The sequence below is a fragment of the uncultured Tissierella sp. genome (genome assembly GCF_902479755.1).
GTDB lineage: Bacteria > Bacillota > Clostridia > Tissierellales > Tissierellaceae > Tissierella > Tissierella carlieri.
The window spans coordinates 1-57,671 of sequence record NZ_CABSQO010000016.1 but is presented as its reverse complement, the minus strand read 5'-3'; the positions used below and the strand labels follow the sequence as shown (position 1 = coordinate 57,671).

General features: G+C 32.4%; 54 protein-coding genes and 3 tRNA genes (1 of these 57 running past the window's edge). 19 read left to right on the top strand and 38 right to left on the bottom strand.

Annotation, left to right across the window (positions count from 1 at the left end):
• The 3 genes from RDK80_RS10105 to RDK80_RS10095 all read right to left on the bottom strand — a co-directional run.
• A protein-coding gene (locus RDK80_RS10105; protein ID WP_308524207.1) for a nucleotide sugar dehydrogenase crosses the window boundary here: on the bottom strand, window positions 1–446 show its start. It extends 805 nt beyond the left edge of the window; 446 of the gene's 1,251 nt are visible here — the first part of the coding sequence; its start codon is at window positions 444–446; its stop codon lies off the left edge, out of view.
• A 424-nt stretch (window positions 447–870) separates the two neighbouring features.
• Window positions 871–2,814: a DUF5301 domain-containing protein gene (locus RDK80_RS10100; protein ID WP_308524206.1), complete on the bottom strand. Its 1,944-nt coding sequence runs from the start codon at window positions 2,812–2,814 to the stop codon at window positions 871–873.
• Window positions 2,811–3,170, bottom strand: a complete 360-nt coding sequence (locus RDK80_RS10095; protein WP_308524205.1) for a BlaI/MecI/CopY family transcriptional regulator — start codon at window positions 3,168–3,170, stop codon at window positions 2,811–2,813. Before RDK80_RS10095 ends, RDK80_RS10100 begins: the two co-directional genes overlap by 4 nt.
• Before the next feature lie 235 nt (window positions 3,171–3,405).
• Here RDK80_RS10095 and RDK80_RS10090 point away from each other — a divergent pair, with 235 nt between their 5' ends.
• Both RDK80_RS10090 and RDK80_RS10085 read left to right on the top strand, forming a co-directional pair.
• Window positions 3,406–4,041: a TetR/AcrR family transcriptional regulator gene (locus RDK80_RS10090; RefSeq protein ID WP_308524204.1), complete on the top strand. Its 636-nt coding sequence runs from the start codon at window positions 3,406–3,408 to the stop codon at window positions 4,039–4,041.
• Between the two features lie 28 nt (window positions 4,042–4,069).
• Window positions 4,070–4,981 (top strand): alpha/beta hydrolase, encoded by a 912-nt coding sequence (locus RDK80_RS10085; protein WP_308524203.1) that lies wholly within the window; start codon window positions 4,070–4,072, stop codon window positions 4,979–4,981.
• Between the two features lie 205 nt (window positions 4,982–5,186).
• On the opposite strand, the gene RDK80_RS10080 is transcribed toward RDK80_RS10085, so the two are convergent.
• The 8 genes from RDK80_RS10080 to RDK80_RS10045 all read right to left on the bottom strand — a co-directional run bounded on the left by RDK80_RS10080 (window position 5,187) and on the right by RDK80_RS10045 (window position 14,824).
• Window positions 5,187–6,917, bottom strand: a complete 1,731-nt coding sequence (locus RDK80_RS10080) for an ABC transporter ATP-binding protein (protein ID WP_308524202.1) — start codon at window positions 6,915–6,917, stop codon at window positions 5,187–5,189.
• Window positions 6,914–8,731 (bottom strand): ABC transporter ATP-binding protein, encoded by a 1,818-nt coding sequence (locus tag RDK80_RS10075; protein WP_308524201.1) that lies wholly within the window; start codon window positions 8,729–8,731, stop codon window positions 6,914–6,916. Before RDK80_RS10075 ends, RDK80_RS10080 begins: the two co-directional genes overlap by 4 nt.
• A gap of 120 nt (window positions 8,732–8,851) precedes the next feature.
• Window positions 8,852–10,468, bottom strand: coding sequence for a nickel ABC transporter substrate-binding protein (locus RDK80_RS10070; protein ID WP_308524200.1), 1,617 nt, complete (start codon window positions 10,466–10,468; stop codon window positions 8,852–8,854).
• Window positions 10,465–11,187 carry an ATP-binding cassette domain-containing protein gene (locus tag RDK80_RS10065; RefSeq protein ID WP_201259612.1) on the bottom strand — a complete coding sequence of 241 codons (723 nt, stop codon included), beginning with the start codon at window positions 11,185–11,187 and terminating at the stop codon, window positions 10,465–10,467. The genes RDK80_RS10070 and RDK80_RS10065 overlap by 4 nt, the downstream gene beginning before the upstream one ends.
• The gene (locus RDK80_RS10060) at window positions 11,172–11,963 is read right to left on the bottom strand and encodes an ABC transporter ATP-binding protein (protein WP_308524199.1); all 792 of its coding nucleotides are present in this window, start codon (window positions 11,961–11,963) and stop codon (window positions 11,172–11,174) included. Before RDK80_RS10060 ends, RDK80_RS10065 begins: the two co-directional genes overlap by 16 nt.
• On the bottom strand, window positions 11,956–12,756 hold the full coding sequence (locus tag RDK80_RS10055) for an ABC transporter permease (RefSeq protein WP_308524198.1): 801 nt from the start codon (window positions 12,754–12,756) through the stop codon (window positions 11,956–11,958). The genes RDK80_RS10060 and RDK80_RS10055 overlap by 8 nt, the downstream gene beginning before the upstream one ends.
• On the bottom strand, window positions 12,753–13,709 hold the full coding sequence (locus tag RDK80_RS10050) for an ABC transporter permease (protein WP_308524197.1): 957 nt from the start codon (window positions 13,707–13,709) through the stop codon (window positions 12,753–12,755). Before RDK80_RS10050 ends, RDK80_RS10055 begins: the two co-directional genes overlap by 4 nt.
• A gap of 125 nt (window positions 13,710–13,834) precedes the next feature.
• The gene (locus tag RDK80_RS10045) at window positions 13,835–14,824 is read right to left on the bottom strand and encodes an AraC family transcriptional regulator (RefSeq protein WP_308524196.1); all 990 of its coding nucleotides are present in this window, start codon (window positions 14,822–14,824) and stop codon (window positions 13,835–13,837) included.
• A gap of 237 nt (window positions 14,825–15,061) precedes the next feature.
• Between RDK80_RS10045 and RDK80_RS10040 the strand changes: the two genes are divergently transcribed.
• The 3 genes from RDK80_RS10040 to RDK80_RS10030 all read left to right on the top strand — a co-directional run bounded on the left by RDK80_RS10040 (window position 15,062) and on the right by RDK80_RS10030 (window position 17,345).
• The gene (locus RDK80_RS10040) at window positions 15,062–15,436 is read left to right on the top strand and encodes a metal-dependent transcriptional regulator (protein ID WP_308524195.1); all 375 of its coding nucleotides are present in this window, start codon (window positions 15,062–15,064) and stop codon (window positions 15,434–15,436) included.
• 369 nt (window positions 15,437–15,805) lie between these two features.
• Window positions 15,806–16,294, top strand: coding sequence for a sigma-70 family RNA polymerase sigma factor (locus tag RDK80_RS10035; protein ID WP_308524194.1), 489 nt, complete (start codon window positions 15,806–15,808; stop codon window positions 16,292–16,294).
• Window positions 16,287–17,345: a DUF4179 domain-containing protein gene (locus RDK80_RS10030; protein ID WP_308524193.1), complete on the top strand. Its 1,059-nt coding sequence runs from the start codon at window positions 16,287–16,289 to the stop codon at window positions 17,343–17,345. Before RDK80_RS10035 ends, RDK80_RS10030 begins: the two co-directional genes overlap by 8 nt.
• 263 nt (window positions 17,346–17,608) lie before the next feature.
• On the opposite strand, the gene RDK80_RS10025 is transcribed toward RDK80_RS10030, so the two are convergent.
• The 4 genes from RDK80_RS10025 to RDK80_RS10010 all read right to left on the bottom strand — a co-directional run bounded on the left by RDK80_RS10025 (window position 17,609) and on the right by RDK80_RS10010 (window position 21,140).
• Window positions 17,609–18,157, bottom strand: a complete 549-nt coding sequence (locus RDK80_RS10025; RefSeq protein WP_216555204.1) for a CD3072 family TudS-related putative desulfidase — start codon at window positions 18,155–18,157, stop codon at window positions 17,609–17,611.
• A 27-nt stretch (window positions 18,158–18,184) separates the two neighbouring features.
• On the bottom strand, window positions 18,185–19,198 hold the full coding sequence (locus RDK80_RS10020) for an ABC transporter ATP-binding protein (protein WP_308524192.1): 1,014 nt from the start codon (window positions 19,196–19,198) through the stop codon (window positions 18,185–18,187).
• Between the two features lie 116 nt (window positions 19,199–19,314).
• A complete protein-coding gene (locus tag RDK80_RS10015; protein WP_308524191.1) occupies window positions 19,315–20,316 on the bottom strand; it encodes an ABC transporter substrate-binding protein in 1,002 nt (333 codons plus the stop codon).
• A gap of 26 nt (window positions 20,317–20,342) precedes the next feature.
• Entirely contained in the window at window positions 20,343–21,140 is a 798-nt protein-coding gene (locus RDK80_RS10010) for an ABC transporter permease (protein WP_308524190.1), read from the bottom strand.
• 382 nt (window positions 21,141–21,522) lie between these two features.
• Here RDK80_RS10010 and RDK80_RS10005 point away from each other — a divergent pair, with 382 nt between their 5' ends.
• A complete protein-coding gene (locus RDK80_RS10005; RefSeq protein WP_308524189.1) occupies window positions 21,523–22,407 on the top strand; it encodes a nucleoside hydrolase in 885 nt (294 codons plus the stop codon).
• Window positions 22,408–22,494: 87 nt separating this feature from the next.
• On the opposite strand, the gene RDK80_RS10000 is transcribed toward RDK80_RS10005, so the two are convergent.
• From RDK80_RS10000 to RDK80_RS09945, 12 genes are all read right to left on the bottom strand, one after another.
• A complete protein-coding gene (locus RDK80_RS10000) occupies window positions 22,495–23,232 on the bottom strand; it encodes a rhodanese-like domain-containing protein (RefSeq protein WP_308524188.1) in 738 nt (245 codons plus the stop codon).
• 202 nt (window positions 23,233–23,434) lie between these two features.
• A complete protein-coding gene (locus tag RDK80_RS09995) occupies window positions 23,435–24,424 on the bottom strand; it encodes a phosphotransferase (protein WP_308524187.1) in 990 nt (329 codons plus the stop codon).
• Window positions 24,396–25,103, bottom strand: coding sequence for a TIGR04282 family arsenosugar biosynthesis glycosyltransferase (locus RDK80_RS09990; RefSeq protein ID WP_308524186.1), 708 nt, complete (start codon window positions 25,101–25,103; stop codon window positions 24,396–24,398). The genes RDK80_RS09995 and RDK80_RS09990 overlap by 29 nt, the downstream gene beginning before the upstream one ends.
• On the bottom strand, window positions 25,103–25,777 hold the full coding sequence (locus tag RDK80_RS09985; protein ID WP_094898764.1) for a TIGR04283 family arsenosugar biosynthesis glycosyltransferase: 675 nt from the start codon (window positions 25,775–25,777) through the stop codon (window positions 25,103–25,105). The genes RDK80_RS09990 and RDK80_RS09985 overlap by 1 nt, the downstream gene beginning before the upstream one ends.
• Before the next feature lie 4 nt (window positions 25,778–25,781).
• Window positions 25,782–26,807: an ABC transporter ATP-binding protein gene (locus RDK80_RS09980; protein ID WP_308524185.1), complete on the bottom strand. Its 1,026-nt coding sequence runs from the start codon at window positions 26,805–26,807 to the stop codon at window positions 25,782–25,784.
• Window positions 26,800–27,615, bottom strand: a complete 816-nt coding sequence (locus RDK80_RS09975) for an ABC transporter permease subunit (RefSeq protein WP_308524184.1) — start codon at window positions 27,613–27,615, stop codon at window positions 26,800–26,802. The genes RDK80_RS09980 and RDK80_RS09975 overlap by 8 nt, the downstream gene beginning before the upstream one ends.
• 4 nt (window positions 27,616–27,619) lie before the next feature.
• Window positions 27,620–28,483, bottom strand: coding sequence for an ABC transporter permease subunit (locus RDK80_RS09970; protein ID WP_308524183.1), 864 nt, complete (start codon window positions 28,481–28,483; stop codon window positions 27,620–27,622).
• Window position 28,484: 1 nt separating this feature from the next.
• Complete coding sequence (locus RDK80_RS09965; RefSeq protein WP_308524182.1) at window positions 28,485–29,723, bottom strand: ABC transporter substrate-binding protein; 1,239 nt, start codon at window positions 29,721–29,723, stop codon at window positions 28,485–28,487.
• Window positions 29,716–30,375, bottom strand: a complete 660-nt coding sequence (locus RDK80_RS09960) for a TVP38/TMEM64 family protein (RefSeq protein ID WP_094898759.1) — start codon at window positions 30,373–30,375, stop codon at window positions 29,716–29,718. Before RDK80_RS09960 ends, RDK80_RS09965 begins: the two co-directional genes overlap by 8 nt.
• A gap of 4 nt (window positions 30,376–30,379) precedes the next feature.
• A complete protein-coding gene (locus RDK80_RS09955) occupies window positions 30,380–31,489 on the bottom strand; it encodes a (Fe-S)-binding protein (protein ID WP_094898758.1) in 1,110 nt (369 codons plus the stop codon).
• 66 nt (window positions 31,490–31,555) lie between these two features.
• Window positions 31,556–32,251 (bottom strand): TVP38/TMEM64 family protein, encoded by a 696-nt coding sequence (locus tag RDK80_RS09950; RefSeq protein WP_201259606.1) that lies wholly within the window; start codon window positions 32,249–32,251, stop codon window positions 31,556–31,558.
• A 73-nt stretch (window positions 32,252–32,324) separates the two neighbouring features.
• On the bottom strand, window positions 32,325–33,314 hold the full coding sequence (locus RDK80_RS09945) for a sulfurtransferase (RefSeq protein ID WP_094898757.1): 990 nt from the start codon (window positions 33,312–33,314) through the stop codon (window positions 32,325–32,327).
• A gap of 275 nt (window positions 33,315–33,589) precedes the next feature.
• Between RDK80_RS09945 and RDK80_RS09940 the strand changes: the two genes are divergently transcribed.
• The 9 genes from RDK80_RS09940 to RDK80_RS09900 all read left to right on the top strand — a co-directional run bounded on the left by RDK80_RS09940 (window position 33,590) and on the right by RDK80_RS09900 (window position 41,155).
• Entirely contained in the window at window positions 33,590–33,880 is a 291-nt protein-coding gene (locus tag RDK80_RS09940) for a helix-turn-helix transcriptional regulator (protein WP_094898756.1), read from the top strand.
• A gap of 36 nt (window positions 33,881–33,916) precedes the next feature.
• Window positions 33,917–34,921, top strand: coding sequence for a permease (locus RDK80_RS09935; RefSeq protein ID WP_094898755.1), 1,005 nt, complete (start codon window positions 33,917–33,919; stop codon window positions 34,919–34,921).
• A 196-nt stretch (window positions 34,922–35,117) separates the two neighbouring features.
• Window positions 35,118–35,441: a metalloregulator ArsR/SmtB family transcription factor gene (locus RDK80_RS09930; protein WP_094898754.1), complete on the top strand. Its 324-nt coding sequence runs from the start codon at window positions 35,118–35,120 to the stop codon at window positions 35,439–35,441.
• 20 nt (window positions 35,442–35,461) lie between these two features.
• Window positions 35,462–35,848: an arsenite efflux transporter metallochaperone ArsD gene (gene arsD / locus RDK80_RS09925; protein WP_094898753.1), complete on the top strand. Its 387-nt coding sequence runs from the start codon at window positions 35,462–35,464 to the stop codon at window positions 35,846–35,848.
• A 19-nt stretch (window positions 35,849–35,867) separates the two neighbouring features.
• Window positions 35,868–37,613, top strand: coding sequence for an arsenical pump-driving ATPase (gene arsA / locus RDK80_RS09920; protein WP_308524181.1), 1,746 nt, complete (start codon window positions 35,868–35,870; stop codon window positions 37,611–37,613).
• A 50-nt stretch (window positions 37,614–37,663) separates the two neighbouring features.
• Window positions 37,664–38,719 carry an ACR3 family arsenite efflux transporter gene (gene arsB / locus RDK80_RS09915; protein ID WP_094898752.1) on the top strand — a complete coding sequence of 352 codons (1,056 nt, stop codon included), beginning with the start codon at window positions 37,664–37,666 and terminating at the stop codon, window positions 38,717–38,719.
• A 22-nt stretch (window positions 38,720–38,741) separates the two neighbouring features.
• Window positions 38,742–39,143 carry an arsenate reductase ArsC gene (locus tag RDK80_RS09910; RefSeq protein WP_094898751.1) on the top strand — a complete coding sequence of 134 codons (402 nt, stop codon included), beginning with the start codon at window positions 38,742–38,744 and terminating at the stop codon, window positions 39,141–39,143.
• 592 nt (window positions 39,144–39,735) lie between these two features.
• A complete protein-coding gene (locus RDK80_RS09905) occupies window positions 39,736–40,704 on the top strand; it encodes a helix-turn-helix domain-containing protein (RefSeq protein ID WP_308524180.1) in 969 nt (322 codons plus the stop codon).
• 25 nt (window positions 40,705–40,729) lie between these two features.
• On the top strand, window positions 40,730–41,155 hold the full coding sequence (locus tag RDK80_RS09900) for a DUF3788 domain-containing protein (protein WP_308524179.1): 426 nt from the start codon (window positions 40,730–40,732) through the stop codon (window positions 41,153–41,155).
• A 23-nt stretch (window positions 41,156–41,178) separates the two neighbouring features.
• On the opposite strand, the gene RDK80_RS09895 is transcribed toward RDK80_RS09900, so the two are convergent.
• The 6 genes from RDK80_RS09895 to RDK80_RS09870 form a co-directional block, all read right to left on the bottom strand.
• Window positions 41,179–41,937 (bottom strand): transposase, encoded by a 759-nt coding sequence (locus RDK80_RS09895; protein WP_308524178.1) that lies wholly within the window; start codon window positions 41,935–41,937, stop codon window positions 41,179–41,181.
• An 83-nt stretch (window positions 41,938–42,020) separates the two neighbouring features.
• Window positions 42,021–44,357 carry an ABC transporter permease gene (locus RDK80_RS09890; RefSeq protein WP_308524177.1) on the bottom strand — a complete coding sequence of 779 codons (2,337 nt, stop codon included), beginning with the start codon at window positions 44,355–44,357 and terminating at the stop codon, window positions 42,021–42,023.
• 2 nt (window positions 44,358–44,359) lie between these two features.
• Window positions 44,360–45,118 (bottom strand): ABC transporter ATP-binding protein, encoded by a 759-nt coding sequence (locus RDK80_RS09885; RefSeq protein ID WP_308524176.1) that lies wholly within the window; start codon window positions 45,116–45,118, stop codon window positions 44,360–44,362.
• A gap of 122 nt (window positions 45,119–45,240) precedes the next feature.
• On the bottom strand, window positions 45,241–46,086 hold the full coding sequence (locus RDK80_RS09880) for a GNAT family N-acetyltransferase (RefSeq protein WP_308524175.1): 846 nt from the start codon (window positions 46,084–46,086) through the stop codon (window positions 45,241–45,243).
• Window positions 46,087–46,331: 245 nt separating this feature from the next.
• Complete coding sequence (locus RDK80_RS09875) at window positions 46,332–47,597, bottom strand: HAMP domain-containing sensor histidine kinase (RefSeq protein WP_308524174.1); 1,266 nt, start codon at window positions 47,595–47,597, stop codon at window positions 46,332–46,334.
• Between the two features lie 9 nt (window positions 47,598–47,606).
• A complete protein-coding gene (locus RDK80_RS09870) occupies window positions 47,607–48,281 on the bottom strand; it encodes a response regulator transcription factor (RefSeq protein ID WP_308524173.1) in 675 nt (224 codons plus the stop codon).
• Window positions 48,282–48,600: 319 nt separating this feature from the next.
• On the opposite strand from RDK80_RS09870, the gene RDK80_RS09865 reads away from it, so the two are divergent.
• The gene (locus tag RDK80_RS09865; protein WP_308524172.1) at window positions 48,601–49,527 is read left to right on the top strand and encodes a DUF1848 domain-containing protein; all 927 of its coding nucleotides are present in this window, start codon (window positions 48,601–48,603) and stop codon (window positions 49,525–49,527) included.
• Between the two features lie 178 nt (window positions 49,528–49,705).
• On the opposite strand, the gene RDK80_RS09860 is transcribed toward RDK80_RS09865, so the two are convergent.
• The 4 genes from RDK80_RS09860 to RDK80_RS09845 form a co-directional block, all read right to left on the bottom strand.
• The gene (locus RDK80_RS09860) at window positions 49,706–50,119 is read right to left on the bottom strand and encodes a DUF3788 domain-containing protein (protein ID WP_094898742.1); all 414 of its coding nucleotides are present in this window, start codon (window positions 50,117–50,119) and stop codon (window positions 49,706–49,708) included.
• Between the two features lie 288 nt (window positions 50,120–50,407).
• Window positions 50,408–51,340 (bottom strand): AraC family transcriptional regulator, encoded by a 933-nt coding sequence (locus tag RDK80_RS09855; RefSeq protein WP_308524171.1) that lies wholly within the window; start codon window positions 51,338–51,340, stop codon window positions 50,408–50,410.
• A 247-nt stretch (window positions 51,341–51,587) separates the two neighbouring features.
• Window positions 51,588–53,051, bottom strand: coding sequence for a serine hydrolase (locus tag RDK80_RS09850; protein ID WP_308524170.1), 1,464 nt, complete (start codon window positions 53,049–53,051; stop codon window positions 51,588–51,590).
• A gap of 118 nt (window positions 53,052–53,169) precedes the next feature.
• A tRNA-Ser gene (locus RDK80_RS09845) sits at window positions 53,170–53,261 on the bottom strand.
• 157 nt (window positions 53,262–53,418) lie between these two features.
• Between RDK80_RS09845 and RDK80_RS09840 the strand changes: the two genes are divergently transcribed.
• The gene (locus RDK80_RS09840) at window positions 53,419–54,042 is read left to right on the top strand and encodes a manganese efflux pump (protein ID WP_094898738.1); all 624 of its coding nucleotides are present in this window, start codon (window positions 53,419–53,421) and stop codon (window positions 54,040–54,042) included.
• Window positions 54,043–54,064: 22 nt separating this feature from the next.
• On the opposite strand, the gene RDK80_RS09835 is transcribed toward RDK80_RS09840, so the two are convergent.
• A complete protein-coding gene (locus RDK80_RS09835; RefSeq protein WP_094898737.1) occupies window positions 54,065–56,809 on the bottom strand; it encodes a calcium-translocating P-type ATPase, PMCA-type in 2,745 nt (914 codons plus the stop codon).
• A 614-nt stretch (window positions 56,810–57,423) separates the two neighbouring features.
• Here RDK80_RS09835 and RDK80_RS09830 point away from each other — a divergent pair.
• Both RDK80_RS09830 and RDK80_RS09825 read left to right on the top strand, forming a co-directional pair.
• Window positions 57,424–57,498 (top strand) — tRNA-Glu (locus RDK80_RS09830).
• A 96-nt stretch (window positions 57,499–57,594) separates the two neighbouring features.
• Window positions 57,595–57,671 (top strand) — tRNA-Asp (locus RDK80_RS09825).

Here is a 57,671-nt window from a genome sequence, read left to right as displayed (position 1 = left end):
ACTCTTTCTGGCATATGTGCAAGATAAAAGTCATCAATACCACTTAGACCGTTAGTTTCTAACATAGATTTAATAGCGGTTTCTGTTGTTCCTGGTGCAATTGTAGATTCAACAATTACCAAATCTCCTTTTTTTAATACCTTTACCAGCTCTGCGCAAACTGCTTTTATATGATCTAAACAAATTTCATTGTCCACTACTAAAGTAGGTACTGCTATAATGAATACATCCGACTCACTTATTTTATTCTCCAATGTCAGATTTTCATTATTCAGAACCTTACTTAACATATTATTTAATTCAATATCTTCCGTCTCTATTTCACAATTAGCAATTTTTGATAAGTATTGTTCATTGATATCAATACCTCTTACCTTGTTTCCTGCATTGGCTAACAAAACTGCTGTGGGAAGTCCAACATATCCTAATCCTATTACTGAAATCATTTTTTTATCTCCTTTCAATGGAATTATCACAAGAACAAAGTCTGTAAATAAATCGATAAATCCATTCTGATTTTTCCATAGATACTACTATAAATCTCCGTAGCATCTATGGTTTAAATCTTTTATTTAAATATAACTTTACTATCATTGTATATTTAGTCTATTTGACTCGTCAATAATATATTTTTCGACATCGTTTTGCAACATTCGACAATATTGTCATTATGCACTCATACAGTAGGACAACTCTTCTATGTGAAATTATTCTTATCATATTAAAACTAACACTAGTCAAGCTTTTTATTCTCCTTATGAATCAGGTTCTTAATCTCTCTATCTCTCTTTTACTTTTATAGAATTAGCAAATATTTAATTTACCAAGTAGAGTCCTTTCATTATAAATACAATCGATAAAAATAGTATTTTATTTTATATTAAGCTGTGAAAACCATTCCTCTGGAGATAAGGCTTCATCTATTACATTGTTTCTATCTCCTAGTAATTCTTTGCATAGAATCATCATGATTTGTCCTCTTAAACCATCTATATTACCTGCCTCAAACTGAGAAATCATATATTGAAGAGCTTCTTCCTCACCATTTTTTATAATTTCTTCGTATTCATTCTGATGCATATCAATATAAATCCATGGATTAGATGCATCTTTAGGTGATGACATTATAATACTTAAATTTTCCTCTATCATATCTACTATTTCCTGAGAAACCTTATTATCTGACTCTTCTATTTTACCGGATATCCGTTCATTCGTATTATTTATATCGTTATAGTCTTCTCCTGTCAATTCATTGATAAATTCATAGGGCTTCTCTACATAATATTTATTTCCATCCTCATATATATAATAAATCTCTCCTATTACTTCTATCCTTTTGTAATTTTCTACATATGGGGCATCATTTACACTTAGCCTTTTTGTTCTCTTTCCATTGTTAATTAAAGCCAAAATATCCAGCTCATAAGAAATATCATCTTTTGCTAAATTATCCATAACTTTCTGAGATAATAAATCAAATTGCTCCATAGTAGAAGAATCTTTCCATATATCCTCGTTCATATTATAATTTGCCCAATCTCTAGTTCGCTGAATTAATTCATTATTTTCTCCATCATCTAAAACAAAGTTTACATATTCAACATTACCAACTAATGCAAATATTAAAATAGCATTTTGGTCAAAAACATTCTGATTAACCGTTCCGGAAAAATACTCCCTTACGGTCCTTGAAGTATCATAAGTTATTTCTATTACATAGGGTTCTTCCTTAGTAAAAAGCTCTACCTTTGATCTAGTTAACGCCTGTGATATAGGAAGTCTATCTACTATATTAACTACCTTTACATTGTCCCCTACATATTCAGTTCTGTTTTTATATATTTCATAAACGGAGAAATCTATTTTTTTAGGGGATAGGGTTTTAGGATTAGACAGCAATATAATTCCCGTTGTAATGACAACAAATATACCGATAAACACAATCCAAAACCTAGGCCGCTTATAATTTAATATATTCTTTATTCGTCCCTTAGTATTTCCTCCACCAAAGCTAATAGGCGAAATCAAGCCATTTTGTTTTATTGATATGGAAAGTAAAGAGTTAGAATAACTTCCTCTAATATCTTCCCTTGATTGTTTCATTACACTTTCATCACAGGACATTTCCATATCCTTCACCATTAAAACAAAAGATATCCAAATTATGGGGTTAAACCAGTGTATTGCCAGTGCTATAAATGCAATAGGTTTAATAAGGTAATCTCGTCTTCTAATATGCATCTGCTCATGTTTAAGTATATAATCAAAATCATTCATATCTAACCCAACAGGTATATAAATTTGGGGTCGAATAAATCCAAGTACAAAAGGTGTACTAATTAAATCTGTTTCATAAATATTATCTTGGATCAATATAGCAGTAGCTAGTCTATGTTTTAATTTAAAATAAGAAAACAGTCCGTAGGAAAGTAAAATTATCATACCTAAAACCCATAGCCTAGAGCCTATCCTTAAAGCTAATTCCATAGGATTAACACTTGTTCCAGAGTGAGGAACTTTAATTGGTTTTTCATTTACAGCATTTATCATATTGTCAATTGTCTCGACTTTATTGCTTACGTTAGGGACTTGAGTATAAATTACCTCCTTTGAAATATCACTAGAATACATTAGACTTAAACTACTTTCAAAGGAGAAAGGACAGATCAATCTAAATAATACTATACTCCAAAGTATATATGAAAATATCTTTGGCACCTTTTTTAGCAATAATCGTACTATCATAACTCCTAAGGCAACATAACTTGCAGTTAGACTCATATTTATTATAGCAATAAAACGATCTATCATTTTGTTGCCTCCTCTATCATTTTCCTGATTTTCTGTGCTTCTTCTTCTGATAATTTTCTATCCTTCAAGAATGTTGCAATAAAAGCTGGGAGTGAGCCATCAAAAGATTTTTCTAAAAGGGCTTCAGTCTCATATTTTTGCACCTGTTCCCGTCTAATTAATGATATAACAATAGCATTTTCATTTTGTAATATCCCTCTCTCTGATAGCTTTCGTATCATATTATATGTGGTTGGCTTCTTCCATCCTAATCTGGAAAGGCATATTTTTGAAAGCTCAGTGGAGTTTATTGGCTCAAGCTCCCAGATGATATCCATAAATTTATATTCTGCATCAAAAAGTTTAAATTTTTCCATTTTTATTCCTCCTTTTAGTTTGATGCAACAAACCTTTATGCCTATAGTTTATTCCGACAAACCTATTCTGTCAAGAATAATTTTCTACTAGAGACTGCGAGCGGAACAGACTACAATGAATAGATTTTTAAATTACTCTATTGACAGGCTAATAATTATTAGCTATAATTAGGCTAATAATTATTAGCCTAAAAATATATTTATTCAATATCTGATATCATTAAGAGGTGTAACGATGGAAGAGAAAAACACAAAACAAGTAATCTTTGAAAATGCATTAAATTTATTTGCCATTCATGGCTATGAAGGTGTTTCTGTTGCACAAATTGCAGATTCGGTCAATATTAAAGCTCCATCACTTTATAAACACTATAAAAGCAAACAGGAAATTTTTGATACAATCTTATGTGAAGTATCAAACAGAATGAATGAAGCAAGAAACAGGCTGACCATTCCTGCTGATTCCGAAATGGTAGATAAATATGAAAATATTGATCTCAATGTTCTAGGAAAGATGTGTTATGCTTTGCTGTCATTTTATCTAAATGATGAAGTAGTTTCAAAATTTAGGAAAATGCTGACTATTGAACGATACCATAATACAGAAGCCGAGAAGCTGTTTCAGAAGATATTTATAGATGATGTATTAGAACTAGAAACTAATCTGTTTCGAGAATTGATTCAAAGAGGACATTTTATTGATAGTGACCCTTATATAATGGCCTTGAATTTTTATTCACCACTTTTCCTATTACTCTATAAATTTGATAACAGTGACTATAAACCTGAAAGTCTACAGTATTTAATCAACCAATTAGTTTATTCTTTTTCAGAAAGATATATAAAAAAGGAGAAGAAAATTGATGACTAAATTTTTTTCCATTTGGAGGTATAAGAAAGTGCAAATATGTATTTTTCTTATTATAATTATGGCTTTTTCTATTATTATCCAGTATCGTAGCGATATAAAAACTGCTTATAAACGTTTGGAAGATTACAATATAAAAACAATTGAAACTGAATTTGGTATGATGACTTATGTTGATGAGGGTACAGGTGAAGCTGTTCTCATATCACATGGCATTTTTGGAGGATACGACCAAGGCTTTGTTAGTTTAAACCAAGTAACCGGAATAAATTATAGAAAAATATCCATTTCCAGATTTGGTTATCCTGGTTCAGAATTGCCTAGAAATCCAACACCTGAAAATCAAGCGAAAGTATTTAATAAATTGCTTGATGAATTGGGTATTGAACAAGCTTATATTCTTGCAACATCCGCTGGTGGTGCCGCTGGACTTCGGTTTGCTCTGAATTATCCTGAAAGAGTAAAGGGATTAATTCTTTTGTCATCCGGTGTGCCGGATAAACAAAGAAGCACGAAGGAAATTAAAGAGTTAGGAATGATGGGACCACCAGAATTTTTAGTCAATGATTTTCCTATGTGGTTTTCTATGAAATACTTTGGTTTTATATTTGACTCTATGATGGGTTCTAAAGTAAATAGCAGTACGTTATTTGAAACTATGCTCCCCGTGAGTCCTCGCAGACAAGGTATCATCATGGATACAAATATTACAAATATTGATATGACACTTCATTATGATGAATATCCAATTGAAAAGCTCAAATCCCCTGTCTTGGTTATACATGCTAAGGATGACCCAATGGCAAAATATGAAAATATAGAAAAATTACTCGCTCGCATCGAAGCTGAAACTGCTATTTTTGAAACAGGTGGACATACCATTGATGGAAATGATGGTGAGGTTAATAAAGCAATAGAAAAATTTATAGATAAAACAAAATAATATAAGTTATCGAACATATTATGGAAAATCTAATTTTAGTTAAACTCCTGCATTATGGTCTATATCCTTTTGTCAAGTGATGATTATAATCATACATAAAAATATACCCCTCTAGAGTTATTTATTCTCTAGAGGGGTAAGTATATTGGACTACTATTCTTATGGTAAAATCTAAATCTCTTTTAGATAGAAAATCTTTAATATGTTATAACTCCCAACCACTTGATTCTGCCTGTATTGTCCATAGTTTTTTATAAAGACCATTCCTGTCCATAAGTTCATCATGTGTTCCTTCCTCTGCAATTTTCCCTGCTTCCATAACAATGATATTATCTGCATCCTTAATGGTTTTAAGACGATGGGCAATTACTATGACTGTTCTTCCTGCTATCAGTTCGTTGATTGCTCTTTGTACTTCAACCTCATTTTCTGGATCGAGGGAAGCTGTTGCTTCATCAAGTAAAACAACAGGAGCATCCTTTAGCATAGCACGGGCAATAGAAATACGTTGCTTTTCACCACCTGAAAGAGTGCAGCCTCCTTCTCCAACCATAGTATCAAATCCCTTTGGAAGCTTCATAATAAAGTCATAGCAGCAAGCTTTTTTAGCTGCCTCTATCATTTCTTCATCTGTAGCATTCTCTTTTCCAAAACGAATATTATTGCCTATTGTATCTTGAAACAGATAGACATCTTGAAAGACCATTGAAATTTTTTTCATTAACTTTTCGGGGTCAAGGGTTGATTCATCAATGCCTCCAAACATAACTCTACCTTGGCTAGGATCATAAAATCTGGCACAAAGTTTCAATATTGTACTTTTACCACTTCCTGATGGTCCTACAAGAGCTGTCAATGTTCCTTGTTTCATCTTTAAGGAAACATTATGCAAAACATCTTTGTCTCCATAACCAAAGGAAACATTTTCAAACACGATATCAGTACTACCATTAGGTGCTTTATCTCCACCCATTTCCTGCTCCTTCATTAAATTTAAGATACGCTCTCCTGCCCTTTCATCATAACGAAGCTCCGCATATTTCATCAATGCAGATGTAAGAGGATCATATACCCTAGAACCTATAACTAAGAACATTACAAAGGTTAATACGTCTAAAGACCCTCCTATTAATAAATAGGTACCCGTTAAAATCATTAAAGTTAGACCTGCACGAATAAGGGTAATAGAAGTAAGAATAATAGGTCCTGATAAAGCTTCAAATCGAATACATTCTTTCATTAATTTTCTAAAAGAATTCTCAAGTCGAGCAAATTTTTCACCTACAAGATTATAAGCCTTCATAACACGGATACCTAGCAAATACTCCTGCAAGCGATTACCTGCATCTAGCTTTGACTTCATTTGTCTATCTGCCATACGTTTTTGACGTTTTGAACAACCCCATAGTAAAAGTATTGTAATAGGCAGAGCTATAAACATGGCAACGGACATACGCCAGTCAATCCATAAGAGAGAAATAAAAGCAATAAAAGGCATAACTAACGCACCAAATAATTGGGGAACAATATGAGATACTCCTGTTTCAATCAAGGTAAAATCACCCATCATCATATTAGCTAAATCTCCCGGATCACGACTTGTAATATAACCTAATGGAAGTTTACGAAGATGTTCTGCAAGATTAGCCCTACCTTCTGCAGAAAGTACATAAGCATCACGATAGCTATGACGATATGCAGGCTTTTCAGCAATGAACATCACTATCATGTAAGCAAATAATATACCAATAATCTTCCAAAGTCTAGCCATATCAAGTCCTGTACCAGAACCATCAAAAGCGTTAAATATAATCTTTATCACTTCAATAGAAAACATAAAGGGAACTACATTGACTAAATTAGCCAAGATGGTAAATCCTATGGGCTTTATAAGTTTTTTTGGTTGTCCTACGGTAATATTTTGAAAAATTTTCATGCCTTTGCACCTCCTACCTTCAATGTCCAATCATAAGCACTAGTATAAGCTTCCCACATTCTCTGATACAGACCTTCTTCAGCTACTAAATTATCGTGAGTGTCAATTTGTTCAATCATACCATCCCTTAATACAATGATTTGGTTAGCAGTCTTTATAGAAGACAACCTATGAGCAATAACTATAACAGTCTTATCTTTAATAAGTTCTTTTAATGCAATCTGCATCTTATATTCATTTTCAGGATCAGCAAAGGCTGTTGCTTCGTCAAGAACAAGAATAGGTGAATTTTTGAGAATAGCACGAGCAACAGAAACCCGCTGTTCTTCTCCTCCCGAAAGGAATACCCCACCTTCACCTATAAGTGTGTTATAACCATCTGGCAGATTCTCAATGAACTCGTGACATTGTGCCGCTCTTGCTGCTGCATATACTTCCTCATCTGTAGCATTTGGTCTACCTACCTTAATATTTTCAAACAAAGTATCATAAAAAAGGAATGTATCTTGGAATACAAAAGATACTGTATTCATAAGTTCTTCTGTAGGTATATCTTTTATATTTACTCCCCCGATTTTTATTTCACCAGTTTTAATATCCCAAAAACGAGGAATCAAATTTGCAACAGTAGACTTTCCCGAGCCTGATGGTCCTACTAATGCAGTAATTTCTCCAGCTCTAGCAGTAAAATTAATATCTGCCAAAGCTTCGACTCTTGTAGCCTCCGCCTTATTCTCATATGCAAAAGATACATTCTCAAAGGAAATATTGTAACCGAAAGGATGCTTTGGCTCCGAAGTCTCTCTAACTGGTTCTTCAGCATATATAGCATCAATACGTGAAACACCTTCAAAAATCTCCCTTGTACCTGATGCAAGCATAGTCAATTTATATAAGGGAGATGATACACCAGGAGCCATTATAATAAAGAACAGATATACAAGGGCAAAGGAAATATTATTTGGATCACCACTCATAATCAACAAACCAACAGGTAAAATAAAAGTTAAAAAGGAATTAAGCACTACAGTAAAAACCGCCATACCATTTTCAAATTTATCACAATAAGCAACTGCCCAATCTCTATAAGCAATTAGGTCATTATGAAATTTCTTGAAAGAGAAAACAGTTTGTCCGAATATTTTAACCACTGGTATTCCTCGTACATATTGTATTGCTGAAGAATGAATACGCTCCTGTGCATCAAAATAAGCCTTCATTGTATTCTGTGCCTTCTTACCGAACATCATTGAAGCCTGCATAGCTATACTAATAGCAAAAGCAATTATACAAGTAAGTGACATCCAGCCATTTAGACTAAAAAATATAGCAAACATAACGACAACTGTGGCTGCCACATTTACAAGATCCGGAATCGTGTGAGCGACAAATAGCTCAATTCGTTCTACATCCTGCTCTAAATTCTTTTTTATAGCACCTGTTGCAGTACTATTTAAATATCCAAGGGGTAATTTTCCAATATGTCTTGCAAGTCCCATACGCATCCCATATAAAATACGGAAAGCTGCCACATGAGAGCAAATAATTGCAGCATATAAAAGAAGAAGACCTGCAATTAATCCGGCAAATGCAATCCATCCCCATCTTGTCATCATGGTACCATCTACGAGAGAGATATTTCCTCCACTTCTCAGCAATTCTCCTAAAATCTGATAAACAGATATAAAGGGCACCAGCATACATGCTGCACTAAATGCTGCCAAAATACCTGATATTATTAATAATAATTTCTTCTCACCAGCTATTTCAAACAGACGGGAAAGCCCCTGCTTTTTCTTAACTTCTTGCTTCATAGCTAATACTCCTTTCTGAAATAGAAATTGGTTAGCCTAAGCTAACCATCCTCTATTATAATCATTCTTACTTTTCTGTTCTACTCCGTAAAGCTGATTTAGCTCCAATCAGACGAAAACTTATTTTGCATTCACTTGTCTAATATCAAAGAACTTTGGAGTACCTGTGAAATTATAGTCTTCAATTCTATCAGTATTGAAAACAATCATATCCTTAACATAGGTAAGAGGAATATTTAGCACTTCATCATTGCTATATTTAATAAGGTAATCAAAAATTTCTCCAACTCTATTTTTATCATCTACAGTAGAAAATTCCCTTATGCCCGCTATAAATTTCTCACCATCAGAAAGAGAGGCTATTGCAGGTACATGAGGTGAGGAATCCAACATTGGGGTAAAGAAATTATGAGGTGCGGAATACGGCTGTTCTGTACACCAGATAGTCAAATCGTAATTACCCGAAACTCCTTCTTTCCACCAAGTATACATATCTTGTCCTATAGTTTCCAGCTGAATCCCAACCTCTGCAAGCTGACTTTTGATTAATGTAGCGATGGATTTATTCAACACCTCACCAGAATCATAGGTAAAGACAAGCTTTAATGGAATTCCATCCTTTTCACGTATACCTGTTGCAGTATTAAGTTTCCAACCAGCCTTGTCTAAAAGTCCCTCAGCTTTAGTTTTATCATATTTTCTTATTATATTAAGTTCTACATCAGTATAAGGTATACCTGAATCAAATAGTTTATCTGCTACCTCTTCATAGCCATAAGTCAATCCTTTTGAAATGGTTTCCTTATCTATGGCATAAGCTATAGCCTCACGAACATTTATATCTGCAAGATTTTTACTTCCTGCATTTACGGCAAGATTTCTCGTTTCAGAATTCACATTTGATATTTTACCCTTAATATGGTTCATAGAAATTGCCTGCTGATATTCATCATAAGAAATTAATACATTTCCATATAACATATCAATTTCTCCATTTTGTAGTGCTTGAAGTCTAGAAGCTGATTCATGTATATATTTAGCCATGACTCCATCATAATATGGTTGTTTTCCCCAATAATCTTCATTTCTTGTGAAACGAGTATATTCACCACTCTTGTTTTCCTTATATATATAGGGGCCTGTACCCACAACTTCTTTCATATTCTGAAAATTACCTTCTTCAATGACATTAGGAGAAACCATGACTAGAACTTCTGGGTAACAAAGGTCATTTAAGTATGCAAAATACGGATTATCATAATGTAATGTTAAAGTATAGTTATCTATAACCTCTGCATTTTTTAAATTAGCAACGGCCTTCAATGCACGATGATTTGGATTTAAGTGGAAATATTCTAAGTTCTTTTTCACTGCTTCAGCATTGAAATCTACACCGTCATGGAATTTCACTCCTTGTTTCAGATGAAGAGTAAGCTCAGTACCATCTTCATTGAATTCCCAGCTTTCTGCAAGAAGTGGTTTTATTTCACCTTTATCATAGGTCACAAGTCCTTCGTACACTAACTTAGTAGCACAATCATTCTGTGGATCCATATTTAATGGGTATAAAGTTGTCAACTCCGCACCAGTAGCAAAAGTTAGTGTCTTTTTCTGTATCTCTTGCTCTTCTTTTACAGTTTTTACATTTGGCTGAGAAGTACAGCCAGCTAAAACTCCACACATAATAATTATACATATTCCTATAGACAATAATCTAAACCATCTATTTCTCTTCATATTTTAATTCTCCCTTCAATATGTTTTATCCCTTCACGAATTATTTTTCCATCTTTAATCTCTAGAATTCTATCTGAAACCCTATAAGCACTATTCATATCATGGGTGACAAATAGACAAGCACAGTTAAATTCTTGGTGATATTTTTCCAGCACAGTCATGACTTCATCAGCAGAAATCAAATCTAGACCACTTATAACCTCGTCAAGAATTAGATAATCAGGCTGAATAGACAAAGCTCGTAATAAAGATAATCTTCTTTGCTCCCCTCCTGATAATTGCCTTGTTGGAACTTTAAGTAACCTTCGGTCCATACTAATCAGCTCCATTAAAGTATATATACGATTTTTACGCTCTTTACTGCTTAAATTGGTCAAATTAACCAATGCTTCTTCTATATTTCGATAAACTGACAACATAGGGTTGAGGGTACCTGATGTATCTTGAAATACAGCCTGAATCTTTCTTCTGTTTTCTCTCCATACTTTATAGCTCCAATTAATAGTTTCTTCACCATCTATTAATATACGACCTGAAGTAGGCTTTTCTAAACCAATCAACAGACGAGCAAGGGTACTCTTGCCTGAACCGCTTTCCCCTATAAGTGCAACATACTCACTTTTCTTTATATGTATATTAAGATCACTTAAGGCAGCAAAACTAGACTCTTTTTCATTCTTATATGATTTATATAAGTCTTGGATTAGTATTCCATCCATTCCCATTTCCTCCTATCTAGCTTTATATTGGCAGCGGAAAATTTCTTTGTCCATTCTTGCTTAGGTGACAGCAGGAGTTTCTCCATAGGACCTCCTTCAATGATTCTGCCTCTTTCCATCACTAGGATCATCTCACACAATGACTCCAGGGCAAATACATCATGGGAGATCATCAATATTCCTGAATCATTCATCTGATTCATCAATAGATCTAAAATCATATCTCTATTATCTTCGTCAAGAGCAGAGGTTGGTTCATCTGCTAAAATATATTTAGGCTTTAATCCTAGCAATATTGCCATAGATACTCTCTGCAACATTCCACCAGAAAGCTGCAGAGGATAACTCTCCATAACACGGCTCGTATCATCAAGATTCACCATTTGAAGCTTTTCTAGGGCTAAATGATATGCTTCCTCCTTTGATAATCTTAAACGCATCCGAAAAGTTTCTATGATTTGCTTTCCAATCTTTATCCTCCTATCAAATGCAGTCATGGGATTTTGAGGAATATATCCTAATGTTGTACCACATAAATCACGTTTCCGACTAGAAGATAATGCAGTTAGTCCCAATCCATCTAATAGTATATCTCCCTCTTTCACTCGGCAGGTTTTCCCCAATATCCCCATCACAGCCTTAATTAATGTGGTCTTACCAGCGCCGCTTTGCCCTGTAAGGCCAATAGACTCACCGTATTGCAAAGAAAAACATATATCATTTAATAAGTTTATATGTTTTTTCGATTCAACTGATAGATTTTTTATTTCAAGCACGGATCTCTCCTCCTTTTTCAACTGCTCCTGCGATTAGATTGAAAGAAAGAGCACATAAAAAAATAAATGCAATTGGATATAATATTATGTCTGGTCGCATAATAATAACTCCTCTGGATTCAGAAACCATTATCCCCCAATCAATTACATTATCTCCAAGTCCAATGCCTATAAATGAAAATCCTACTATTGCCATAATCATATCTGTACAAGAAAGGCATATATAATGTATTACATCTTTTATAAGATTTGGAACAATATGAACAAATAAAATCCGCCCTCGAGAGGCACCAGAAGCAATAGCACACATAATATAAGCTTTTTCAATTTCAATTTCAGTCTTAGTTTTTACTAGCTTAATCAAGCGCATAATTAAAGACACAGTTAAGGCTATGAGCATCGTTAGAACTCCATTTCCCCATGCCCCGATGAAGATCATCAAATATGCAATTGGAGGAATAGCAGTGACTGCATTCAATATGCTCTCCACTACCACATTTTGCTTATTACCTTTTTGCCCAAGTACCAGTCCTAAAAAAGTACCTACAACAATAACAATGGCAGAGCCAATTAATACAATACCAACAGTTGTTCTTCCACCATAAAGAATTCTAGAAAGAATACACCTTCCCATATGATCAGTTCCTAGAGGATACTCTTCACAAGGTCTTTCAAGCCTAACAGTTAAATTCACATGGTTAGGATCATTAGGGGCAAACAAATAACCAAAGGCACAAAAAAGTATAATTAGTATTGGGACTGCAACTAAAATAGTTTTTTTCATCTTCTTCATGCTGCATCTACCTCCATTGCTTTTCTATGTTTTCGGAGACATCCTTGTAAAACATCAGCCATGACATTAAATAATACAACACTTAATGCTAAAACCAATACTCCAGCATGAATCATCGGTGAGTCCCTATGAATTACACTATCTATAATCAGATGTCCAAGACCGGGTAAAGAAAATACACTTTCCACAACAGCAGCTCCCGCCATAAAAAGCCCTAACATTTGTAAAAAACTTGGGAGTAAAGCCCCAACTGCATAAGGTAATGCATGAAAAATTAGAATCCGACTTTCCTTTAATCCTCTGCATCTAGCATAAAAAGCATAATCTTCATTCATCTCCCACTCAATACTCTTACCTAAAAGCTGAGAATAGAGAGCGATTCCAACTATTGAAAGACATAAAGATGCAGGAAGATACTTCATAAGTCCTATATTTCCAACAACAGACATAATACCAAGCCTAACTGCAAAAATATCTATATATACACTTGCAAGATAAAATGGGGGAACAGAAATGCCTGCAATACAGATAAAGATTAAAAAATAATTGGCAATACTGTTTCTAAGAAAATAATATATAGAGCCAAGTATCAATATGCCAATGGACATTATGCAAGCCGATAGCAATACAACCGTTAATGTAACAGGCAATACTTTTTGTATTTCTTTTACCACTGGCTGTCCATTTTTTAGAGAAATACCAAAATCTAAATGCAAGGCATTTTTTGTCCATATAAAATATTGTGAAATTAAAGGCTTATCAAGTCCAAGTTCTATCCTGGCCTCTTGAATTTGCTCTTCAGTTACAATAGGTGTATTTCTTTTTACATAGGCAGTAGCAGGATCAACAGGAGAAAGACGCATTAATAAAAATGAAAGAATTGTGACTATGAAAAGTGTTAAGATGATTTCTACTGTTTTTTCCAAAATATGTTGTGTACTATCTTTCTTCATGAACCATCCTCCTAATTAATTACTTTTGGTTAGTCTATACTAACCTTTATACTAAAAAAATATGCTTTTCAGCATATTTTTTTAGTATCATCAGAGAAAATTATAACTTTTTCTAAGGATAGTTTCTACTCCAAACCGTCAGATAATAATCCGTTTGGACGATTTGTTTTTCTATATTCCAAAGGTGACATACCCATAATATCTTTAAATGCAGATGCAAATTTACTGGAGTTATTATACCCTACTCTCCCAGCAATAGCAGCGACACTATCATTTCCTTGGCGAAGCATTACAGCAGCAGCCTGCATTCTATAGGAACGCATATAAGCATAAACAGAGGTTCCATAGACTGCCTTAAAACAAAGCTTCATCGCTGTTATAGGTATCTTGAAACGGTTAGATAATTCTTCAAGAGTATTATGCTGTTCCAAGTTCTCCGTCATATATTCCTTGATTTCCTTTATAATGTCTACTTGACTTTTATGAAAATATTGTCTTTCCTCTCTCTGTTCTGCAATATCTACAACACTAAGAAACAATAACAGCTCCAGTACTTTCAATTTAAAATATCCCCGCTTAACTTCATCAGGCACTGTATATAGCTCAAAGAAGATATGCTCTATGGAATTCTTAGCACGCATAATAAAACATCTATCTTTATGGCATAGCTTATCACGCAAAGAATATAAATTAATTGATATATCTTCCAATACACAAGAAATCGATCTTTCTGCCTCATCAAGACAGATTACCACTGATACACCATGATAATGTTCTAGGGGAAAGCATGATTTTGCGGTCCTGTTGCTTAACATATTTACAGCAAGATCACCCTCCTCTAGATATACATAGTCTCCATTTAGGAATTCACATTCAAATCGTCCCAGACGGCAATGATTAATTTCCATGATATCAGCATGTGGCTGTTTATTGTGAAAACAGTTTCCCATATGAAAATCATTATAAATCAATTCAATACCTGGAAACACCTGATAACTGGTCATGACACCTTCACCATCATGATTTTTCATTTTGTATATCATACAGTCATTATCTCGTTTAATCATCTCTACTTCAGGACCATATATACATTTGTCTTTTGATAAAATACTCATATTTTTTCACCACCCTTACATCATTGATTTATATATCAGAAATAATCTCCTATATTTCTCTAGACTGTATTACCCATTGCTAACTTTAACTTTTATACAGTTAGTTTAGGCTAACTTATTTGAATATTAGTTTAGCATTATGAGATAGGGTTGTCAATCAGTGAAACCCTATCCTTGAAAAAATAGCTAGTATATAATAACATAGATATAAAGAACAATTTTCCGGGGTGATATAAAATGAAAATACATGAATCGGCAGAAAATTATTTAGAAATGATTTTAATGCTTAGGGAGCGTATTGGACAGGTGCGTTCTATTGATATAGTAAACGAAATGGGATACACTAAGCCTAGTGTAAGCATTGCTATGAAAAGACTTCGAGAAAATGGATATATCAAAATGGATTCTGATGGATATATTACACTGCTAGATACTGGTCTTGAAATCGCAACAGAGATGTATAATCGACATAAATTCCTTGCACAATTTCTAATGGCTATTGGTGTTAGCGAAGAGATAGCACTTGCAGATGCCTGCAAAATTGAACATGATATAAGTGATGAGAGTTATCAATGCCTGAAAAAACATTTTGATTACTTCAAAGAAATGTAACAACTTATAAAGAGACAGTTTTCTTGATACAAGAAAGCTGTCTCTTTATCTTTTTACCTATTCTATATTTTGTTATGCAATATCTATTATTTCCCAAGAAATTTTATATCTATATTTCTCTTTTCAGTAAATATCCATCTTAGAATTTCTAAAAGATATGGATATAACATTGAAGTTGGATGAAATATTGTACTTATAATGCTAAAATTAAAATCTATTATTTAACTTTTTAGTGTATTTCAACTAGAAGCGGTTATATTTAAAAGATCCTCCCTTTGTATGAATACTAATCAGTTTCCATAGCAATTTTACATTTACTGTAGCTTTTTGTATAGCTTCAGGGTATTCATAGTGAAAGGAGGTTAAGAAGTGTCGATAAAACCACTATGCATAGATGAAAGCATAGATAATATTGTAAATACCTATTCAAATATGGTTTATAGGTTAGCATTTTCACAGACCCGAAATAAAAGCGATGCCGATGATATCTTCCAAGAAGTATTTTTGCGATATATAAAGAATAAACCAAATTTTGAAACAGAAGAACATCGAAAAGCATGGCTTATAAGGGTTACTATTAATTGTGCAAAAAAACTGTGGGCATCGTCTTGGGCAAAGAAAACTCAACCTTTAGATGATGAAATTGCTTTTGAAACTGAAGAGGATAATAATTTACATTATGAACTTAAAAAATTACCTATTAAGTATAGAACCGTTATTCACTTATTTTATTACGAGGATTTAAGTATAGAAGAAATCAGTCATATATTAAAGCAAAAACCATCTACAGTTAGAACTCAATTAACTCGTGGGAGACGTAAGCTAAAAGAAATATTAAAGGAGGACTATGATGTTTAAAGAAAAGTATCATCATATGAATGAACAAATAAAACCGTCATCTCAGCTTATAAATAATGTTATCTATGAAGGAAATAACAATAAAATGAAATATATATTTCACAAACCAATCGCCATAACTGCTTTGTTGATGATTTGTATATTTACAACAATTCCAGTATTATCAGCTACAGTACCAGCCATTTATGAAATTATATATCAAATTTCACCAAGTACTGCCCAATTTTTTAAACCTATCCAAAAATCCTGTGAGGATAATGGAATAAAAATGCAGGTAGAAGCTGCATATATTCATGATAATGTTGCTGAAATTTACATTACCATGCAAGATCTTATAGGAGAACGTATTGATGAAACAACAGATTTATTTGATAGTTATTCTATTAATCGCCCATTTTCCAGTGCAGCTGGCTGTACTCTTGTTGGGTATGATGCTAAAACAAAGACAGCTACGTTTTTAATTACAATTTCGGAATTTGACAACAAAAAAATAACAGGTAAAAAACTTACTTTTTCAGTAAGAGAATTTTTAAGTGGCAAACATCACTATGATAATACTTCTATTGATGTGGATTTATCTCTTTTAGATAATAATATCAATACACAACTTGTGAAAATAACAGGGGGTAGTGGTATCAACTATGAAAAATATATGCCAGATTTTAAAACTATGGATTATGATTACAAGGTAAAAGTCCTTTCTAGTATAAATTCCATTGACTTTCCTGTTGATTACATAGAAATTACAGCTATAGGATATGTAGATGGTATGCTCCATGTCCAAACAGCAACAAAAAATAAGGAAACAACAGATAATCATGGTTTCATTTATCTAAAAGATAAAAACGGAAATAATATTCAATGTGATTACAATATCGGATTTAGAGAAAATATAACCAGTGAAAATAGAATAGATTATGATGAATATATATTTGATATTCCTCAATCTGAAATTGGGCAATATTCTTTATACGGTGATTTTGTTGTAAGTGGACTGTTTACACAAGGTAATTGGGAAGTGACTTTTCCTATTGAAGAAATTAAAAAATAACTAATTATAAAAAAGCTTCTTTTGAAACTCATTTACTGAAAGTTCTTAATGCTAAAATATTAAAGTCGAACTTTCCTATTCGTTATAATAAAGATTACTCCAGATAGTAAAATTAGATTAAAGAAAATATAAAGGTAATTGAGATAAAATTTTGAGGACAAAGCTTTTAGCCAACTACTAATCTAAAAGCCTTGCCCCAATTTTATTTCAACATAATCAAAAACACTATCAAAAATTTAATTGTATGAGAAAGTCATCCTCTTTTATATAAATTCTGCTATTTTATCTAAAGAACTATATACATCATTTTCATTAATTGCTGTAAAAGGTATTTTTATTCCAACTTCTTCTAGATAACTTTTTAATTCTTCCATAAATACACCAGAACCTTTGACTTCCTTTAAAGTTTCAAGGATGCTTTCTAATTCATCATTATTTGAAATTTCTCCTCTGAATTCTCCAGAACAAGTATGATTAACTCCACAACTTGGACTTCCATCTATACCTACCACTCCTAAAATTTCATATCCCGCATCAATATAACTTTTAGTCTGTTGAACTATTGGTCTAAGCATTTCTCTACATTGTTCTCTATAGAATAAAGTATCAAATTGCTCCTTTACATGCCCCCATCTTTTTATTCCATATACAATCATTTCTGGACATGGAAGTTGAATAATACCAATATCTTTCTCTGCAATAAGATTTACAAATTCCTTAAAAATTCCCCCATACTGACTAAGACCTTCAACCTTAGAATTGGAATTAATGATACAATGACAGATTAATATTATCTTTTTATTCCTTTTCAATTGCCATCCTCCTTAACTATTCGATAATTATAGACCAATACAATGATTTTTCTTTAATTTTAAATATACTTCTTGTCCCAAAGCATAAAGTTCTAAATCATTAAAGAGTACATCCACTTTTAAAGAAACAGAATTGATATCAACTGTATATCTTATAATATTACCTTGAGGGAGTATATCGATAATTTTACCCGAAATAGAATATGAATCTTTGCAAGATTCCAACTCAACATGAGATATTTCAATAGTCTCTGGTCTAATTACAATTTTTGAATAAGTTGAGTACTCTTGATTTATTAATTTTGAGAATTGGTCCTTTTCCAATATATTGTAATTTCCAACAAAACTTGCCGCAAAAATACTCCTTGGATTACTATAGATTTCAAAAGGGGTTCCTGATTGTTCTATAATACCATCTCTCATTATATGAATTGTATCTGACATAGTCATTGCTTCATCTTGATCGTGGGTGACAAATATAGAAGTCATATTAAGTTCCCTGTGTATTTCTTTTATTCTAGCTTGTAAAGATTTACGAAGCTTCGCATCTACTGCACTTAATGGCTCATCTAGTAGTAATACCTTAGGCTTAGTGACAATACATCTTGCCAATGCCACTCTCTGCTGTTCACCACCTGAAAGCTGGTAGGGATATCGCTTTTCATAGCCTTGAAGATCAACTATTTTTAAGGTATTTTTCACAAGATCATCAATAGTGTCTTTTTTAACCTTCTTCATCCTAAGACCAAATGAAATATTATTATATACATTCATATTAGGGAAAAGGCTATATTGTTGAAATATCATTCCGATATTTCGATCCTTAGGATTCCAAAAGGTAATATCTTCTCCATCTAGAAATATCTTTCCACTGGTTACCCCTTCTAATCCTGCAAGACATCGAAGAAGTGTACTTTTTCCACAGCCTGAAGAACCGAGTAATGTAACAAATTCTCCCTTATGAATTGAAAGATTGGTATTTTTAAGGACATGATTTTCACCATAATATTTCTCTATATTTTCAAAAACAATATATGTCATGTTTGTCTCCTTAATTTAATTAAATCATCTATAAACAATAAATTAAAGTTAATCTAACTTCTAATATGCTTTTCTTAGAAATTAGATTAACTGTTATAATATATTTTCAAAGAATTCTATTTCTCTAATGACTTTCTTGCATTATTTACATAAGACATATCAATCACATTTTCATATCCAATAGGGTTCTTAATAATTCCTTGTTCTAAGCAAAAACCTTCGATTGCATTATAGCCTTCTTCGGAAAAGAAACCATCATTAGAAAGTGACCCTCTCAATATGCCAACAATTTCAACCAAATCTCTACCTTCAAACATAGGAGAAACTAATTTTGCAAGTTCTTCATCAGTATGCTCTGATTGCCAAGCCATAGCTTTTATAACAGCATTTACAAATTTTTGAACTGTCTCAGGATTTTTTTCTGCGAACTCCTTAGTAACTGTAACCATTTGTGATTCATAATACTTAGAACCATAAAGTGCCTCATGCTGTATAGGATCTGAGGTATCAATTAAAATATTAGCATTTAGATTTTTAAGCTCATTAATATGAATTCCATCAAAAAATGATGCAGCTATACTTCCTTGCTCAAGTGCAGCCAAAGCAGCTCCATACTCCATATTTATCCATTCAACATCATTCTCAGAAAGTCCTGCTTCTTCTAGAGCAGAAAGAACAAATGAATAAGGAGCAGAGCCTGGCATACCAGCAAAAATAGCCTTACCTTTTAATTGTTCAACGCTTGTGATTTCAGAATTTCCAGCAAAAATATATTGCTTATTCTTTACTGTTGAAATAACAATCTTAGACTCTAAACCCTCTTCAAAAGCACGAAGTACTGGCTCAGTAGATAACATACAAAATTGTGAATCTCCTGCATGCATTCCTTGGAAAGCTATTGGACCATCTTTAAAAACAACCCATTCAGTATCTAAACCCTCTTCCTTAAAATAACCTAGCTTTTCAGCTGCATATACAGGAATCCAAGACTCCCCTCTCATTTCAGATATTACAACTTTCGTAAGATCAGAATCATTAGAAACATCTTTTGATGTGCATCCAGTAAATACTCCGGCTGCTAAACAAATTATAAGTACGATAATTATTGATTTTTTCATATTCTGCCTCCTTATTTAATTAGATTCTATGTATTTTTTTCATGATGTAGAGATAATCTTGTAACTGCTCTCCAACGCAGTAAATATGCCTCAATCTTATCAAGAATAAAATTAAGAATAATACCTACTATTAATAAAATAAAAATACATGACATAACACGAGCAATTTTAAAATATGATGACGCATAAGCAATCATCCATCCAAACCCTGCTGAAGCCCCCATAAATTCTCCAATGATTGCGCCAATTAAAGAAGCCCCTACACCATTACGAATACCAGCTATTATCCAAGGCATACTAGATGGCAGCACAACATGGTATAGTGTTTGTATTGTTCCTGCACCCAGTAAATTGGCGGATTCAATAAGCTTAGGTTCTACATTTTGAATACCTGCATAAGTAGAGAAAAAAACATTAAAAAAGACCATTAATGCTGCAAGAAATATCTTTGATGTTAAACCTAGTCCAAACCATAATATATATACTGGTGCTAGTGTAAGTTGGGGTACACCATGAATAGCTGTAATTATCGGTAAAAAAATTTTACCTAATGATTGTACTTGTCCAAATAATAGACCAACAGAAATTCCTATAATAGTACCATAAAACAATCCAGCAAGTGCCTCACGTAAGGTTATAGATGTATGTTTTACTAAATCTCCGCTTAAAAAAAATTGTTTTAGATCTAAAACAATCTCACTTGGATAACTTGTAAAAAAAGCATTATAAAGCTTAAATCTAGCGGTAATTTCCCAGAAAGATATAAATAGAATAACAATCAATATTCTTGTAATAATTATAAGATTATTTTTTCTCTTCTCCATAATCACCATCCTTTCATATTGGTCCAAAATTGTCGAATATTGTCAACAATATAACGCTGTATACATATAATAATCTATCAATATAAGATATTGAAGTGTTATTAAAAAAAATAATAGTAATTTAATTACTATTATTTTTCTTAATAATATATTTAATTTAAAATAACCTTGACATTGTTTTAGCTAAAATCTATACTCCGAACTTCCTCAACAAAAGATATTACCACTTAACTCTGTCCCCTTTTGTAAAATATTGCTATAGGAATGGTTATATTGGTAATATTTTTACCTTCCTGCACATTGTATTCTAACATAAAGCAATAAGTTGTGTTAGTATATACTTTGAAGCAGATTAAAATAGTGTAGTTGGGAGGTATTAATTTTGATTAAAGTAATTTTTGACTGTGATAATACTATGGGATTGCCAAACAAGGATGTAGATGATGGTTTAACCTTCATGTACTTAATAGGTAATAAGGCTATAGATTTGCTTGGAGTTACCACTACTTTCGGAAATAGTAATATAGAAGATGTATTTGCAGCTACTACTAAATTGTTTAAGGACTTAAATATTACAAATATCCCCTTAAAGAAGGGGTCAGCAAAAGGTTCGGATAGAAGGAGTGAAGCAGCTAAATTTCTTGTAGATATAGTAAATAAATATCCTAATGAAGTTACTATATTAGCAACAGGTTCTCTATCTAATCTATATGGTGCCTATCTTCTTGACAATGATTTCTATAAAAAAATTAAGGAAATTGTACTTATGGGAGGACTAACTAAACCTTTGATAATCAATGGTAAAAACTTAAATGAGTTAAATTTCTCTGTTGATAATGAAGCAAGTCACAATGTTCTGCACTCTGGTGCAAAAGTCACTACGATGACAGGTCATATCTGTCTACAGGCAGAATTTAAAAAAGAAGAGTATGAAAGATTGATGAATAATAAAGATATACCTTCTTATGTATATATCAAGGAAAACTCCTACGCTTGGTTTGAGTATTTTAGAGAATTATTTAATACTGAAGGCTTCTTTAATTGGGATATAGTTTCTGCTATATATATAACAAATCCTGAACTATTTGATGATAATTTTGGATCTATAGTTTCAGATGTAGAAGACTTGAAAACTGGATTTTTAAGAATAGATGAAAGTAATGAAAAAGGAAGTAAAATAAATATCCCTACTATGATAAAGAATATGAAGTTGTTTAATGAATTGTTTTTTGAAGCTTGGAGTAATGTGGCTGTAGAAAATAATTGATGTAATGAACTATTAAGTGCCACACAACTGGTGCCGATAAAAATTCAAACTCCCAAATAAGCTTATCTGGGAGTTTTTCTAATATATTTATTTTACTAATTCAAATGAATATTCTTTTACACCTTCAATAGAATTTACTACGTTTTCATAGCCAAGATCTTCTAATTGCTTTGCTACTTCAGCACTCTTAGTACCAGTATTGCAGTATAAAGCAATAGTCTTGTCTTTTGGTAATTTATCAAGATTTGCCTCTATAGCATTAAATGGAACATTGATAGCTCCTGCAATCATTCCTTCTTCTGCAACTTGTTTCTCTTCTCTAACATCTACTAATACGATATCTTTATTTTCATCAATAAGTTTTTGGAAAGCAGCTCCTCTTATGTCTTCGTAGTGAACTAAATCATATTCAAACTCTTTAACTCCTGCGGCATTAGTTACATCTTTAAATCCATTATTAACTAAAATCTCTGCAACTTGTCCACTTTTCTTTCCTGAATTACAGTAAGTAATAATTGGGAATTCCTTTAAATCTTCAAGCTCACTAATTCTATCTTCAAAACCTTCCACATTGATATTAATAGCATGTGGAATATGACCTTCTTTGTACTCTTCTGGAGAACGTACATCCATAATTAAAACTTTATCTTTTTCTTTTCCTGAATTTTGTTTTACAAGTTTCTCACCTGTCATTGTTTTTATTGTAGCTACATCTGAATTACCATCTGCTTGTTTTCCTTCATTTTTTGTACATGCAACTGTTAATGTCAGCGTTAACATCATTACCATTAATAAAGTAATAAATTTAAATCTTCTATTATTCATTTCTTCCTCCTTATTATATATACATTTTATATATACATTGATTTTCCTCGTTGATTATAACATTATGAATTCTTATTTTCAATTTATATAGCAAATATCTATTCATTAAATAATTGCATAGATTTATTTAATAATCTCATATTTATCGTTATAATATATCAATTACTAAAAATTGTTTTTAGTATGTTTTTAAGAGTAAAATCTATACTCCAAACTTCCTTAATAACCCCTCCATAAAATCTATATCTAAGTACTCCTTTATCTTCTCAAATGTATCCATATTCTTTATTTCTTTCTTGGGATCATGGTATTCTACATAGGCATGAGCACACCAACCTAAAGCTCTTAAATATAAATAGGGAGTATAGAGATTAACTCTATCTCTTATATTTTTATCCCTTCCATTTAATCCATTAATATAGTTCTTAAAGAATTCTTCTTTTTCATCAGAGCTCAATATATAGCTTGTCTTCCACAATGTAGTAGTAGGTGCGAGAAATTGAGTTAAATCCTGAGCAGGATCACTAATCACTGGTTTTTCCCAATCAATCAAATAAGATTTCTCTCCTATGATAAAATTATGAGAATTGACTTCCGTATTATTTATTACATACCAAGGATTATCTATAAAGTATTTCTCTTTGTCTTTATTAACATTTGCCCAATCTAAGAATTTATCAAAAAAGGATTTAACTCTTTTATCCACTATAGGACTTTCCCAGATATTAGAAAGAAGTTTTTCCCCTTCATCTATCCTATCACTAAATATATTTTTTTCTGTTATAAAATGATTATCCTTAACTATTTCTAAGGAATGGATTTTCGCAAATATCCTTGCTGCCTTCATTAAATCCTTTCCATAATCAAGAGGTGCTCCTTCTAAGAATTCCATAATGAGTATCCCATAATCAAAATACATTAAAGAACCATCTACAAAGAATACCTTAGGAGTTACTGAGGATTTCTCTAAATATTTTAGAGAATTGAACTCATATCCTATTTGATTTTCTAATTGCAGCTGGCTTCCAGTATTTACTCTAAATACATATTTATTAGGAAAAGAGCTTAAGGTAAAGTTAATGTTATATTCACCCTGAGCTAAGAATTCAATTTCAAAATCTTCCTTTAAATCAAGTTCCCTTAAGGTAGTTTTTCTATTAATATTAATATATCCTTTTATTTGTTCTATCAATTTGTCCTTGACCAGTGTTCTCCCTCCATTCTTTTATAAATTTCACTGTTTTTAAAGCTATCTTGTCCCTATGACCTTCATATTTATCCATAAATGCAAATAAATCTTCCTTAGTGTCAATATCCATATATTTAGCAGCAAGACCTACCGTTAATCTTTGATTATTTGCCATATCTATGGTGGATTCCAGTACTGACTTTCCACCCCATTTTTTAGATATATGAAATATCCCCTCATTTGGTTTTTTCATCCCTATTAGGTAATATCCTCCATCATAGGATGGTCCCAGTACTATATCTTTTTCCTCTAATATTTTAAAGGAATGGAGTATATCTTCATTTTTAATATGTGGTATATCTGAACCTATTAATATTACCTTTTCATAGTCTAAAGATAATATATCATTTATTGCATTATACATTTTATTGCCTAAATCTTCTCCTATTTGGGGTAAAGTCTTAACAAACTCAGGTATTATATTTTCTATAGTATCTAATGAATTTTCAGGAGTATAGGTAAGATATATATCTATTTCTTTCAGCTTCTTGAAAGTATTGAATAAATCCTTCAAAAAAGCCATATGAAGCTCCGCACATTCATCTCCAGACATAATATCCATCAATCTTGTTTTCGTTTGTCCTGCCATTGGTATTCTTGTCATAAGTATTAGTGCATTCATTATCTCACCTGCCTGTATATTTTAGCCAATTTATCTGCTGGAGTGCCTAGCATATATAATATTTTTATTTTATGCATCAATAGGAGAGTTTTAAGTTGTCCTCCTTCTTTAAATCTTCTAGCAGAAGTTCCTATTTTTTTATCTAATACCTTCATCTTACCAAGTTTATGAATTCTGCGGGAAAATTCCCAATCCTCCATTAGTTCCATTTCCTTATATCCCATTAATTCTTCAAATATATCTTTTCTCATAAATATACCTTGATCCCCAAATATCAGTTTCAAATATTTAGCTCTTCTATTTGAAGAGTTTGATACATATCTCATAAAAGGAGTATCTAAGTCATAAAAATATAGCTTGAAGCATCCTCCAATATAACCATCTTCTATTATCTGTTCCATTTCTAATATACTATTTTTCTCTAATTTCGAATCGGAATGAACAAACCACAATATATTACCCTTTGCAATTTTTGCACCTGCGTTCATCTGTCTTGCTCTACCCCTGGTGCTGTTGATAACTATAGCATATTTTTTTGCAATATCCACAGTTTTATCACAACTACCCCCATCCACTACTATTATTTCTTTATTTCCCTCTATTTTAATTAAATTCTCCAAGTTTTCCTTTATAGTTTTTTCTTCATTCAACGCAGGTACTATTATGGACACCATAGTTTCACTTCTCCTTAAATATCTTTATACCTTCAATATCTATATCTATTGACACCTTATCTCCTACTTTATATATTTTAGAGTTTTGAGATATTATCTTTAGTTCCTTTCCTTTTATTAATACAGTATAATAAACTTTCTCCCCAGCATATTTACTAGATGCTACTATTCCTGTTAAGTCAGTGGTTTCTTCGGGATATATTTTTATATTCTCTGGTTTAATCATGGCCTTTGCTTTTTTTATATCCTCCATTTCTACAGGGAGGCTGCAAATATCGGATATAAACATATTATTTTCCACTAAACCATCTATATAGTTTTTTTCACCAAAGAAATCTGCTACTTCTATTGAAATAGGTCTTTCATATAGTTCTTCTGGAGTTCCAAATTGTTTAATTTCTCCATTGAGCATAATAGCTATTTTATCAGAGGACATCAAAGCTTCTTCCTTATCATGGGTAACCAAAATCGTTGTGATATTTAGCTTCCTTTGTATTTCTAGAGTAAATTCTCTCATATCTTTCCTTAATTTTGTATCTAAGTTAGAAAAAGGTTCATCAAGTAAGAGTACTTTTGGCTCTATGGCTAAAGCCCTGGCTAATGCTACTCTCTGTTGTTGCCCTCCCGAAAGCTTATTCGGATATTTTTTATTATATCCCTTTAGTTGGACTAATTCCAGCATCCTCTCTACTCGAAGGCTTATCTCTTTCTTTGGTATCCTCGCCATTTTAAGACCAAAACCAATATTTTCTTCTATATTCAAATGAGGAAATAATAAATAATCCTGAAAAACTATTACAGTACCCCTCTTTTCCACAGAAACATTTGTTATATCCTTATCTCCTAAAAATATTTCCCCATTATCAGCTTTAATCAGCCCTGCTATTATCTTTAAGGTAGTAGTTTTGCCACAACCAGAAGGTCCCAATAAGGAGACTACATTTCCCTCTGGCGCTTCGAAATTAATATTATTCAAGACCTTAATTTTATTAAAGGATTTCTCTATATTTTTCAAGGTAATTTTAGACATAATTATACTCCTTCAACTTATCCTTATAGAACTTATTTGTAATCCTTTCTACGATAATTAAAAATATCAAAGTAATAAATATAAAGACTACGCTATAAACAGATGCCATCATTCTATCACCACTCTGAATATAGGGAAACATTAGCATTGAGAAGGTTATTATTCTTCCTCCTCCTATTAGAAATGTAAGGAAATATTGACTAAAGGATACTATAAAAGCCATACTTCCAGCAGAGATTATTCCAGGAAGTATCATAGGAAATGTTACATAATAAAAGGTCTGAAATCCATTAGCCCCTAAAACCCTAGCTTGCTCTTCCATTTCTTCACCTATTATTTCAAAAACACTTTTAAGGATTCTAATACTATATGGGATACAAGGTATAAGTTGTATCAATACTACTCCTAAAAAGGTATCAGCAAGTCCCATTTTAATAAACTGAAGATGTATACCCATGGCTACTGTAACAGTAGGCACTATAACTGGTGCAAATATTAGCATTTCTATTAATTTTTTCCCCTTGAATTTGTAAAGAGCCAGTGCCTTAGCTGCTGGTATAGTTATACCTAGAGTAATCATTGTCACTGAAAAGGATAAAAACATACTAAATAATAGAGTAGATAAGCTCTTTGACGATGGATTTAAAAAATAAGACCATCCTCTTAACCCCCAATTTTCTGGCAATAAATGAGGCCACGGCCAATTCTTTGCAAAGCTCCATAGAAATATAATTGCTAAGGGTAATAATAAAAAGCTTAAAAATATTCCTATTATTATTTTATATCTTAATTTAGTTTTATCTTTCATATTATCACCTGCCGTATTTATAGGCTTTTTCAAAGGCCTTATAATAAAGCCATGTAAGAATCAAAGCTATTGAAGTAATTAATATATTATATACCATGGCATATGGTCTATTTGCAAGTACTGGGTTGTTATATTCTATAAATGCCTGTACCGACAAAGCCTTAGGCTGTGTTGGTCCCAATAATAAAGGTACTTCATATGCTCCAAAGGAAAATGCAAAGATAATAATAAAGGAGGAAAAGACAGAAGATATAATAAGAGGGAGAAGTATATAAAAAAATATCTGCCTCTTATTAGCTCCTAGATTACCTGCTACATCTGATAGTTTACTGCTGACCTTACTAAGTATGGTATAGGTTGTAAGAGCAACAAAGGGTATTTCCTTCCATAGATATGCTATTATTACACCAATTCCGTTTCTCTCGTAGAGAATAGACGGAAACTGGCTTTGATCAGTAATCAAGCCAGCTTCATATAAAATTCTCGGAAGAATTCCTGATTGAGATAAAATATTATATACTAATAAAACAGAAACTATATGGGGTACTATAATAGGTATTCTATATAGAGATTCTACCATCTCTTTTTTTCCTTTTACTTGAAGAATTGCATAAGATAAAAGTACTCCACAAACTACTGCCATAATAGATGAGGTAAAAGAAGTATAAAGGCTGAATCTAAGGGATGATATAAATCCCTTACTAGTTAATACCTCTTTATAGTATTTTAATGTAAATTCTGTTAAACCTACTGCCTTAAAATATCCTAAGCTTTGTATAAGCCCCATTATTATTCCTGAAACAAAAATGGTAATCAAAACAAATAGTATTGGAAATAGCAATAGATAGGGTTTTAATTTCTCCCTCAAATTACTCACCTTCACCTGGTATCATTTCCATCCATATTTTTTCAATTATTGGAACTAGATCTGCCGGCATCTCCGGAATTCTATGTTCTAGCAATACATCCTGAGGTAAAGTTGCCATACCTAAAGGAATAGATGCAAATCTATCTTTTTCCCCTTGACTTAATTTATCGTTATCTAATACTGGTAAATCTCCCCATGTCTCCGGCTCATATTTCGTGGCTTGAGATTCTACATTTAATATATAGTTAATAAGAGCCATAGCTCCTGCCTTATTCGGAGCATTAAATGGTATAGCTAGAAAATGGGTATTACCTATGGTTCCTTTGTCAAATATAAAGGTTCTAGTAGATTCTTTATATTCTCCCGTTGCAATTTTTCCTGATGCTGAGTTTGGATTGTAAGTCATAGTCATCCACACTTCTCCATCTGCATACATATTATCAAGAAGAGGTGCATCCCCTGGATAAGTCTTTCCTTCCTTCCATAGATAAGGCTTTAGTTCCTTTAAATATTCAATAGCCGGTTCTATAGCCTTCCTTACAGTTTCTTCATCAGCATCCATGTCCATAAATTGTTCATACCCTACTATATCACATATTATATTTCTAACAAAAGCAGATCCTGTAAAATCTGGTAATGCTGGGTAAGTAAACTTACCTGGATTTTTCTTTGCCCACTCTAATAGCTCCTTGTGGTCAACAGGAGTCTTGTCTACTTTTTCACTATCATATACCATTACCATCTGAGCTTTTCCATAGGGCGCTTCATAACCTTCAACAGGATAACCAAAATCATATTTTACATCTGGTGAATCCTTATCTACGTATTTATTGAAATTCGGTAATTTATCAGTAAAAGGTCCAAATAATAAATTGTTTTCCTTAGCAGTAAAGAAATTTTCTCCATTAATCCATACTACATCTATATTTCCTTTTTCTACATTAAGCTGCTTCTCATTTAGAAGACTGTTTAATATTTCATCTATATTCATTCCAACTCTTTTTACGGTAATATCATAGTCTTTTTTTACATTCTCTGATAAATAACCATCTATCCATGAGTTAGTTTGCTGACTGCCACCCCATCCATAGAAGGTAACAGTCGTCCCTTTTGCAGCTTCTAATAATTCTTCAAAATCTTGATCTAATATATTCCCATTATTCACTGTCTTCGTACTGCATCCAGCTAAATTAAATATTAATACTACTGATAATATAAGTAACCATAACTTTTTATTCATTGATCTTGTCTCCTTTTCCTTGAAATACTTTTTTCATTATAAAAGAAATTAAAAACAACCCTATTAATAAGCCTATAGAAATATAAAAATCCTTTGAGCCAAATACTGTTGTCTTATCTCCAAGGTTTGTATATACTATGATGCCCGGCATTGAACCTATGGTTGTGGCCAATGCAAAATCCCTAAACCTTACATCTGACAATCCTGCACTATAGCTTACTATTTTAAAGGGGAATAAGGGGATTAATCTTAACATTAAAATCAAGAAAAATCCACTATTCTTTTTATCAAATAAAACTAATTCCTTTTTTATAAACTTCTTCACCACTTGTTGCCCCAGCTTTCTAGAAATATAGAATGCTATGGCGGCTCCAATTAATGAGCCTATTGTAGTAAGTACTGTCCCCCAAAAAAGACCAAATATCATACCACCTGCTATTACCAAAACAGAATCTGGAAATAGCAGCAAAGGCAGGGAAGATAGTAATGCTACATAAATAACCGGTGCCATAATACCTTTTCCTTGAATAAACTCTTTAATCTCATTTGGTCCATAGCCTTTAAGAATATTAAATTTATTGAGCAATAAAGCTAAAGCTATTATTAAAATAATTATTGCTATTGCTTTTAATACTGAGCTTCTATCCTTCATATTTTCACTTCCCTATATTCTTTCCTTTGTACCTATTAGTCCATTTTGTTATTACCCCTTGATTTTTCTGCTCCATATTTTGAAAGCCTTCAGTGAATAATAAATCAAGTATATGGTAAGATTTCTTACCACCTCTTCTCATAGACTCTACACATTCCTGACAATAGGTGATAATATATTCTGTTTTTGCTTCTTGGGCTCTTCTTATGGTATGAGCCTCAGATACATGATTTTGAGTAACTGACACCATACCACCTGAACCACAGCAAAGTGTTTTTCCCTTGTTATACTCCATTTCATCTATTTTAAAGCCCAGTTCATCCACTATTTGTCTTATGGAGCTGTGAATTATATCTATATCTCTGGTAGGGCATGGGTCATGAATCGTAAACTCTACATTTATAGATTTCCCAATACCTATTTTCTCTTCCGGTATTCCCACATTAGCTAGTACTTCCCACAAAGATATTACTTCTATATCCTTACTATTATTTCCTATGGTCATAAAGCAGTTTTGACATCCTGTTATTATTCTTTTAATATTCTTATCTCTAAATTCTTTTTCAAGAATAGAATAATACTCCTTAAATTTCTCATCTTTTCCCATAAATGCTGTAGGTTTTCCACAGCATTTAGTATATATTCCTATGCCCCCTATTTTAGTTCTTAGATATCTATATGTATCCTCTACTATCTTCGGACTATAAGAAAGAAGCCCACATCCTGGAAAAAATATGGTATCTGATTGTAGGTTTTGAATATTAGATGTAAATAGATTAGAGAAACTAAGTTTTTGATGTAAGTCTACTCCATTTGTGTTAAGATTCCTAGCTAGTTTACCATTGCTTTGATTAACTACATCTCTCCTAAGTTCTAAGAATAAATTCTTTAAATCTACTCCCTTAGGGCATACCTTTGTACAATATCCACATAGCATACATGAGTAGGGTAAGATATAGTCAAATTCTCCATTACATTTAAGTTCCTTTAGTAATTCCTTCGGAGAATCACAGAATTTATCTAGCATAGGGCAACCATTCATACATAGCTTACATCCTATACATTTTTCTTCCTCTTCGTTTATTATTTTTATAATTTTATCTGATATTTTCATTTATTACATCCTTTTTATTAAAGCAATGAAAGGATTGCTCCTCTCGAAGCAACCCTAACACACTCTCTAATTAATAGTTTTTTTGTTCTTCTCATTCCATATCTTTTTTATTAAAAATCCTAATGCACTAACTGCAAATAATATGAGAAGTCCCGTGACAAAGGTCTTTGCTCCACCCGTTAGCTTTTCACCTGCATAGGAGTATACTATCGTTGCTGGTAGTTGTCCAAGTCCTGTAGCCCAAAAGAAAGACCAGAAACTCATGGAAGTCAACCCCGCAGCATAGCTAACTATATCAAAAGATATAAATGGTAAGAGTCTAGCTATTAATATTGCATAATTACCATATCTATCAAAAAAACCATCTATTTCTTCCAAAGCAAATTTAGATGTTAACCTTTCGGCAGTATTTCTTCCATATATTCTTGAAATATAGAAACATAGGGCTGCTCCTGCCATAGCAGATGTCCAAGAAAGAATTGCTCCCTTCACCCATCCAAATAATCCTGCGTTGGCAAAGGTAATTAAAAAGGCTGGTAATGGTGCAGCTACTGACTGGAATACCATAAGCAAGAATGATATTATAGGTGCCCATATACCGAAGGACAATATATACCCTTTTACTGCATCTACATCTAGCATACTAAATATAAATATAATTTGTTTTATAGCATTTCTAACTGGACTAACAAAGAAGTATATCAAAATTAATCCCAATACAACACCTAATTTAATCCATGTGGATTTTTTTATATTTTTCAAAGTATCAACAACCTTCCTGCAAATATATCTCTATTCTCCTAGAAATAGATTAGAGTCTATATATTTATCTGTATTATTTTTCTACTTCTAAATCAGCATTTCCAGACCAACTATAGAAGCTAGCATCATAGTTCCTTACGTTATCATATCCCATCATAGTTAATACTATTTGCATATGAGCAGAGCGAATACCTGCTGTACAATATGTTACTATTTCATCATCTTTGTTAATTCCATTAGAATCAAGTATATCTTTTATTTCTTTTGCTGTTTTTAAAGTACCATTTTTGTTCAAGAATTGGCTAAAAGTTATATTAATAGCTCCCGGCAAATGACCTCCTCTTGGTTCACCAAAATTTGTAGCTCCGTTATATTCATCTTTTCCCCTCACATCAATTATTACAAGATTATCCAAGTTGTCTGCCAATTCTTCAGTATCTATATTTGTCTTATTATCTAAGAATTCTATCACAACAGTTGCAGGAGTCGGTACTACATCATCTTTAGATACTTCATAGTCTTTTGACGTCCAGTATTCAAATCCGCCATCTAATATCTTTGTATTCTCAAATCCTGCTCTTCTCAGCATCCATACTATTCTTCCATCTTCTCCCCATCCATCTGGAGAAGTTGTATATACAACGATTTCTTTATCTTTCGTTATTCCGTATGCTGACAGTTTTTCAGATAAAGCTTTCGCTTCAAGAACCGTACCCCAATTAGGCTCTTTACCAGGTGCACCTTCCATATTTGAAAACTCTTGCCACATAATAGCTATAGCTCCTGGTATATGACCTTTTTTATGAGCATCTGCTCCTCTAGCATCTAATATTAGTAGATTTTCTTTTGCCATATTTTCCTTTAGCCAGTCAGCACTTACCATATAGCTGGTATCTACAAACTCTATAGTATCCTCTTCTAATTCATTTACTGATTCCTTTCCTTCTCCAACTGGAGGTTGCTGATGATTTCCTTCATCTACTACATCTTTTTTATTTGAACATCCACCAACTATTAATCCTAAGGCTAGAATAACTATTAGTATAAATTTAAATCTTTTCACCTAACCCACTCCTTTATATGACATTACTTTCACTTCTTAACACCGATTAAATTTTAACATATGAAATAATTTAAATAAAATCAAGATTATCTATAGTTTTTGTTTATATATAGATATTTTTTATATGTTCTGCAACTATTAAGTAGCTTATTTAAATAATTTTTCTAACACATTGACATTTATCTATATATAGTAATATAATTAACATATAGATATTCATCTATGTGTTATTGAATTCTATAAAATATTCTACTATAGAGAAGGGAAGTGAAGACATGAATATATCTTATACAGATTATGCGTTGCTTTTAAAGGCATTAGGAGATGAAACAAGGATTAAAATCTTTCATATGCTTTCCAGCGGAGAGCTTTGTGCATGTAAATTATTGGAAGAATTCCATATTACACAACCTACACTTTCTTATCATATGAAAACATTATGCGATTCTGGGCTTGTTAATGGAAGAAAGGATGGCATATGGATGAAATACTCCATCAATAAGGATTCCTTAGAACTATTAAAAGACTTGTTTAATGATATAGATAATCATTATGAAGAGATCTAATCAATTGTCTAATAATATTTAAAGAAGGTGAAATATATGGTTATTTTAAAATGGCTAAATACACAATTACTTAAAATGGAATGGCTTTTCAATCTAATTAAACTTCTTGTAGAAAATATTTTTGGCTTAGATATTCATAGTAGACTAGGTGGAAGCATCCACTTCTTCATCTATGATGTAATTAAGATATTTATCTTACTTTCAATATTGATATTTGGAATTTCCTATATTCAATCTTTTTTTCCACCAGAAAGAACTAGGAAGATACTAGGTAGATTCCATGGAATTACAGCAAATATCTTAGCTGCTTTACTTGGTACTGTTACACCATTTTGTTCCTGCTCTTCTATACCGTTATTCATTGGATTTACTAGTGCAGGCCTACCCATTGGTACTACATTTTCATTTTTAATTTCATCACCTTTAGTAGATTTAGCATCTATTATTCTATTGGCTAGTATATTCAATTGGAAAATAGCTATAGCATATGTTATAGTCGGTATAATCCTCGCTGTAGTTGGCGGAACAGTTATAAGTAAATTCAGATTAGAAAAATATGTGGAATCTTTTGTTTTTAACAATCCTGTACTTGATATAGCGGATCAGAAATTAGCAGTTATAGATAGAATAAACTTTGCTAAGGAGCAGGTATTAGATATTATAAAGAAAGTATGGATGTATATCTTTATAGGTGTTGGAATTGGAGCTGCCATCCATAACTATATTCCAGAATCTTTTATATCAGCAATACTAGGTCAAGATAAATGGTACTCTGTATTAATAGCTACCTTTGTAGGCATACCCATGTATGCAGATATATTTGGTACATTACCCATTGCAGAGGCATTAGTATTAAAAGGAGTAGGATTAGGAACAGCTCTATCTTTTATGATGGGTGTAACAGCACTTTCCCTTCCTTCAATGATTATGCTTTCTAAGGTTGTTAAGAGAAAGCTTCTAGGTATATTTATTGGTGTAGTTACTCTAGGAATACTTATTATAGGATATGCCTTTAATATATTTGGATATTTATTTATATGAATAAAATCCAGTCAAGATTAATTCTCTTGACTGGATTTTATTTTTACTAACATTTTCAAATCTATAAATATATACCATGTATAGATAATCATCTATCAATAAATATTGTAATTATATTTACATGTGCTATTGACAACGCTTTCCCAAGTGCATATAATTTATTATATAGACATATATCTATGTAGGGAGTGATTAAATGAAAGTTAATTATGAAGAAAACTCAAAAATTATTAAAGCATTATCAGATCCAAAGAGACTTCAAATACTTGATATATTATCTTGTGGTGAGATGTGCGCCTGTGATATATTAGAGCATTTTGACTTTTCTCAGCCTACCCTTTCTCACCACATGAAGGTTTTAATGGAGTCTAATCTAGTAAATATTAGAAAAGATGGGCTTTGGAATCACTATTCTTTAAATTTAATGGAATGTAATAAAATTATTCTATTTTTAATGAATATTATAACTGATACTGAAGATTGCATCTGTAAAGGTATATCAAAATGTGGCTGTAAATAAATAATAGGAGGGAACTAAGTATGAAAAAAATGATAATCTTTGACCCAGCTATGTGCTGTGCAACAGGAGTATGTGGACCATCTGTTGATAAGGAGCTTTTAAGAGTTGCAACTGTTATTAATAGGTTAGAAAAAAAAGGAGTATTAGTTGAAAGACATAATTTAACCAACAATCCTCAAATATTTGTGGATAATAAAATAGTAAATAAGATGTTAAATGATGAAGGTGTAGATGTTCTTCCTATTACAATAGTTGATGGAGAAGTCGTAAAAATAAAGGAATATCCAACTAATGAGGAATTTATAAAGATGCTGGAGATACCAAAGGAATATATCATGTCTGAATTAGAAGCTAGAAAATCTAAAAAGCAAAACAATGGCTGTTGTGGAGGAAAAGGATGTTGTTAAAATAGAAAAGAGGTGTATTATGTTTAAAGATTTTAATTTAAAAGATATAAACCTAACAAAATACTTATTTTTTACCGGAAAAGGTGGCGTTGGAAAAACCTCAACTGCTTGTGCTATTGCAGTTGCTTTAGCTGATGAGGGTAAAAGAATTATGCTTATCAGTACTGACCCTGCTTCAAACCTTCAAGATGTATTTGAAACAGAGTTAAATAATAAAGGTGTGCCTATAGATGAAATCCCTAATCTAGTAGTAGCCAATTTTGACCCAGAAGATGCTGCTGCTGAATATAAGGAATCTGTATTATCACCATATAGAGGTAAGCTACCAGAAGTTGTACTAAAAAATATGGAAGAGCAGCTTTCAGGTTCATGTACAGTTGAAATAGCAGCTTTCAATGAATTCTCTGGTTTTATAACTGATGAAAAAACAGCCGAAGAATATGATCATATTATATTTGATACTGCACCAACAGGTCATACACTAAGGATGCTTCAACTTCCATCAGCATGGACTAATTTCATTAGCGAAAGCACTCATGGCGCATCATGTTTAGGCCAATTATCAGGACTTGAAGCTAAAAAGGAAGTCTATAAAAATGCAGTAGAGAATCTAGCGGACAAAGAAAAAACTACACTTATACTAATCTCCCGACCTGAAGTATCGACTTTAAAAGAAGCTGATAGAGCTTCTAATGAGCTAAAAGACATCGGAATAAGTAATCAGCTTCTAATAGTTAATGGAGCCCTTAGAGATCATGATGATTATCTTTCTAATGCTATTTTTGACAAACAACAAAATGCATTAAAAGAAATACCAGAAGGACTTAAAAATATTGAAACCTATAAAATTCCTTTAAGACCTTATAATATGACGGGTTTGGAAAACCTAAGAGCATTTTTTAAAAGTGATAATATTAAATATAATGATGATAAATTAACTGTTGATAATATCCCTTCACTTAATATTATAATAGAAGATTTATATAGAAGAGATAAAAAGGTTATCTTTACTATGGGTAAAGGTGGAGTCGGTAAAACTACAATAGCTGCTACTATTGCTGTTGAATTAGCTAAAAAAGGAAAGAAGGTTCATTTAACAACAACCGATCCTGCAGCACATTTAAACTTTGTTATAGATGAAAGTTACGGAATTACAATAAGTAATATAGATGAAAAGAAAGAACTAGAAAAATATCAAGAAGAAGTACTAAATAAAGCTAAGGAAACCATGACTGATGATGATATTGCTTATATTGAAGAAGATTTAAGATCTCCTTGTACTCAAGAAATTGCAGTATTTAGAGCCTTTGCTGAAATAGTAGAACGTTCACAAAATGAAGTAGTAGTCATCGATACAGCTCCAACAGGTCATACTCTGTTATTATTAGAATCCACACAAAGCTATAATAGAGAAATTGCACGAACACAAGGAGATATACCTGAGTCAGTTAAGAAGTTATTGCCTAAGTTAAGAGATAGTAGTCAAACCGAAGTTATAATAGTTACACTTGCTGAAACCACTCCTGTTCATGAAGCTATGGGATTACAGGAGGACTTAAATAGGGCTGGTATCTATAGTAAATGGTGGATTATTAACTCAAGCTTCTATGCAACTAATACAACTAATGAAATCTTAAAAGTAAAGGCAAGTAATGAGATACAATGGATTAATAAAGTAAATGAGATATCTGACGGAGATTTTGCAGTGATTAAGTGGATCCCAGAAGAAGTAAAGGGTCAAAATCTAAGTAAGCTCTTAAAATAGAGCTTACTTAGATTCAAATTAGTAATTTCATATGAAAGGGGAATATAGATATGGCAAAAGAAAATCTACAATCAGGAATTAGTTTCTTTGAAAAATACCTTACATTATGGGTTGCTATATGTATGGTGGTAGGAGTACTTATCGGAGTCTATCTCCCAAATATACCTGAATTTTTAAGTAAGTTTGAATATGCAAGTGTTTCTATACCAGTAGCTATTCTTATATGGTTAATGATTTATCCAATGATGTTAAAGGTTGATTTTCATAGTATAAAAAGAGTTGGTGAAAATCCAAAAGGACTTATAATTACATGGGTTACAAACTGGTTGATTAAACCATTTACAATGTACGCGATAGCAGTATTTTTCTTTAATGTAGTATTTAAAAGCGTTATATCCCCCGACTTAGCAAAGGATTATCTTGCAGGGGCAGTACTTTTAGGAGCAGCACCTTGTACTGCTATGGTATTTGTTTGGAGTCATTTAACTAAAGGTGACCCAGCGTATACTCTTGTTCAAGTGGCCACAAATGACCTTATAATATTAGTTGGATTCGTTCCTATAGTTGCTTTCTTATTAGGTATGAGTGATATATCAATTCCGTGGGCCACATTATTTTTATCAGTTGTATTATTTGTAGTTATACCACTATCTGCTGGTTGGATTTCAAGGGTAGTTATCACTAAAAATAAAGGATTAGAATACTTTGAAAAAACCTTTATTCCAAAGTTTAGTAATGTTACAATAATAGGACTTTTATTAACTTTAATAATTATATTCTCTTTCCAAGGTCAAATAATCGTTGATAATCCTATGAATATAGTATTGATAGCAGTACCTCTAATAATACAGACATTTCTTATATTCTTTGTTGCTTATTTATGGGCGAAAGCATGGAAATTACCTCATGATGTGGCTGCACCAGCAGGTATGATTGGAGCATCAAATTTCTTTGAACTAGCAGTAGCAGTAGCTATTTCTTTATTTGGATTGAAATCTGGAGCAGCAATAGCAACTGTAGTAGGTGTACTTGTTGAAGTTCCAGTAATGCTTACTCTTGTAAGGATAGCAAATAATACAAGGGGATGGTTTAATAAAGCTAAATAATCTTTATTTGGAGGAATACTAAATGAAAAAGAAGGTTGCTTTTATATGCGTTCACAATTCATGCCGTTCTCAAATGGCAGAAGGCTGGGCGAAAAAATTAGGTAGTGATATATTGGAAGTATATTCAGCAGGAACTGAAAATTATCCAAAAGTAAAGCCCTTGGCAGTACAAGTAATGGAAGAAGCAGGTATAGATATGAGTGGTCACTATCCTAAGTTATTATCTAATATACCCGAGGAAGTAGATATTCTTATAACTATGGGATGTAATGTAGTGTGTCCCTTTGTTCCAAATAGTCATATCGAGGATTGGGGGCTAACAGACCCATCTGGTGGACTCATTGAAGACTATCGGGAAACTAGAGATATAATAAAGGAAAAAGTGGAAGATTTGATTAAAAGAGTTAGAAACAATGAAATTTAGTAAGCATACATTTATAATATTAAAAGGCTTTGAACAATTGAAAGTGTTCAAAGCCTTTTTTCTGAAAGTATAGATAAATATGGCATTCTATCAAGCTATAGCTAAATTAGAAATGCTTATTACATCATAAGAGATTATTTTAATATTTCTTGAGATGTCATACATTATACTAAAATTGCTTACCTGTATGATGTTTGTGTTTTGCTATGAATAATATGATAACATAAAACTGACGACATAATCACAGCCTCCAAAATTCAGAGAGTATATTTAATCATTTTTCTTTATAATCTAGATGCCATATCCATAAAAATCATAAGTATCATTATCACTTTATTTATTCAACATTTTTACCGAGAATAACCAAACATTTTATTATTGTACCGAAATTTTTCGCCTTCGAAATACATGCCAATCTAACAATAAACGTTAGTAATTATCTGATACTGTCCCTTACTCATAAATCACCTAGGCACAACGAAACGTATTGCCTCAAGTAAAATGATCAATCTGAAATTTAATTATGGAAAGTAAAATACAAATTGCTATTATGATATGATTATCTGCAAATAAATAACCTTATAAAAGGGCATTGGAGGTCAAGCCAATTGATTATAGGTATGTTATTCTATTTATAAGGAGGTGCTTAGATATGCACGCATGGGAACAAATACAAATAACCATAGACTATATTGAGGAACATCTTTCAGAGGAAATTAAAATTGCTGCTCTTGCCAAACTTGCTTCACTGTCTCAATTTTATTATCAAAGGCTGTTCAGTCGATTAGTCAAAAAGCCAGTGAATGAATATATTAAGCTACGCCGTCTTGCAAAAGCATCTGAAGGTTTGCAAGATAACAATGAGCGAATTCTGGATATCGCTTTAGATTTTGGCTTTTCATCTCACGAAACTTTCACACGAGCCTTTAAAGATGCCTTTGGAATGACTCCAGAGGAATACCGTACCAATCCAGTTCGTCTAAATCATTTTGTGAAACCCCAGCTGTTACTGAATTATACCCTTGTGGACGAGAATGTTCCTTTGGTTTCTGATGGAATTGTTCTTGAAATTACACAAAGAAATATTTCATCTCCCCAATATTTTATTGGACTTATATTAGAAGAACCAATTGATCAGATGCCCGGTAGCGGTAATACTGGTGTAGATGCACTTGGAAAGCTATGGGATATTTTTCACGAAAGTAAACCGACTATTGAAGGGTTAAAAGAGGGTGGTGACGAACTTGGTGTTACTTATATGGGAACCAAGGATGGCTATTACCGTTATTTTGCTGGAGCTGAGGCTTCTTCTAATGAAGAGGTTCTAGGTTTTTCCTCATGGGAATTACCTAAAGGAGAATATATAGTCTGTTCTTTTGAGGCGGAAGACTTTGAACATCTTGTAATGGATGCAATATACAAGGCTCATAAATATATGTTTGAAACATGGCTCCCAAATCATAAGCTTATTTCTAAACCTTTTGCAATTGAACGCTATACAAACCATAGTCCAGATACAACTAGTATGGAGGTATGGGTAATGCCTATACCCGAAGAATAACTCTTGTAGAAAAGGAGGGAAAAGTATGAAGTGGAGCGCATTATATGGTCCAAATAATCAGCCTTCATTAGATGAAATCAATAGATATGTGAATACTCAGCTTTGGCAAAGGTTGAATTTGTTTTTACAAAGTATTTATCATATTAATCCAAAACTATATTACAGCCAGTGCTCCATGCAGCCCGGTTGGAATGTGAAATACCGAAAATATGGAAAATCCTTATGTACACTTTATCCCATGTCAGGATTCTATATTGCTCTTATAGTAATCAGCAATAAAGAGAGTCTTGAAACCCAATTAATGCTCCCATCCTATGCCAAATACACACAAAACCTATATCAGAACACTACTTCTTCTCATGGAAGCCGCTGGTTAATGATTAAAGTTACAGAACCTAAGGTTCTGGATGATGTAATCAGTCTAATTCAAATACGGGTAAAATCAACATGACACAGAGGGACGGTTCTTCTGTGTCATGTTCTTCTTATTATACTAAAACTAATTCCTGTCAGTCTCTCGATTTGTCTTATTGATAATCCTCTATCCTTTAATTTTTTAATGACTTTATCTCTTTTTTCTTTTTCGAGTTTTTGAATTCCAATTGTATCCTCTACTCCAAATAATTCCATTATAATTTTTCTTGCTTCATTATCATCTATTCTTAGTGACTTCTCATATTCAAGGCATTTATCATTATTTTCTTCATAGTTGAATTTTTCAAACGCTGCTATTGCACCTTTTTCATCCTGTCCGAAGAATCCTAGTGCAAATTTAGCATCACAGATTCCCTCTTTTCCTAGATATTCATTATAGCTACTCCAAGGATATCTTCCTATCTCTCTTTCAATACCTGCCTTAATAGGATTTTGGTGAATATATCTTAGTACAGTTAAAAAATATTCATCATTTTCTACTACCTCAGATTTATATCTATCTTGAAATAGATGTCCAGTTCTACTATATTTTCCATTGTACCAATAGACATAGCTTGCTCCTATTCTTCTAAAGACTATTCCAAGGTCTTCTTTTCCTTCTTTCATTAGCAAATGTATATGATTGCTCATGAGACAATAGGCATATATCTCGTACTCACATACTCCTTTATACTCTCCAATACTTTGGATTAATCTTTCATAATCCTCATTATCTTCAAATATTATTTGTCCATTTATCCCCCGCAGCATCACATGATATATTCCTGTATCACTTTTTTCTCTTGACTTTCTTGGCATAGAAATCACCTCTATTTTAGCTTAGCATAAACCATAGGCGATAACAATATAAAATGACACAGGAGAACCGTCCCCTTGTGTTATTACTCACTTACTAGCTTATATGCTGATATTTTACGAATGCTATAAGTAATAAGCATTGATGTAATATAAGATATAATTACAATAGCAATACTAAATGAAATAATCCAAAGAGTATTTATTATATAATTTGCTTTCATAACACCCATTGACCTCTGCGCTATTGACATAATTTTATTTCCTTGTGTCATTCCCGCTATAGTCCCTATAAATACCCCAATAATTACAGGAGGCATAAAGCCAAAGGAAATCTGATTCATAAGCTGGAATGTTGTAAATCCAACTGCTTTTTGTATTCCTATTTCATGTTTTCTTCTTATAATGGCTGAACTAATGATAAGGTACAAAACAAAAACAACTACAGCCATTGTTATAATCAAAATTGCAATTCCAACCTTTGAAACAATGGATATATAGATTCCTATACTCTGTTCCATATTCTTATCTGCATCTACTATTGTCATTATAGAGTCTCCATATGAATTTTCAAGGATCTTTATAAATTCAGGGACATCTGCTCCTTTATTCAGATATATTTGTAGATTTTGCTGTTTAAAATCTGGGTTAAGCTTAAGTATTGAATCATATGTCATAAAGATTTTCATAAGCCCCCTATTAATGCCTTGAGATAAACCTGTAATAATAAATTCTACTTCTCTCTCACCATTCTTTAATGTAATATTATCTCCAATATTCTTTTGAAGCATCTCTGCCAAATGCCCCGAGATAACTACCTCATTTATATGAATAGGATACCTTCCCTCATAGATTATATCAGTTTCCTTCTTAGAATAGTCCTCCATAACATAGGTAAGGGTGTCATTATCATCTATTTTAACCATGGTTTCATCTATGAATTGAACTTTTCTCACACCATCTAAATTCCGTATTTTCTTTACCAGTTGATCAGTATCAGCATCATCATTTAACACAGCCATAACATTTGAAAGTTCAACTCCCGGAATCTCATTAAATGCCTTAGTATCAATTGCTGAATTATAGAACATTATAACTGCAAAGGTACTGGAAAAAGATACTGCTATCAATATTGTTCCTATCATAATACTCTGTTTCATATTCTGGAACATTGATTTAAAGGCAAGGACAATAGTTAAATTACGCTTCGATTTATGGAGAGGTAGATAATTTTTACGGAAATTATGTGTTATTATACCGCCTCTCAAAGCTATGATGGGATGAAGTCTTCGAACACGTGCTGCACTGATTAAAGTTACCATTACTACTGCCAATAGAATTATGCCCAAGGTAATTCCGCTGATTATACCATCAAATCCTTGTACCCAATGTAATCCAGACTGACTTTCAAATATAAGAGAATACATAGGAATTGTAAAATAGGACATACCTATTCCCCCTATACTGCCTGCAAATGCTATTAAAAGAAACTGTAGAGCAATGGAATATATAATTTGTCTGCTAGTATAACCTATGGCCTTTAATGAACCGATTTTCATCATATCCTCTTCTATATTGTTATTGATTTTAAACCTGATAACTATCAAGCATACAGCCGCAACAATAGCAGAAAAGACTACTATCATCGCTGCCGTCATACTTGCCATCATAGTACGAGACAGCTGTATAATAGGTAAGTCTATACTCAATACTGACCTTGTCATCATATTATCCTGTTCAATCAATTCTCTGATTCCTGTTTCAAGGGATTTATCGTTTTTAATAAGATTAGTAAAAACAACTGTACCTTTATAGCTATCGCCTAATATCTCTCTTACTTTTTCATAGGTTTCATGAGGCATATAAAGTCCCAAAACCCCAGTGTCTACAGAACTGAAAAACCCATCCTCTGTAAAACCTTTTATGGTAAACTCAATAATTGTATCATCAATTTTCATTTCAAATTCGTCATTAAGCTCATAGCCTCCGTCAACATTTAATACATATGGAACGTATATTGACATGGAATCTGTTGGCAAATACTCTCCTATAAGTTTCCATTTAGAAAGATTACGCTCCAAATCTCCATCATTTAAGAGAAATGCTAGCTCACGTGTATCACCATTATAAGGTATGGATGCCCAAGCATATAATGAATCAAACTTTTCCATTTCTAAAACATTATGATTATTTCTAATATATCGATCTACTTCTTCATTATATAGGTTCATACCTATTATATGATAAGCATCAGATGTATTAAGTTCATCAGTTATTTTTTCAAAAAAGTTTCCGAAGTTTATAAACACAAGTAAACCTGCATTTAATAAAAACCCTGCCACTAAAAACATTATAAAAAGAGAAACTGTCTGTCCTTTAGATTTTCGTATATTTGCGAAACTTAACATAAAAATTTTCTTCATATTTACCACCCCATTTCGGCGAGAAATCCTTGGAGTTTAATATGCCGTTCTCTATCACCACTTATATACTTTCCTAAGTCACAAACTCCATGAATAACACCGTCACGCATATATAGAATTCTATTTCCCCTCCTAGCTGATTTTAAATCATGGGTAACCATGATGACACTTTGTCCTTTGTTATTTACTTCAGTAAGCATATCAAGTACTGTTTTGCCTGCTGCTGAATTAAGAGAGCCTGTGGGCTCATCGGCAAAAACTACTTTTGGTTGATTAATCAATGCACGGACAATTGCAGCACGCTGAACCTCTCCCCCTGACAATTGGGTGGGAAATTTTCTCCATATTGTTTCATCTAATCCAACCTGTATAAGGAGTTCCTTTGCTCTTGCTGTAATTTCTTTTCTATTCTTGTTTAGGAGCAAACCGCTCATAAGTATATTATCCAATATACTCATATTATCCAAAAGAAACATTTGCTGAAATACAAATCCACAATTAGCCCTCCTAAAAACTGCCAGTTTATCATTGGATAGCTTTGTAATCTCCTCATCAAAAAATTTAATGGAGCCCAAAGTTGGTTTATCCATACCTGATAATGCATATAAAAGGGTAGATTTTCCTGCTCCAGATGAACCCATTATGATAGTAAAATCTCCTTCAAATATTTCAATATCCAGATTCTTAAGTAAATGCTGCTGCATTCCTCCGTTTGAAAAGGTCTTACAAAGCTTATTAGTTGATATAATCACATTTCTCATTGATTCCCTCCTACAAAAATAAGACTGTTAAAAGTTTGCTGCATTTAAAGCAGTTCATCTTTTACAGCCCTATTATATATTGTAAATCCTTAACCAGTCTTTAATCATTTCTTAACCAATTCTTAAATATTTAATGAGTTTAATTTTGCTGCATACTCACAGGTATATATTTCTTGAAATCCCAAACTGTCATATAAACTTTTAGCTCTATTCCCCACAACACAATAAAGAAAAACCGCCTCATTTCCTTCTGCAAGAATTTTATTGGAAATATATTTTACAAAGTTTCTTCCAATACCTTGCCCTTGTTTTTGTGATTTTACTGAAACACTCCCTATTTCGTTTCCATCAATATGAGCGTAACCAACTATTTCACTATTTCTAATATATACCAAGCGCTCATTTGATGTTTCAGCCCAGTATTGACGCATTTTATCATTAGGTTGTTCAATAACTGAATCAGGAAAATCACCTACACTAATCCGCATCTCATGAAAAGCCTTCGCATACATTTCGTGTGCAGATTCATAATCATCATCACAGTAATTTCTAATAAATAACTCTTGTACATCAAACTGGCTCCCTGAATACTTCATATAAACTGAAGAAAACTTCCTCGTATATCCATGTTTATTCGCAAATGCTTTTGAGTAAGAATTGTCAATTCGATATGTTGTCATAATTTGCTCAATGTCATTTTCATATAGTTTTTCCTCACACAGCTTAAGAGCATTAAATCCAATTCCATTACCTCTATAAGAGGGATTAATAAAAATATACAAAAATGCCCTCTTATTGATAATGATTTGTGCAATACCTACTAGTTTATCATAGTTATAAAGGCAATATATATTTTTTTCTCTATTATTATATGCCATTAGAAATTCAGCATCTGCATCTTCAAAATCAATAAGCTTATTTACTTTTTCATAATCAATATCAGACATTTCCTTGACTTTAATTTTCATGTTCTTTCCTTTCTCTAACTAAGTTAACATTATATATAATCTACATTTTCAATTCTAGTCTATCTATATGTCGGACACATTTTGTCATAATTTTCGACAACTTCGTTGAATGTAGTTTCTAATCCTTTTATAATATTTGCCATAGCTCTATTCCCTATCATATGAATAATCATACGCCAATTATAGCATAAAAGCCATGTTAAAAAAGGCTGTAAAAGATAGGCTGCATCTAAGACAGTTATCTTTTATGAAATACGTAATTTGAGAATTAAGACAAATCCACTATCTGTAGCTTTATATTCAATATCACCCTGCATTTTATTCATCAGATATTTGGAAATATATAGTCCAAGTCCTGTACCACTCTTCCCTATTGAATTTTTTCCACGATAGAATTTATTAAATAGAAGGGGTGCCTCTTCCGATGGTATACCCAACCCGTAGTCTTTAAACTCTAACTCAAGATACTGACCTTTTATATTTCCAATGATATTAATTGACGTATCTGCATATTTATATGAGTTACTTATTATGTTATCAATAACCTGTAAGAGCCTCAATCTATCTACCGAAACAATACATTCGGGAATTATAGATACTATAGCTCTGTTATTATAATCAGCATTTTTTATTAAATCATATAATTCTGTACTCCATATTTCTCCCGCTATAACCTTTAATTCTTGCAATTCTTCTAAAGTAGCATTAAATATATTATTTATAAGTATATTTATCTGATCTGCTTTTGAATTAATGATACCCAATTGTTTTTTATCTTCTTCACTATTAGATTTTACTATCATAATTTCAGAAACAGCCTTTATTGATGCAACAGGTGTCTTTATATCATGACTCAATGATGCCACCAGCTCCTTCTTGCTCTGACTGGCTTTTCTTTCGTTTTCCCTTGCTTTAGCCAGTTCCTCTCTCATTAAGTCAAAGCTTTCTGTAAATGCACCGAAGATATTACCTTCATCCATTTCAAGGGGCATATCTAATTCACCTGCCGCTACATGTCGGGCGAAAGCTTCCAGTTTGCGAAATGGTCTAAAAATAGTTCTGTCTATATACATTCCATAGGCAAGACAAAACAAAGTAATAGACGTTACGATTAGTAAAGAAGTCATAAGCAAATTATCTCTATGCTGTTTCCAAAGTTCATTTGTATTATTATAAATAATAAGCTTACCCAAAACTTTTGTATCAAGTAAAATATCAACTATTGTATCTCGATTATTTACAGCAGAATTTATATTCTCGTTAAGACCTTCTCTTGTTGCTCCTATGAAGTTTCCTTTATTATCCAAAACAACATAGTCAAGTCCATATTTTAAACAAGGTAAATCTAATTTATCTAGATTATCCCACTGTTTTGCCAAGGACTGGGTAATATCATTTACCACAACAGTATCAATTCTAATATCTTCGGTGTTATTGAAAAGATAAAGTATTATACTCATACCAATTAAAAAAATAGTAATTGCTAAAGCAGTTAATTTTTTAATATTCATCTTAAACTCCTAATCAGTTTCAAATACATAGCCTGTCCCCCATAAGGTTTTAATATAATGTGGTTCATTTGGATTTTCTTCGATTTTCTCACGAAGTCTTCTAATATGAACATTTAGTGTTCCATCACTGGTAATCGCGTCACCCCAAACCTTTTGAAAAAGTTCCTCTTTTGAAATATTACGGTTTCTGTTTTGAATTAAATAAGCAAGTAGTTTATATTCCATAGCCTTTAATCTAATTTCCTTATCATCATTCATAAGCTTTTCCATAATAAAGTCGATTTTAAAACTCCCAAAATAGAATATATCCTCGTATCCCCTGCATCGTTTCAATACAGCCCTGACTTTAGCTAAAAGAATATTCAATGAGTATGGCTTTTGAATATAGTCATCTCCACCTACATTAAGACCAAGTAGTACATCATCATCACTTGTTCTTGCACTTATGAAGAGGATAGGTATATCAGTTGTATTTCTCAATTTCTTGCATATTTCAAATCCTGAGGACTTCCCTAAGTTAATATCTAAAAGTATTAAATCCGTTTTATTTTGGCTTAAAAAATCAGAACACGCCCTTTCATCTGCTGCCCAAAAGGTTTTCACTCCAAACATATTGAAATATTCACAGGTACTTTGAGATAATGCTTCTTCATCATCAACTATTAAGCAGTCATATTTCACCATAGCACATCTTCCTCTCCAGAAAGTAAAAATCCATTTGCTTGCATTTTATCATATGTATACTAGGATGTAAATGTCTCTTGTTTTACAGCTTTATTGCACTTTTCTATAGTACATAGACAGTTCTTTTCTTTTTTTCATTATTGAAGTATAATGAATTTACATTTAATTGATTTTTTCAACATGCCTTGGGGCTAAACCTCCAAAACTGCTAAAAAATATTTATACAAATCTTTATGTTATCTGTCATAAATTAGTCTTGGAGAAATATGTAAATCTTAGAAACGCTTTTCTAATTAATACAGAGAGGAGAAGTGAAATAATGATAATCTCCGCATCTCGCAGAACAGATATACCTTGCCATTATTCTAGGTGGTTCATTAATCGTTTAAATGCTGGATATGTTTTGTCCCGGAATCCAATGAATCACAGACAAATCAGTAGAATAGATTTGTCTCCTGATGTAATTGACTGTATTGTATTTTGGACTAAGGATGCACAGAATATTATGGATAAGTTGCCCATACTTGATGGTTTGGGATATAAGTATTATTTTCAATTTACCCTCACCCCTTATGACAGTTCTATTGAGAGGAATCTGCGTAATAAATCGGATATAGAAGATACATTTATAGAACTCAGTAAAATAATTGGTAAAGAACGTGTCCTATGGAGATATGACCCTTTAATACTTAATGATGTTCTTGATATAACTTATCACAAGAAACAATTTGAAAGAATGTGCGATAAATTACATAACTTTACAGAAATAGTAACCATAAGTTTTGTAGACATGTATTCAAAGATTAAAACAAAGTCCATTCGTCCTACCTCTAAAGAGGAAATGGCAGAAATTAGTATCTTTATGAGTAAATGTGCCAAAGAGTACGGATTAACAATAAAAGCATGCTGTGAAAACATAAACTTGCAGATATATGGAATCCAAAAGGCTTCCTGCATAGATAAAGATGTTATTGAGCGTATTCTCGGAGAAAAACTTAATATTGTCGCTGACAAAAATCAGCGTGATAGCTGCGGCTGCTTTAAAAGCTTTGACATTGGTGCATACAACACCTGTAAAAACGGATGTATTTATTGTTATGCAAATTACAGTGATTCATCTGTTGCCAAAAACTGCAGCAAACACAATCCAATGGGAGAATTATTAATTGGTGAAGTAATAGATGATGAAAAAATTATAGATAGAAAAGTGAATTCTAATATCCTTAGGCAATTAAAGCTGTTTTAATGGCAGTATATACTCCTTCAAAATGTATAGAGTTTCCATATGTTTATAAAAATTATAGTTGAGTCCTTCAAAATACTGATGCCATGGGATTAACCCACGGCATCTTTTTAGACCTAATATTCTGTATTATTATCACAAAATAAGGGCAGATAAGATTATGCTAATAATTATGTAGTAATCATTTTTGTAATTTTGTATTTAATAGCTTAAATGCGTCCTCCATATATTCATTAGAAACTACCCGATATTTAAGCCATCCCCCCTCTCCACAAGGGTATTTATTGTCGCATATTTCTTGTGTATATGCAGATAATTCCCAATAGATTTTATCTATTTGTTTATTTGTTAATCGTATCATTATTGTAAATGCGTCTTTCTCAGCAAAAATATCACAGATATGTTCGTTTTTGGATTTGTGTTTTATTCCCCATCCATAATGATTTCCATAGGGAAAACGAATCTTAAATTCTGTTTTATACTTAAATAAAATCTCTTGATTAAGACATTCAAATAGCTCTCCTGTAATTCCGCAATACTTTATCATTTCGTTTAGGGAAGGTTCTTTTAATTTATCGAGCATACGTTCATACATAAGATATATCTCCTTGCTAAAAATGAATTCTCTTTTCAAATATAACATACAAAACTTAGACTGAGAAGACACAAATTACTATCTTTCCTAGTCTAATAATTTTAGAAAGTTAGTAAAAAAGATACCCTTGATTATATTATACAGTATGTTATAATGCTTAACTTCTCCCATAAAAATGGTATGGTTTGATATCGTACCCGACTTTGGACAGATACGGCGTAAATTTAAATCAAAATCTTACTGATAACAGGTTTTACTGGCATTATGCCTAAAATATATATATATTGATTACACCTTCTTAATTGGTAGCCATAGCTTCATTTCAGCCATTTCATCCGCTCCATAAAACCATTCTTTAGGAAAAATATGTTCTTCATAAAAGCATCGATGATTAAAGTCCAGCTCATAACCTCCGATTTCATTCATGCAGTCAAACATTATTTGAGATGATTTTTGCATGGATGTCCCGATATCTATTGTGCCATCATCGTGAAATTCGTTAAAAATTATATCTCCTATTAAAAACAAGCCTTGTGGCGCAGTACATATATCCACATCCTTACATAAATCGCTAATATCTTCGTTGTCGAATAGAATCATTTGTGCATAATATTCATGTTTAACAGGGCCTTCGTTTGATTTATGCTGCTCACCCTGTGGATGATGTCCTTTAGGTGCACATCCAATGTATCTTCTCATAGAATAATCCTTGATATTACTTTTCACCCAAGTGCGCATTAAATTCCATGCATGTTTTTCGGGATCAACTTGATCTGCAAAGAATGAGACCACTTGCTTGCCGACGAATTCCTCAATTTGTACTACTGGTTTTTTTCCCATATAAACATTTCCTCCGTTAATATTTATTTGGAACGAGATGGCTGGATAAGCCTTTGACACCCCTAATTTACGCACGGTGGTGGGTGACATTCCATGAAATTTTTGAAATGCTCGTGTAAATGAATCCGGGGAATCGTAGCCATATTTCAATGCAAGATCGATTACTTTTATGCTGGAACTTTTCAATTCATCAGCTGCCAATGCCATTTTCCTGTATCGAACATAATCTCCAATCGTCGTATCCGAAACCAAGGAAAATGTTCGTTGAAAACGTGTAAGTGAACAGCATGCAATACGTGCTGCAGTGGCATAATCAATCTTACCCTTAATATTCTCTTCGATATAACTTATCGCTTCATTTAACTTTGTTACCCACTCCATATTTATCTCCTCCGAAATAAATGTATCATAATCAGCCAGAAAATACCCTGCAAAATAAATTAATTGCTGCAAGGTTCATTATATACTATATAATCATTACTTCAAATGTCCATTATTAGCCATCCTATAACTATCTTAATTTATTGTATCATAAAACTCAGGCTAAAAAAGAAACAACTCTATATCTTTTTTAGCCTGATGAATTTGTGCTATTAGGTCAAAATAGATGCAGGTAAGATTATACTCATTATCGGGACACGGCATTATGCTGGCGAGTGTATACAAAGAATGTAATAGAAGCAGTTAATAGCGCCAGTGAAATCAAAACTGTAAGAATACTATATGTTTGCCAAATAAGTAACGTTGACCAATCGTATCCGAAGAACATCGGGAAAATCCAGCACATAATGCATATGGCAACAGTAACCATTAGCCAAACAACGGTTATGAATATTCTCTTTTTTGTTATTGATTGCCGATCATTCATTTTCTTTCTGCGTAACCCCAAAATAAAGAAAATGATAGTCAACAGGCAAACAATAATTGTGGTAAACGAAAGAATGATGTCCAAAAACTGTATGCCACTTATTTTATACGACTGCGTAAGATTGCCGTCCAATATATCTTTAATACCTTTTACCAGACCGATATTGGTATTAGCGCCGTTGGTTAGCAGGCAGAAGGCTGTTCGTTCATTTGGCAGTATTACCACTTCGGTTGAGAAATTGGGATTACCCCCCGAGTGCTCAATAATTGTTTTGTCAGCGTTTACCATCCATCCTGCCGCATAATACATTCCATTGACATCCGGTACAGATACGTCTCCATGATGTGATTTCATGATAACCGCTTTAAATACTTCAGGTATATCTTGTACACCACCCATCTGTATATTCATCCAATGCGCCATATCCTTTGTGCAGGACATGATATATCCCGCCGGTTTGTTACCGGCATAATCTGGGGCGTTATATGGGCTTGTTATAAAAAAAGAAGATCGGTAGCCCTGCGCCAGTTGCCCGGTTGCTTGGGCTTCTTCTTTATAAACATAAGTATGATATAAGCTCAAGGGGCGAAATACCTGCTCCGTCATAAAGCTTTCATAGCTTTGACCAGACACAACCTCAATAACCAAACCTAATACATCATAATTGACAGTTCCATACTCGTATTGCTCACCAGGGGCAAATGTCAGTTCAGCATCTACCAATGCTTCCACGGTTTTTCGCAACATATCTGGCGTACTGCCTTGCGGGATGCTTTGAATATGCTTTCGATTTGTCAAGCCGCTGGTATGGTGAAGAAAGTTATTAAGTGTAAAGCTCTGCATATCAACAGGCATACCTTTATACTCCATCGTAAGCCAAGGCAAATATTTCTGAACAGGGTCGGTCATGGACAGTAGTCCCTGCTCCTCTAACAGTAAAATGCCCACACCAGTAAAAGCCTTACTAACCGAAGCCAGCTCGTATAGAGTGTTTTCACTGGCGGGCAACCTTTTATCACGGTCTGCGTAGCCAGAGGAAAAGTAGAACATTTCCTCTCCAGTGATTATAGAAATTGACATACCCGGTACACCAGATATGCGACAGGCATCATCAAGCAATGCTTGTATTGCCGCAGATTGTGCATCCGATAGTGCATAAACTGGTGTTGCGAATCCTGTGAATAGCATAAGTGATGCTATCATGATAACGATGATCTTTTTCATTGAAACCTCCATTATAAAAAATACCTGTACGGATAATATAAATTATCTTCAACTTAGTATAACATAAAAAGATAGGACAAAACAGATGACATCTTGCATCTGTTTTATCCTATCATTCTGGCGGAGAGAGTGGGATTTGAACCCACGGTGCAGCTTGCACTGCACAACGGTTTTCGAGACCGCCACCTTCAACCTCTCGGACATCTCTCCCTATTATTTACCTTCATATTATAACATACAAAAATAAAATTTAACAGGTGAGGGAGCATTAAATTTATCTTCCATTTAATATTTATTTAAGCACAAATTAAAACCATAAGGATATTATATATATTAGATTGATATTTTTAAGAGAAGGGAGATCATCATGCTAGAAGCTTTTTTATTTGCATTATCATGCTCCTTAGATTCATTTGTAGCAAGTATTGCTTATGGAGCAAATAAGGTTAAAATACCTTTTTTATCAATACAAATCCTTAACCTTATTAGCACTTCAATATTGGCTCTATCTATATTTTGTGGGGCTATGGTAAGAAATATCCTTCCAGGTAACAGTGCCTTAATAATAAGTTTTGCCACTTTAGGATCATTAGGTTTATTTTATTTATTACAAGGTATTTCTAAAACCTATATATCTAAAAATCAAGGATTAGTTAAAAAATATATATTTACATTATTTGATTTGACATTTGTAACTAATATATATATCAATCAAATAAAAAATGATTTAATAAATGTAGAAAAGATTAGCTTAAAAGAAATTCTCTATCTTGGAGTTGCACTTTCTATTGATGCTGTTGTTTTAGGTTTTGCCAGCGCTTTGGGATCAATTAATTTAAAACTTGTGGTGTTGTTTTCATTAATTACAAACTCAGTCTTTATATGGTTTGGATTACTTATTGGTAGAAAATTTGCCGAAAAATCAAAAATTAATTTATCTTGGCTCTCTGGCATAATCCTTATTTGTTTGGCAATCATTAAGTTAATATAGAAAAAGCATCAAAAACCACATACTAATATGTGGTTTTTGAACGCATTGATCGTAGGAAATATTTTAAAATTTCATTAGCCCATACAACTGCAGAAGCCATAATTATAATCTTTACCCAGACCGCAAATCTTAAAGGTACTGTATTAAAGAAATAATTATAATATGTCATAAATATTATCTGTGCACATCCTGTTGCAAGTAATGTTATCAATGCCAAATTATTTTTCCTAAAGTTAGGGATTATACTATTTAATCCAAATTCTCTGCAATTTAAAGCATTAAATAAAGCACTAAAAGCCAATAATGCGAATAATGATGTCTGCATTTCATTACCAACGTAAATACCAGCTTGGCTATAATTACTTGTTGATACCCCTAAAGGATTCCAAAACATTTGTATAAATAATATTAGAGTAATAAAAATTGAATTAACAATAATTGACTTTAACATAGTTTCCGAGATAATGTTACTATTTTTCTTAATAGGCTTTCTATTTAATAAATCTTCTCTTACTGGCTCTAAGCCTAAAGATAAGGCTGGCGGCCCGTCCATTATTATATTAATCCACAATAACTGTATTGTTGTAAAAGGCATATCTCTACCTATAATTTGAGAAATTATTGCTATTAAAAAAGCTACTATATTGACAGTTAACTGAAATTGAATAAATCTCTGAAAATTTTCATATATACCTCTTCCCCACTGTATTCCTCTTACTATAGTGCTAAAACTATCATCTGTTAAAATTATGCTAGCAGATTTTTTGGTTACTTCTGTACCAGCAATACCCATAGCTATACCTACATCTGCCTTTACTAATGCGGGGACATCATTTATTCCATCACCCGTTACTGCTACAACTTCACCATTATCTTGAAGGGCTTCTACTATCCTCATCTTTGTTTCAGGTTTTGATCTAGCTACTATTGAAATAGTCTTTATTTCCTCTCTTAGTTCCTGATCTGAGAGAGCATCTATAAAGGTTGATTCTACAGCTCTATTATTGTTCTCTAATAATCCTAGTTCATATCCAATAGCTACTGCTGTATTAATATTATCACCAGTTAGCATCTTAGTCTTCACTCCAGCTTTCTCTGCAATAGAAATTGCATCTTTTACATCAGGCCTTAGAGGATCTCTGATACCTACAAATCCTGTAAATATTAGATTCTTTTCATAAAGATCCACATTAGTGTTGTTAAATGTATTAATATTTGATTTAGATGTTTTTTTATAAGCAAACCCTAATGCTCTCATTGCTTGAACTTGAAGCTTTTTTATCTGTTCAACAATATATTGCTTTCTATCTTTTGTAAGTTTAACAATCTGACCATTTAAATATTCATATTCACAAGAATCTAAAATAATCTCAGGTGCCCCCTTAGATAAAAGTACATAATCCTCTCCTTCTCTAATAATTGTATCCATTCTCTTTGTCTTCGACGTAAAGGGAATCTGATAAGTAATATCTTTACTTTTCCTATATTCAAAATACTGCTTGTCTTCTAAATATACCAATAATGCACATTCTGTTGCACTTCCCATATATTGCCATTCCCTATTTATATACTTTATATCAGCTGTTGAATTTATTATACAGTTATCTATAAAGTAGCTCTCATTTGAATCATACTTTTCTTTATAGTCTCCATTAACAAAAACCTTTTCTACAGTCATTCTATTTTGTGTCAATGTTCCTGTTTTATCGGAACAGATAACTGAAATTGACCCTATTGTTTCACAAGATTCTTTTTTTGTTATCAATGCATTTATCTTTGCCATCTTCTGCATTGTAATAGCAAGAGTCATATTAATCATTGTAGGAAGCCCTTCAGGTACAGCAGCAACTACAAGGGCAACACAAACAACAAAGGCATTTTTCACTGGTTTAATTGAATTAAAAAACGGAATAATTCCAGAGCTATCAATAATAATTAATTTTTGAATAAGCATCTTTAATATCATAAATATAAATAATATTAGTGCAATGGAACCTGATAGTTTGGCAATGTTTTTACCTAAATCGCCTAATTTTATTTGGAGTGGTGTTTCATTATCTACCTCATTTATACTTTGAGCAATCTTGCCCATTTGAGTTGAATCACCTATTGCAGTTATTATCATTTTGCCTCTTCCGCTGGCAATAAGGGTACCACCAAATAGCATATTTATTTGTTTTGCTGGAACTGGTTCTTGAATTATAGTATTTCCTTTGACTTCAACCTTTTCCATCTCAACTATTATATCTGCATGCTTATCAACATCATCAGATTCACCAGTTAGCATATCCTCTCTTGCCTTTAGTCCCATTGACTCCAATATTCTACCATCAGCTGGAACAATATTTCCTGTCTCTAAGAGCACGATATCACCTGGGACTAAATCATTTTTTAATACAAGATTTACTTCTCCATTTCGAATACATTTAATAAAAATATTTTCCGTTATTTTAGATAATTCTTCAGCAGCTTGTTTAGATTTTTCTTCTGTTAAGTACCCAATTACAGAACCTAAAGTTATAGCCAAAATTATTCCAATTGCATCTATGTACTCTCCAATTAAAAAACTTATGGCTGCTGCAATCAAAAGTATAATTATCAGAGGATCTGATAAATCATCCCAGGATGAACTTGTCTTACTTTTTGAAAACTCGTTTGGTCCATATTTCTCCTGTGCTGCTTTAATATCTAGATCACTCAAACCATTCTTTTCATCTGACATAAGTTCTTCTATAACTTCCGTCCTATCCCTATTAAAATATATCATAACACCCCTCCTCAGTAGTAAACTAATATTTAATACAAAGTTATGCTACGACTTGTCCTTCTAATCATATGTGAATTTTTTTGATTTAATGCATCATTTTTTATTTTATGAAATTTATTTAAGGTAATTTATATAAAATAGAACAAAATAAGGCTTGCCATTCTTTAGAAAATGACAAACCCTATCTTATCTTTATATTAATAGAGCAAAAATTAAGCAGATTAACCCTATAGCAAACATTAGAAATTTGAAAGGGACTATACAAAGCATTATAATAATGCCTATTGTTCCAGATATTCTTCTTATCAGTATTCTTGTGTCGTTATTTCTGCTAAAGTATCTTCTCATAACTAACACTCCTATCCCTTTATACTATTTTATTCAAAGGAGTGAAAATTAGTTACAAAACAAGCTAATTTTTGCTAATTCTAGAGATTTACTTATTTTATTTTTCCCTAAATTGAGACCTAAATCATTAATCCTAGGATGATAAAATTAATATAAATATAGAAAGATTAACATTCCTCAAAATATCTAAAAATATTTAAACTTTTCCTTTGACAAATTTTATAAATCGTAGTATAATAAAAAAGGTTGTTTTTGACGACAGATATGGCCCCATGGTCAAGCGGTTAAGACATCGCCCTTTCACGGCGGTAACCCGGGTTCGAATCCCGGTGGGGTCACCAAAATTATAATTCACAATGCACAATTAAATAACGTTTTATTAGTCTTTTAAATTTCAATTGTGAACTGTGGAATGACAATTGTGAATTTAAACATTTGGCCTGGTAGTTCAGATGGTTAGAATGCCAGCCTGTCACGCTGGAGGTCGAGGGTTCGAGTCCCTTCCAGGTCGCCA

Bases quoted from the DNA above. Each gene is read 5' to 3' on its own strand.
- RDK80_RS10100 (WP_308524206.1), bottom strand. From the start codon at position 2,814: ATGATAGATCGTTTTATTGCTATAATAAATATGAGTCTAACTGCAAGT.
- RDK80_RS10095 (WP_308524205.1), bottom strand. From the start codon at position 3,170: ATGGAAAAATTTAAACTTTTTGATGCAGAATATAAATTTATGGATATC.
- RDK80_RS10090 (WP_308524204.1), top strand. From the start codon at position 3,406: ATGGAAGAGAAAAACACAAAACAAGTAATCTTTGAAAATGCATTAAAT.
- RDK80_RS10080 (WP_308524202.1), bottom strand. From the start codon at position 6,917: ATGAAAATTTTTCAAAATATTACCGTAGGACAACCAAAAAAACTTATA.
- RDK80_RS10075 (WP_308524201.1), bottom strand. From the start codon at position 8,731: ATGAAGCAAGAAGTTAAGAAAAAGCAGGGGCTTTCCCGTCTGTTTGAA.
- RDK80_RS10070 (WP_308524200.1), bottom strand. From the start codon at position 10,468: ATGAAGAGAAATAGATGGTTTAGATTATTGTCTATAGGAATATGTATA.
- RDK80_RS10065 (WP_201259612.1), bottom strand. From the start codon at position 11,187: ATGGATGGAATACTAATCCAAGACTTATATAAATCATATAAGAATGAA.
- RDK80_RS10055 (WP_308524198.1), bottom strand. From the start codon at position 12,756: ATGAAGAAGATGAAAAAAACTATTTTAGTTGCAGTCCCAATACTAATT.
- RDK80_RS10050 (WP_308524197.1), bottom strand. From the start codon at position 13,709: ATGAAGAAAGATAGTACACAACATATTTTGGAAAAAACAGTAGAAATC.
- RDK80_RS10045 (WP_308524196.1), bottom strand. From the start codon at position 14,824: ATGAGTATTTTATCAAAAGACAAATGTATATATGGTCCTGAAGTAGAG.
- RDK80_RS10040 (WP_308524195.1), top strand. From the start codon at position 15,062: ATGAAAATACATGAATCGGCAGAAAATTATTTAGAAATGATTTTAATG.
- RDK80_RS10030 (WP_308524193.1), top strand. From the start codon at position 16,287: ATGTTTAAAGAAAAGTATCATCATATGAATGAACAAATAAAACCGTCA.
- RDK80_RS10020 (WP_308524192.1), bottom strand. From the start codon at position 19,198: ATGACATATATTGTTTTTGAAAATATAGAGAAATATTATGGTGAAAAT.
- RDK80_RS10015 (WP_308524191.1), bottom strand. From the start codon at position 20,316: ATGAAAAAATCAATAATTATCGTACTTATAATTTGTTTAGCAGCCGGA.
- RDK80_RS10010 (WP_308524190.1), bottom strand. From the start codon at position 21,140: ATGGAGAAGAGAAAAAATAATCTTATAATTATTACAAGAATATTGATT.
- RDK80_RS10000 (WP_308524188.1), bottom strand. From the start codon at position 23,232: ATGAATAATAGAAGATTTAAATTTATTACTTTATTAATGGTAATGATG.
- RDK80_RS09990 (WP_308524186.1), bottom strand. From the start codon at position 25,103: ATGAATGCACTAATACTTATGACAAGAATACCAATGGCAGGACAAACG.
- RDK80_RS09985 (WP_094898764.1), bottom strand. From the start codon at position 25,777: ATGGTGTCCATAATAGTACCTGCGTTGAATGAAGAAAAAACTATAAAG.
- RDK80_RS09980 (WP_308524185.1), bottom strand. From the start codon at position 26,807: ATGTCTAAAATTACCTTGAAAAATATAGAGAAATCCTTTAATAAAATT.
- RDK80_RS09975 (WP_308524184.1), bottom strand. From the start codon at position 27,615: ATGAAAGATAAAACTAAATTAAGATATAAAATAATAATAGGAATATTT.
- RDK80_RS09965 (WP_308524182.1), bottom strand. From the start codon at position 29,723: ATGAATAAAAAGTTATGGTTACTTATATTATCAGTAGTATTAATATTT.
- RDK80_RS09960 (WP_094898759.1), bottom strand. From the start codon at position 30,375: ATGAAGGATAGAAGCTCAGTATTAAAAGCAATAGCAATAATTATTTTA.
- RDK80_RS09955 (WP_094898758.1), bottom strand. From the start codon at position 31,489: ATGAAAATATCAGATAAAATTATAAAAATAATAAACGAAGAGGAAGAA.
- RDK80_RS09940 (WP_094898756.1), top strand. From the start codon at position 33,590: ATGAATATATCTTATACAGATTATGCGTTGCTTTTAAAGGCATTAGGA.
- RDK80_RS09935 (WP_094898755.1), top strand. From the start codon at position 33,917: ATGGTTATTTTAAAATGGCTAAATACACAATTACTTAAAATGGAATGG.
- RDK80_RS09930 (WP_094898754.1), top strand. From the start codon at position 35,118: ATGAAAGTTAATTATGAAGAAAACTCAAAAATTATTAAAGCATTATCA.
- arsD (WP_094898753.1), top strand. From the start codon at position 35,462: ATGAAAAAAATGATAATCTTTGACCCAGCTATGTGCTGTGCAACAGGA.
- arsA (WP_308524181.1), top strand. From the start codon at position 35,868: ATGTTTAAAGATTTTAATTTAAAAGATATAAACCTAACAAAATACTTA.
- arsB (WP_094898752.1), top strand. From the start codon at position 37,664: ATGGCAAAAGAAAATCTACAATCAGGAATTAGTTTCTTTGAAAAATAC.
- RDK80_RS09910 (WP_094898751.1), top strand. From the start codon at position 38,742: ATGAAAAAGAAGGTTGCTTTTATATGCGTTCACAATTCATGCCGTTCT.
- RDK80_RS09900 (WP_308524179.1), top strand. From the start codon at position 40,730: ATGAAGTGGAGCGCATTATATGGTCCAAATAATCAGCCTTCATTAGAT.
- RDK80_RS09895 (WP_308524178.1), bottom strand. From the start codon at position 41,937: ATGCCAAGAAAGTCAAGAGAAAAAAGTGATACAGGAATATATCATGTG.
- RDK80_RS09890 (WP_308524177.1), bottom strand. From the start codon at position 44,357: ATGAAGAAAATTTTTATGTTAAGTTTCGCAAATATACGAAAATCTAAA.
- RDK80_RS09885 (WP_308524176.1), bottom strand. From the start codon at position 45,118: ATGAGAAATGTGATTATATCAACTAATAAGCTTTGTAAGACCTTTTCA.
- RDK80_RS09880 (WP_308524175.1), bottom strand. From the start codon at position 46,086: ATGAAAATTAAAGTCAAGGAAATGTCTGATATTGATTATGAAAAAGTA.
- RDK80_RS09875 (WP_308524174.1), bottom strand. From the start codon at position 47,597: ATGAATATTAAAAAATTAACTGCTTTAGCAATTACTATTTTTTTAATT.
- RDK80_RS09870 (WP_308524173.1), bottom strand. From the start codon at position 48,281: ATGGTGAAATATGACTGCTTAATAGTTGATGATGAAGAAGCATTATCT.
- RDK80_RS09865 (WP_308524172.1), top strand. From the start codon at position 48,601: ATGATAATCTCCGCATCTCGCAGAACAGATATACCTTGCCATTATTCT.
- RDK80_RS09860 (WP_094898742.1), bottom strand. From the start codon at position 50,119: ATGTATGAACGTATGCTCGATAAATTAAAAGAACCTTCCCTAAACGAA.
- RDK80_RS09855 (WP_308524171.1), bottom strand. From the start codon at position 51,340: ATGGAGTGGGTAACAAAGTTAAATGAAGCGATAAGTTATATCGAAGAG.
- RDK80_RS09850 (WP_308524170.1), bottom strand. From the start codon at position 53,051: ATGAAAAAGATCATCGTTATCATGATAGCATCACTTATGCTATTCACA.
- RDK80_RS09840 (WP_094898738.1), top strand. From the start codon at position 53,419: ATGCTAGAAGCTTTTTTATTTGCATTATCATGCTCCTTAGATTCATTT.
- RDK80_RS09835 (WP_094898737.1), bottom strand. From the start codon at position 56,809: ATGATATATTTTAATAGGGATAGGACGGAAGTTATAGAAGAACTTATG.